This window comes from Collinsella sp. LCP19S3_F2, assembly GCF_052121015.1.
GTDB lineage: Bacteria > Actinomycetota > Coriobacteriia > Coriobacteriales > Coriobacteriaceae > Collinsella.
The window spans coordinates 1-57,671 of record NZ_JBQKFA010000006.1; the positions used below are offsets into that span (position 1 = coordinate 1).

Genomic DNA, 57,671 nt, shown 5'->3' on the forward strand with positions numbered 1-57,671 from the left:
CGCCCGGTCCCGTTCCGAACCCGGAAGCTAAGCCCCATCGCGCCGAGAGTACTGCGGGGCCAGCCCGTGGGAGGCCAGGGCGCCGCTGACCGGTGGACGGCACCGAGCCGTCATCGAGAATCGAGAAGGGGGAGGCCTCGCGGCCTCCCCCTTTTTCGTTTGGGCGTTGTAAACTTACAGCCCCTACGGCTTAATTGTCTTTTCTATTTGAAGAAAATAAAACGAATGACCAGCGCGATTGCCGCGATGGCAATGATCAAGAGCGCGATTTGGAGCCGGTGCTGTTTGCGTCGCCTGCTAGACGATATAAATATCGATTTTCCTTGCTTCGGCGTCTCTAAATAGCGGGCAGAATGCGTTAGGGTCTGCTTAGGGCGAGGCTCTCTTCGTTGTTGCTTGGCGGGTGTTCGGGCCTGCTCCTGGTTGTATGCGCTGTTTTTGGATAAGGGGGCATCTTTGAGATACGCCGATTCGCTCGGTGCGACGCCCATGTGTTTGCGACCTGATTGAGATTCTTCAAGGGTTTGATAACGATTGCGAGTTACATATTCAGGCTCTGTATCGTCAATAGGCTCTTGGGAAATATGGGGACGATGGTAGCGTATGGTCTGCGGATAGGTTGATTTATCGTTCTGCATCTGATCATACGAATTGTCGGAGGTTTGATCGTCCATGATGCCCTTAGGTTGTCATTAATATTGTGTATACGCTCATTGTAAGCCCCAGCTTTGTTTAGCTAGGGCACATTTGGTATTTAAGACACGGTTCAAAGAAGCTTGACCTCATTAAACCTTAGTCACATAGACTTAGATATGCTTATAGATAGAGACTTAAAAAACTTTATATCAAAATGTATATATAAGAAATGGATGGGCATATATTAAATCGTCAAAAGAAGTCCCTGCCACCTAGAAGATGGCTCGGCAGTCCCTTAAAGGAGTGGTAGTCATGGCAAGCATGGTTCCTTATCGTTCGGTTTTTGGTGTTCGTCCCTCTGCTAGCTCGTTGTTCGATCTGTTTGATGATATGACCGATCTGGCAAACAACTCGATCGCCTCCAAGGCGTTTCCCGTTGATGTTGAGGACAAGGGCGACGGTTACGAGGTCAAGGCTTATTTGACCGGCGTCGCGAAGGACGACATCGACGTTGAGCTTAATGAGGGTCGTCTTTCCATTAGCGTGAATGTTGAGGAGAGCGAAGAGAATAAGGACAAGAACTACCTGCAGAAGGAGTTTTGCTCTTACAGCGCGACGCGCGGTGTGTACCTGAAGGATGCTTCGAGCGAGGGCCTTTCTGCAAAGTATGCTGACGGCATCCTTACCGTTACGGTTCCTAAGATTGTCGAGAAGAAGAACGTTACGAAGATTTTCATCGACTAACGTTATCGGCCATTAACATCGGTGCCTGAGCTAAGGGGGCTGGGAAGCGATTCCCGGCCCCCTTTTCTATTTGAGACAGCCTACTGAATATTTGAGACGGCCTACTGAATGGTCATGGGCCGATATTGCCCGGCGGGACGTATTGTGAGTTTATGTGGCCCCTCAACGCGGGTGGCGGTGCTACCAAGCTCGTTGTCGAGTGTTGCCCCAAGTGAGCTTGCGTAGCTTTTGACGGTAAGGCTTGGGCGATTGTTGTCTTGGCTAATGTGCATCGCGATAAGCTGCTCGGTGCGATCGGTTACCAGCGCGCGTGCGGCATCGGCGGCCTGATCGTTGGAGAGATGCCCTTTTGCAGACAGGATGCGCTCCTGAAGAAAGCGAGGATAGTCTCCTTGACGCAGCATGGCTACATCGTGGTTGCTTTCGAGCGCGAGAATGCGACAGTCCTTGAGCGTATCGATGGCATGCTTCGACAACTCGCCGGTGTCGGTGGCAAAGCCAACCGAATCACCCTGGGCATCAAAACGGTAGCCGACAGGATTGACGACGTCGTGCGATGTCGAATACGTTTGAATGTGGACCCCGGCAATAGAGAGGGCGTCACCTGGGTCGAATTCCTCAACAGACAGATGTGCGAGGCTTTCCTTTGATGCGAGCGTGCCCCTGCTGGAAAAGACCGGTCCGTTCCAATGTTTACACCACACCTCAAGCCCCTTAATGTGGTCGCTGTGCTCATGGGTGACAACAAGGGCGGACACGTCGTCTGCCGAAAGGCCGAGCTCAGCCATGCGTTTGAGTGTTTCGCGGCGGGACAGTCCGTCATCGACCATAATGAGCCCCTGCGGGCCCTCGATGAGTGCGCAGTTGCCTTTAGAGCCGCTGCCGAGGATATGAAGGTGCAGGCGAGACATAAGATTCCAAAGGATACAATGAGTGCTGACGAATAGAGGAGGAAGCGAATGCCAACGGTATCACAGCATTACGGACACCATGCCGTACCCGGGGCAGTCGATGAGACCCGGACGAGGCAGCAGGCTGCTCCTGTGGTGCTCATGGTATCAGGCGGTGCGGACTCGACGGCACTGCTTCTTATGGCGTGCACATCAAAGCTGGATATCCAAGATGGACGCGGCGTTGCCCCCATTGCTCGCGAGCGCCTACATGTGCTTCATGTAAACCATCACCTGCGAGGCAAGGCGTCCGACGGCGACGAGGCCTTTGTGCGCGAGCTCTGCGCACAATATGGCTTGCCGCTGTGTGTGGAGCACGCCTATTTTGATGGGGAGTCGGGCAATATCGAGGCGGCTGCGCGCGAGGTGCGTTATGCCGCGGCGCGAAGGTATGTTCGTGAGCTTTGTGCCAAGATGGGGGCGCCGAGAACGGCGGCGCGCATCTGTACTGCCCATACCTCTTCAGACCGCGCGGAAACATTTTTGATGAACGCCATTAAGGGGTCGGGCCCTGCTGGGCTCTCGAGCATTCCCCGCCGAAGGAATATTGTGGTACGCCCCTTGCTCGACCTAACTCATGGCGAGCTTGTGGGCTATCTGCAGGTGCATGGTCAGCCGTGGCGCGAGGACGAGACCAACGAAGATATCTCGTATCTGCGAAACTACGTTCGCCACCGGGTAATGCCAGTGCTGGCGCAGCGTAATGCGAGCGTGTGCAAGACGATTGGTGCCGCCTGTGAGATCTTGGGTGATGAGGATGCGTTTCTATCCCAGTTGTCGGCACAGGCGTTTCGAAGCTGCCTGCGCAAAGAGGCAGCGGGCGCGCTGGTGCTTGATGCCAGACGCCTTGCTGCGGCCGAGGTGGTAATCGCGCGGCGCATCGTGCGACTGGCGATTAAACGCATCGATCCGGACGCTCGCCCAGAGATGCGCCATGTGGAGCGAGTCCTCTCCTGTGTTGCCGAGGGTGCGGGTTCGGTTACGCTTCCGGCGGGGATTGACGCACGTGTTGAGTTTGGCATGCTGGCGTTTAAGGCACCGGCGGCTCGTGAGGGCTTGGTTGCGGACTGGATTACCATACCCGGCCGTATGTCGTTGGGCGGGGGACGTATGCTGGTCACAGAAGCGATAGCCGTTGAGCCGGGATGCGATATCGTGCGCCGCGCCCGTGAGCTTGCGGCTGCTGGGGAAGTGGCAGCTTTGGTGGACGCGGCTGCCCTGGGTTTTGCCAACAGCGATAGCGAGCGGATCTTGGCGGGCTCGCGCGGCGAGGTTCCTGCCGAGGGGCGATTGGCGCGCCTGTGGGTGGACGGTCCCGCACCGGGAGACGTGATGTGCCCGTTAGGCATGAGTGGCCGAAGCAAGAAGGTATCCGACTTGTTGTGCGAGGCTCGTATTCCCGTTTCCGAGCGCACCGGCGTGCCCGTGGTAAGGACGGCACCGGGGGGTGTCGTGGTGTGGGTCGCCGGAGTTCGCGCGGACGAACGCTTTAAGTGCACGGCGGCGACGCGTGTGGCCTATCTGCTTCGCGTGGTTGACGCGGATTAGCCCCTCGCACCAGTTTTTCTGTGCGGCGTTGACGGTATTCCCGCGCTGATGGTGCACGGGCTGGAAAATATACCCCGTGCGCTGCTAGAATGTGTAGTTCGCGTCCATACGGCGGTGTGTGGGCGATTAAGCACAAGAAAGGGTTGTCATGGCTTCTCAACATCCGGATATCGAGAAGGTTTTGTTTACGCAGGAGGATATCGACGGCATCGTCTCTCGCCTGGGCGAGGAGATTACGCGCGACTACGCGGGTAAGGATCTGGTGCTGATTGCGGTCTTGCGCGGCGCTGTGGTCTTTATGGGCGACCTGATGCGCAAGATCGAGCTGCCGACCAATATCGATTTCATGGCCGTTTCGAGCTATGGCGACGGTGTGAAGTCCTCGGGCATCGTGCGTATCATCAAAGACCTTGATATCGATATCCGCGGTCGTGACGTGCTGATCGTTGAAGACATTCTGGACTCGGGCCTGACGCTCAAGTATCTGATGAAGAACCTTGAGAGCCGCAAGCCCGCTTCTCTGGAGGTCGCCGCCTTCCTGTGGAAGGACGTTGAGGATCGCATCTCGGCCATTACGCCCAAGTATGTTGGAACCCATTGCCCCGATGCCTTTGTGGTGGGCTACGGCCTCGACTATGCCGAGCGCTATCGCAACCTTCCGTATCTGGGCATTTTGAAACCGGAGGTTTATTCGTAAGATGCCCGACGACCGTAACGACTACAATTCCCAGACACCCCGGGACCCTAAGATTCCGGGGATGCCCGGAGGCAAGAAACCCACACGTACGGGCTGGCTGTATTTTCTTTTGGCTTGCGCACTTCTGGGCTACGCCTTCTTTAATATGGGCTCCGGCTTTGCCAGCTCCAGCAATACCGTTAAGCTCGCGACGAGCGAGATGGTGAGCGCCATCAAGCAGGATCGCGTCGAAGATCTGACCTATACGGTTCAGGACGGAAGTGTGACGGGTCATTACTGGAAGGCGAAAAAGGACAAGGGCGACACGAGTGAGCTCAAGAGCTTTTCCTCGACCTATGTCGGCTCCGATTCGCTTGCCGAGCTCATGGCGGAGCATCCCGACACTAAGTACATCGTCAACACCAACGACCCCGATTTTTGGGGCGACTTGGCGATGAGCGTACTGCCGACGATTGCCCTGATCGCCATCATGTTCTACTTTATGCGCCAGATGATGGGCGCCAATAATAGGAACATGCAGTTTGGCAAGACCAACGCCAAGACCAACGAGGCTACGCGTCCCAAGGTCAAGTTCGAAGACGTTGCCGGCGTGGACGAGGCTGTTGAGGAGCTCGAAGAGATTCGCGATTTCTTGAGCGATCCGGACCGTTATCGCAAGCTGGGTGCCAAGATCCCGCGTGGCGTTTTGCTGGTGGGCCCTCCGGGTACCGGTAAGACGTTACTGGCCAAGGCCGTTGCCGGAGAGGCCGGTGTCCCGTTCTTTAGCATCTCGGGCTCTGACTTTGTCGAGATGTTCGTGGGCGTCGGCGCCAGCCGCGTGCGCGACCTCTTTAAGGAGGCCAAGTCTCAGGCTCCGTCGATCATCTTCATTGACGAGATTGATGCCGTGGGACGTCAGCGCGGAGCCGGCCTGGGCGGCGGTCACGACGAGCGCGAGCAGACGCTCAACCAGCTGCTGGTCGAAATGGACGGTTTTGAGGAAAGCGAATCGGTCATCCTGATCGCCGCGACCAACCGCCCCGATATTCTGGATCCGGCATTGCTGCGCCCCGGTCGTTTTGACCGCCAGGTTACGGTCGACCGCCCGGATGTGAAGGGGCGCGAGCAGATCTTGCGCGTGCATGCCGAGAACAAGCCAATGGATGAGGACGTTAAGTTTGAGAAGCTCGCCCAGATGACCGTTGGCTTTACCGGTGCCGATCTGGCAAACCTGCTCAACGAGTCCGCACTGCTTGCCGCTCGCCGTCATCGCTCCGTGATCTCGATGGACGAGGTCGAAGAATCGATGGAGCGCGTGATTGCAGGACCGCAGCGCAAGGGGCGCGTGATGACCGAAGCCGAGCGCACCACGATTGCCTACCACGAGAGCGGTCATGCTCTGGTGGGTCACATCCTGGAGCACTCCGATCCGGTTCACAAGATTTCGATTGTCAGCCGCGGTCAGGCTCTGGGCTATACGCTGCAGCTTCCGCAGGAGGATCACTTCCTCAAGACCAAGAACGAGATGCTCGACGAGCTTGCCGTGTTCTTGGGCGGTCGCGTTGCCGAGGAGCTCATGTGCGATGACATTACATCGGGCGCGAGCAACGATCTGGAGCGCGCGACCAAGATGGCGCGCGAGATGGTTACGCGTTTGGGCATGAGCGAGGAGCTGGGCACGCAAGTGTTTGGCGAGGCGCAGCATCAGGTGTTCCTTGGTCGCGATTATGCCGATCACCAGGATTACTCCGAGGAGACGGCGCGCCGCATCGATATCGAGGTTCAGCGCATCATGCGTGAGGCCCATCGCCGTGCTGTTGAGATTTTGGATGCCCGTCGCGATCAGCTCGATCTGATGGCGAAGGTGCTGCTTGAGCGCGAGACCGTCGAAGGCGACGCCGTGAACGCCCTGCTCGACAACGACTGGGATGCCTACCTTGAGCGCGAGGGCGACATTCTGGCAGCCAAGGAGGAGCGCAACGCCAAGGCGGGCGGCGTGCCGACCAAAAAGCGCACGCCTCGTATGAGCGAGGAGGAGCTGGCAGCTGATGCCGCAGCTTTTGCGCAGGCGGCCATGCAGGAGGATGCCGAAGTCGCATCCGATAGCGCTGACGATGTCGAGGCTGCTGACACAAAAAAGGCCGATGGCGACACCGAGGCCGACGAGTAATCTTTGTCGTGAGAGCCTCCGCGGGGAAACCTGCGGAGGCTTTTTTGAGCGATATGGGGCCATCTGTTGATTGGGGACAGACTTAAATGAGCGTTTTCACGCATTTAAGTCTGTCCCCAATTAACATTGCTGCGGTACTTTGCTTGACTAAAGCGTACAATACCGCCTATGCGAAAGGGGAACAGATGATCAACGAAACCATGTTTGCTCGCGGCGCGGAAAGCTCTATCATCCGCGAGATCTTTAGCTATGGACTTGAACGCAAGGCACAGATCGGTGCGGAGAACGTATTCGATTTTTCGCTGGGCAACCCGAGTGTTCCGGCGCCCGCTGCCGTGGCGGAGTCCATCAAAAAGGCCTTGGAGCTGCCGAGCGACCAACTGCACGGATACACGCCCGCACCAGGCCTGCCGCAATGTCGTGTCGCTGTGGCCGAGTCGCTCAACCGTCGTTTTGGCACGAGCTATGAGGGTAAAGATGTCTTTATGACCGTGGGTGCGGCGGCTTCGCTCACCTGCACGCTCAACGCTGTTACCAATCCCGGTGACGAGGTCATTGTTATCGCCCCGTACTTTCCGGAGTATCGCGTGTGGATTGAGAAGGCCGGCTGTACGTGTGTCGAGGCACCCGCCGATGAAGACACGTTCCAGCTGAGCGTGGGCAACGTGCTCAAGGCGATTACTGATAAGACGGCGGCCGTCATTATCGACTCGCCCAACAACCCGACCGGTGCCGTATATACGCGCGACACGCTGACGCGACTGGCCAATGTTCTGCGCGAGGTCAATGCCAAGCGTGATCCCGAGAATCCGATTATGCTCATCTCGGATGAGCCGTACCGCGAGATCGTGTACGGTGCCGAGGTGCCCTGGGTACCCTCAATCTACGAGAACACCGTCGTGTGCTATTCGTATTCCAAGTCGCTGTCGCTGCCGGGTGAGCGTGTGGGTTGGATTTTGGTTCCCAACACCAATCCTCAGGCTGCTCGCCTTATGCCGGCTGTCGCCGGTGCCGCCCGTACACTGGGTTTTGTGTGCGCACCGGCGCTCTTCCAGCGCGTGATTATCGACTGCATCGATGAGCCGAGTGATGTCGAAGCCTATGCTCGCAACCGAACGGCGCTCACCGACGCATTGGCGGAGTACGGCTACACCTACGTTGAGCCGGACGGCGCTTTCTATCTGTGGGTGAAGGCGCTCGAGCCCGACGCAAACGCTTTTTGCGAGCGTGCAAAGAAGTACGAGTTGCTCGCGGTGCCTTCGGATAGCTTTGGCATGCCGGGTTGGTTCCGCTTGGGTTATTGCGTGAGTTACGAAACGATTATCAATTCGCTACCCGCTTGGAAACAGCTGGCGGACGAGTATCGTTAAAAGCAGAGCGCTCTGCCTACAATGTTTTACGTGAAACGGGGTTTGGTGTTAAACCGGACCCCGTTGTCATGGACGTTGTGTCTTTGGGATGGAGCGGTTTTACGACTATCGAAGGCTATGCGTACAATGAATATACGCGACGGCCATACCAGATAAGGAGACCTGATGCCCTACCTGCTTTCCTGTGACATTCATACCCATACGATGTTCTCTGCGCATGCATATTCGACCATTGAGGAGAATGTGTACTGGGCGGCAGAGCGTGGCCTGCAGGTGCTTGGATCTGCCGACCATCTGAGCTCTATGGTTACGGCTTGCCCCAATGACCTGCGCAGTTACCAGTTCTTTATCAACCAGGATATATGGCCGCGCATTTGGAGCGGCGTGTTGGTGCTGCGTGGCGCCGAGGCCGATATCGTTTCGCTGGACGGAAGTCTGTTTGGTGAGGACACTCCTGTCACGCTCGATATTGCCGGCGATTCGTACAGCCGTCAGCATTCGCTGTTCGATCGGGTTACGCGTAATTTGGATTATTTGGTTGCAAGCGTGCATAATCCGCAGTTCGCTGAAGGCGCGACGCTGGCCCAGACGACCGAGATGTATATCAATGCTCTGGAGCACCCCAAGGTGTTTATGCTGGGGCATACGGGTCGCTCGGGCGTGCCGTTCGATATCGACGAGGTGTTGCTTGCTGCTAAGGCTAAGCACAAGATCATCGAGATCAACAATCACAGTCTTGAGCATGGCGCGGATGCCGAGCATTGGGACGTGTGCCGCAAGATTGCCGAGCGGTGCGCCGAGCTGGGCGTGGGAATTGGCGTCTCGACCGATGCGCACATTGGTATGGCAATTGGTAAGCTCGACCAAGCGCGCAAGATGCTCGACGAGATTCACTTTCCGCTGGATTTGATCGTGACGCGCGACCGCGAGACGCTACTGCGCGAGATGGCGGCAGCCGGCGTGTGTGACCTGCGCAAGAGGATGTAGCGGAGTTCATAAACCAAGTAAGGGGGCGGCCCAGACGGGTCGCCCCCTTCTTGTACCGGTGGATTAGCGGCGCTCGAGGACCGCTACAGTTTCGGTGTGGTCGGTATGGGGGAACATGTCGACGGGCGTGATCTTGAGCAGGCGATAACCACCGTCGAGGAGCTGGTGCAGGTCACGCTCTTGGGTCACAGGGTTGCAGCTGATATAGGTGATGCGGCGAGGCCTAAGCGCGCAGGCGGCTTCGAGGAACTCGGGGGTAGAGCCGGCACGCGGCGGATCGATGGAAAGGACGTCGATGCGCTCGTTGTTGTCGGCGGCATCTAGGATGTAGTCGGTGGCATCGTCGGCCATAAACCAGGCGCTGCGGGTAAGACCGTTGAGCTCGGCGTTGCGGCGTGCGTCGGCAATGCCCGCCGGGTTGCGCTCCACGCCAAGTAACATGATGCCGATGCCCTTGTTCTGAGCTTCTTTAGCTGCGCAAAGACCGATGGTGCCGCTGCCGCAGTAGGCATCCATGAGGACATCGCCCTGGTGCAGATCCATACCGTCGATAGCGAGCTGGTAGAGCAGCTCGGTCTGCTGCGGGTTGGTCTGGTAGAACGCGGTGGGGGAGATATCGAACTCGCAGCCGAGTAGCTGGTCGCGCATGCATTCAGCGCCATACACGATGTGGGTTTCCTCACCCAGGATGGCGTTGCCAGGGCGTCCGTTGATGTTTTGGGCGACGGTGACGATACGCGGATCGAGTGCGGCGATGGCCTCAAAGAATTCCTGCGCATGCGGCAGGTCGCGCTGGGCGGTAACGAGGGTGATCATGATCTGGTCGGTGCGCCAGCCGCAGCGAACGACGGCATAGCGAAGCAGGCCCAGATGCTTGTCCTCGTTAAAGGCGGGAATGTGCAGGCGCTCGGCCTCACGCGCAATGCCGTTAAGAATCTGACGGGCTCCCGGTGCCTCGACGGGGCATTCGGGAACAGCGACGATTCTGTGCGTGCCGCGCTCAAAAAAGCCGCAGCGGACAGCGCCCCCTTTGCCGGGGGCAAAGGGAGTGGCGGCCTTATGGCGAAAACCACGCGGCGCAGGATATTTGCCCGGGTCGCCCAGAGTAACGTCCATACCGCGAATGGGATCGACGGTTATGCCCTCACGCTCGCAAAGAGCAGCAAAAAGTTCATCCATAGCAGCCTGCTTGGCCGCCAGCTGCTTCTTATAAGGCCTGTTGAGCGCCGTGCATCCACCGCAAGCTTTCATGATGGAACAGGGCGACTTGGGATCAACGGCCTTATGAGCGGACCGGGACGACTCATTATGCGAGCGCTTGGAACGAGCTTGAGGCGCCTTATCCTCGCCCCGACAAAAGCTGGGGCGCTTGGCCTTAGCCTTGCCATTGGCTTGCCTGCCCTTCGCATCCTGAGACGACTTGGATTTCTTGGAAGATTTTTTCTCCTCCGACCCCTCAGCCGCCTCGATCAAAGCACGACGAGCCTTACGCTCCGCACGAGATTCTGCCATCAATAACTCCACTAATTCATGAATTAAAGCTGCAAGTATTGTACCGTGCCAAGCCAGCAGACGATATGCAAGCGGTTTAATCGTGTCAGTGATAAGCCCAACGACGGTTGCCCGCCGCGTGAGGGGTGTGGGGGTTAAGTTTATCGCGAGTTCCGCACGAACAGGAGAGCACTTAATGTGCTCTCCGTCGTGAGCAGGACTGTAGAGCAGGAAACTTAACCCCACACCCCTCACGCGGCGGGCAAACTCGCCTTGTGCTCTATCACGCTAAAGTGTATGATTCTGAACGTTACATGACTCACTTTACTTAGCTAAAGTGCCATCAAGGGGGAATACCATGAATACCGATATGTCTCGTCGTCAGTTTGTTGGTCTAGCCGGCTCGCTCGCCATGGTGCTTGGCCTTGGTCTTGTCGGCTGCGGCGGTGGTGCCGACAAGGGTTCCACTGCCGGCTCTGCTGCGGCAAAGGACGCCAAGGGCGCTGTGGAGTCTAAGAAGCTCGTGGTGGGCTTTGACAAGTCCTATCCTCCGTATGGCTTTGTGGGCGACGATGGCGAGTACACCGGCTTTGATCTCGATTTGGCCAAGGCAGTTGCCGATAAGCAGGGCTGGGAGGTCAAGTACGAGGCCATCGACTGGGACGCCAAGGATACGCTGCTCAACTCGGGTGCCATCAACTGCATCTGGAACGGCTTTACCATGGAGGGCCGCGAGGACGACTACACGTTCTCCGAGCCGTACATGCTCAATGAGCAGGTGCTGGTGGTCAAGAAGGATGCGGGCGTCAAGAATTGGGACGACCTTGCCGGCAAGACCGTGATTACCCAGACCGATTCTGCCGCGCAGGATGTGCTAGAGGGTGACCAGAAGGATCTGGCGGCGACGTTTGCCACGCTCGATACCATCGGCGAGTACAACACGGCTTTTATGCAGCTCGAGAGCGGCGCGGTCGATGCGGTGGCTTGCGACCTTTCGATCGCCCAGTATCAGCTTGCCGCCAAGCCCGATGCCTATACGCAACTTGACAAGCCGCTGTCCAGCGAGCACTACGCCGTTGGCTTTAAAAAGGGCGACACCAAGTCGGCCGACGCCGTGACCGAGTCGCTTAAGGCGCTCTATGAGGACGGTACAGTCAAGGACCTGTGCGACAAGTATGCGAGCTACGGTCTATCCTTCGACAACTGGGTTTTGAAATAGCCACAGCACCCAACCTTGCGGCTCCAACCCTCCTCGCGTACCAAAGTACGCTTCGTCGGGCTTGTCGCTCGCAATCTTGGGCACTGTGCCTATTTCAATTAACACCTGCTGTTCTGTTGCTGTGAAAGAGAGCTTGGGTTGTCTATTCAGGTCATGATGCAGATGCTTGGCCAGGGTTTCTTGGTCAGTTTGCAGTTGTTTGTGCTCACGCTGTTGGGCTCGATTCCCTTGGGAATTCCCGTGGCGTTTATGCGCATGAGCAAAATCGCGCCGCTGCGTTGGATTGCGCGCATCTACATTTCGGTCATGCGCGGTACACCGCTCATGCTGCAGATGTTTGCCATCTACTTTGCTCCGTATTATGTCTTTGGTATTTCGCTCACGCCCGATTCCAAGTGGACGGCGTGCGTCGTGGCATTCATCATCAACTATGCCGGCTACTTTGCCGAGATCTATCGCTCGGGTTTGCAGTCTATCCCGCGTGGTCAATATGAGGCCGCCGAGGTGCTGGGCTACTCACGCCTGCAGACGTTTTTGTACATTGTGATGCCGCAGGTCGCCAAGCGCATTTTGCCGGCGATGGGCAACGAGATCATCACGCTGGTCAAGGACACGTCGCTGGCATTTGCCATCGGCGTGGGGGAGATGTTCTCGACGGCTAAGGCACTGGTTGCCTCTCAAGTGAGCATGGTGCCGTTTGCGATTGCGGCACTGATCTACTGGGTCTTTAACTTTGTGGTCGAGATGCTGCTGGGCGCCGCCGAAAAGCGACTTGACTACTACCACGACTAGCCTGTTCCGTCGTGCTTTTCAACACATGGAGGTTCCCGTGTCCGGAACGGTAATGAATATAACGAGCGCGCGCAAGGCGTTTGGTGGCAATGAGGTGCTCAAGGATATCTCGCTCGAGGTAAAGCGTGGCGAGGTCGTGGCGATTATCGGACCTTCGGGCGGCGGTAAGTCAACGCTGTTGCGCTGCGCCACGCTGCTCGAGACGCTTGACGGCGGCTCGCTTTCGTTTGGTGATCTAGCCGTTGCGACGGATGCGGGATCGGGCACGGTGTATGCGAAAGGCGATGTGCCCAAGCAGGCGCGCTCGCGCTTTGGCCTGGTGTTTCAGAACTACAATTTGTTCCCGCACTATACCGTGATGAAAAACATTACCGACGCTCCGATCCGCGTGCTCAAGCGCCCGCGCGAGCAGGTCGAAGCACGTGCGCGTGAGTTGATCGCGCAGATGGGGCTTACGGGCAACGAGAACAAGGTGCCATGCGAGCTTTCGGGCGGTCAGCAGCAACGTGTGAGTATTGCGCGCGCCTTGGCGCTCGATCCAGAGATCTTGTTCTTCGATGAGCCGACCTCGGCACTCGATCCCGAGCTAACGGCCGAGGTGCTGCGCGTCATTAAAGACCTTGCCGCGCAGAATATGACGATGGTGATCGTGACCCATGCGATGCAGTTTGCGCGCGATGTTGCCGATCGCGTGGTCTTTATGGACGGCGGTCGCATTGTCGAGGAGGGTCCTGCCGAGCAGGTTATCGGCCATCCGCGCGAACGGCGCACGCGCGAGTTCCTGAGCCGTATCGAGGGCTAGGCTCAAGTAGACATTGAGGCGAAACCGCTGCAGGTCTTATGGCCTGCGGCGGTTTTTATTTGCGCCTATGGGGCTTAATAACCGCCTCAGGCGTTTGCCCCCTCCTCTCGCCGCCCGTATTCATACGTGCGCCGAAAGGTGTGCATGGACAGTCGCCCGCGAGGGTAGGGTGGTGGCATAGGACATTTGGAGGGTGAGCCGGATCGGCTGCCGACCATGCTGCTCCCGGGACGGCATCGACCGCGAACTCTCCCCGTTGGCGTCGCGCATTGCGCGCGGCCCTGCAAGGAGGTCATCATGGGTGCTCCCAAGACCGGTAACGTAAGGAACGTGGTGCTCGTAGGCCAAGGTGGGGTGGGCAAGACTTCACTCGCCGAGGCCATGCTCCACCTTTCCGGCAAGACCGCCCGCCTGGGCGGCCACGACGGCACCAAGCCCACGCTCGACTATGACCCCGAAGAGGTCAAGCGTGCGTTTTCCATCTCGACGACCATTGCGCCGATCGACTGGAAGGGTGCGCGCATCAATGTGCTCGATGCCCCGTGCTACCCCGATTTTATCGGCGACGCCTTTGCCGCGATGAGCGTCTGCGAGACGGCTCTGTTTGTGGTCGACGCCGAGGCCGGCCCGCAGCCTACGACGGTTAAGCTCTGGTATGCCGCCGAGGACTTGCGTCTGGCGCGTGCGGTGTTCGTAAACCGCCTGTCGCGCTCCGAGGCCAGCTTTGCGACCACGATGGACCTGCTGCAGGAGCGCTTTGGCACGCGCCTGGGCGCCGTGACCCTTCCCTGGGGCGAGGGCGAGGACTTTGACGGTATCATTGACCTGGTGCGCATGAAGGCGCGCCATTGCAACGGCGCCGAAGCCGTTGAGTCGGAGATTCCCGAGGAGTATCGTGCGCAGGCCGAGGAGGCCCATGACCATCTGTGCGAGCTGGTGTCCGAGGCTGACGACGAACTGATGATGAAGTACTTGGAAGGCGAGGAGACGCTGACGCAGGAGGAGCTTGAAGGCCTGCTGTCGAAGGCGATCGCCGAGCGCATCTTTGTGCCGGTCTTTGCGGGCGATTGCATTAAGGAGCAGGGCGTCAACTCGCTGATGGACGACATCGCCACGTACTTCCCGGCGCCGACGGACTACGGCGAGATGCCGCTCATCGACGGTGATTCGCTCAAGATTTCGAGCGATGATGACCGCCCGGTGGCGTTTGTGTTTAAGACCCTGGCCGATCCTCAGCAGGGTCGCATCAGCTTCATCAAGGTGCTGACGGGCACGCTTGAGCCGGGCCTTGAGCTGATCAACGCGCGCACCCGCAAGAGCGATCGTCTGGCTCACCTGTATGTGATGTGCGGCCGCGACATGACCGAGGTCGGTCACGCCTATGCCGGCGATATCATCGTGGCGCCCAAGCTGGCGGCCGAGACGGGCGATACGCTCTCGATTACCGGCAAGGTCGAGGCTGCGGCGTTTAAGTTCCCCAACTCGCAGTACCGCATCGCCATCGAGGCCGAGAATCGCGGCGACGAAGAGAAGCTCTACACGTTTATCGAGAAGGCATGCAAGGCCGATCCGACCATGAGCATCGACCGCGACGAGGAGACCGGCCAGACCATCATTTCGGCGGTGGGCGAGGCGCAGGTTTCGGTCCTGCTCAATCGTCTTGAGGACCGTACCAAGGTCGCGGCCAAGAGCGTGCCGATTCGCATCCCGTATCGCGAGACCATTCGCCGCACGGCAACTGCCCAGGGCCGCCACAAGAAGCAGACCGGCGGCGCCGGCCAGTATGGTGACTGCTGGCTGCGCGTAGAGCCGCTCATTGGGCCCGACGGTACGAGCGACGGCTATGAGTTTGTGGACGAGGTCGTAGGCGGCCGCATTCCGCGCTCGCTGATCCCTGCCGTGGACAAGGGCGTTCAGGAGACCATGAAGGACGGCATCATTGCCGGCTACCCGCTTACGGGCATTCGCGTGGCTGTGTACGACGGCTCGTATCACAGCGTCGACTCCAACGAGATGGCGTTCCGCGCGGCGGCTCGCATCGGCCTGCGCAAGGCATGCGCCGACGCCGACCCGGTGGTGCTGGAGCCCATCGAGGAAATCACGGTGACTATTCCCGAGAGCTACGCCGGCGCCGTGATGGGCGACATCTCGGCCTCGCGCGGTCGCGTGACGGGTATGGAGACCGATGAGCGCGGAGACACCGTGGTCATCGCTCAGGCGCCTCTCGCCGAGCTGACGGATTACTCGACGCGTCTGCGCTCCATCACGCGCGGCACGGGAGACTTTACCATGAAGCCTGCGGGCTATGAGCAGGTGCCTTATGACGTTCAGGCCAAGCTGGTCGAGCGCTATGAGGAGGGCCGTGCCAAGTAGCGTTGGGCGTTGCCTGTAACATACATGCCGATGCAAGGGCCGCTCTGGGCAATCCGGGCGGCCCTTTTTGATCCCTGGGGGATGGAGGAAAACGGTCCATTTTAAGTTTTGGGGCAGCTTGGCCGGCCCTAGTCTCCCGAGGCCTGATTGCGGCCGGTAGCGTAGTCGATCTGCACATGCGGCTGCAGGTTGTAGCAGTACACGTGGAAGCACAGGGTCTTGCCGTGGTCCTCGACCGATTGCGCCTCAAGACGCACGCCACGGCAGACGAGTTCCTCTTCGTTGTACATGGGCGTGACACGGTAGAGCACATGGTTGCCCGTCTCGCGGATGTAGCCGAGAATCTGCTCCTCAAATGGCAGCATGCCCGTTTCGTTGAGATAACGCGTGCCGGTGAGGAGATTCTTGCGGTTGGCGTTTTCGCCGCAGAGCGACCAGGCGATGAGGTGACAGCGATTGTAGAGGCTCTGGCCCGGAATAAAGTCGTAGCGCTGCTGGCGCCATCCGGCGGGATGGATACGCGAGATATCGCCGCGCTCGCCTTGACCGAGCGATTCGGGGCCCACGCAGGCGAGCGCTTTGCGGGTGCGGCCCAGGCCGTCGAGCTTGGAGAACTTCTTAAAGCAACCTTCTTCTGTAGCGCGCTCGTATTCATCGAGCGTGAATGATGGTGTGCCCAACGGGTGCGTGCTGTCGGCTCGCAGGGCAACATAGGGGTTACCCGCGTAGTCAGGAATGCTGCTGAGGTATACGCCGCGGGCGCGGTCGAGATTGGGGTTTTCGACCTCGTCGATGGGGGTGGCGGCGCTGTCCGCGGAAACGTCATCACCGGTGTCGGGTGCGGCGGAATGTGGCTTGTCGCTAGAGTTCGGGCTGTTTTGGGAGTCTGTGGAGTTTGCCGTTCCCGATTCGAGTCGGGCAACCAGGTCTGCCTCGTCGTCGGTGCGGCTGGGACTCTCGTCTTGCTTCTCGGCCAGGGCTACCGCCTGCTCATCACTTTGCGGCGAGAGCAGTCTGGGCGCCCCGTCGAGCGATCCCGTAAACAGCGCAAACCCCAGCACCACAGCGGTGCCGATAGAAAGTGCTTGCTTGTAGGCGGACTTGCGCGACATGGTGACTCCTGGACGGACGGTTGGGAGTCTACCAGTCTAGCAGGAGCCGCCGAGGGCCGTTCTATCGAACAAATACTTAAGATTTGGGACAAACGCTACGGATTCATTTGTCCCGCGGTCTAGATCGAGGTAGAACCGAGCCAATTGAGTTTGCATTCGAGAATACGCTGCTCACCGGGCGTGCTGCTACCATCGAGTAGCGCGAGGAGCATCTCGGCCGCCTCTCTGCCTTCCTGGTCGACGGGCTCGATGATGGTGGAGACGGTCGGCGTGGTGAGGTTGGTCCAGTCTTCGCAGTTGAGTCCCAAAAGACCGATTTGCTGCGGAAGTAGATGGGCCATGGGCTGGAGGGCCTTGTAGACACGGGGAAGTGCCCACTGATTTTGCACGAAGATAAGGGTTCGCTTGGCGGGGTTGAGCTTGTATTTAAAGTACTCGGTAAGCTCACTGACCGACGGCTTGTTGTGGTCGATGGAAATCGCTTTGTAGAGCTGTCCGTTCGCTGCCAGCGCCTCGGCATACCCCTGAAAACGCTCCATGCGGGTGCGCATTTCGGTCATGTTGGCGGCAATGGAAAAGAAATCTTCGTAACCGGCGTCGAGGAGTGCCTGCGTGGCGTTGTACACGCCGTCGTAAAGGTTGGTCTTGATCCAGCTGGTACCTGGGCTATAGATGGCCGCATCGAAAAAGACGACCGGCTTGCCGGCGCGTCTAATGCGGTCGTGCACGGCTTTGAAGTTTGCCGTGGGCTGGATGATAAAGCCATCGACGCCCAGCGAGAGCATTTTGTCGACATACATGAGCTCGGTCTCGGGGTTAAAGTTGCTCGTGCAAACAACCGTCTGGTAGCCCGCGGGGAGCATGACCTGCTCCATGCCGTTGAGGACGAGGCCCGCCCATTTGTTGGTGTTATCCAAGATGATGATGGCGATGACGCGGGTCTGTTTGCCGGTGAGTGTTTGCGCCTGGGCGTTGGGGACGTATCCCAGCTCCTTTATAACGCGCGCGATCTTTGCCTGCGTTTTGTCGCTGAGCTTGTCTCGTTTGTCGTTGAGGTAATACGAGACGCTGGCTGTTGAAGTTCCCGCCTCGCGGGCGACGTCTGCGATCGTAACGCGCTGTTTGGTCACAGCGACTCCTTCCGACAAATTGCGTTGTTTGGCGCGGTGGTTCACGTTCGGGTTGCGGGCACACGATTCTGCCTGTCCTTTCGCCCTTTTATGAGTATGCAACAATACCGTATCCGTGGGGTCCGAAATTCGTGGCGGTTATGCAAGCCTGCCGTCTACCGAGAAATCTAAATACTTCTTGACTTTTAAAAAAGAGATCAAAAACGCAGGATTCATTTTTGGTTAAACGCATAACTAAATTGCATAACCAACGCTCTGACCTGCGCGTTTACCGAAATAAGCTGGTATTAAGAAAAATGAGCACCTATATTGGTCTTGTCGAAAAGACAGCAAGTCCAAACGGCAGGGGATGCTCCGGAGGCCTCCGCAAACGGTGTCTTGCGCACGCAACTCTATGAAAAGAGGGAAGCAATGAAGATCGTAGGCGTTGCCGCCTGTACCGTGGGTATCGCCCACACGTATATGGCCCAGAAGGCGATTCAGGATGAATGCGCCGCCCGTGGCATCGAGTGCAAGGTCGAGGCTCAGGGTGGCCTGGGTATCGAGAATGAGCTCACGCAGGAAGACGTGGACTCCGCCGACCTGGTCCTGGAGTCCGTCGACGTGGGTGTCGAGAACGAGGACCGTTTTGAGCAGAAGATGGCCGAGGGCAAGTTCCTCAAGGTCGGTACTTCCGATGTGATCGCCGATCCGGTCAAGATCATCGACCAGGCTGTTGAGATTATCAAGGCGACGGGTGGCGCCGTTGACGCGCCCAAGGCCGAGGCCAAGGCAGAGAAGAAGGCCGTCTCCGCTGCCCCGCAGGCCCCGACACCGGCGTCCAAGCAGTCTATCTTTGCCGATCCTGGCAAGACGCTGCTCAATGCATTCAATACCGGCGTTTCCTATTTTATCCCCATTGTCGTTATCGGTGGCGTGTTCCTCGCCTTCTCGTTGGCATCCGGTACTGCCGGTGCTAACGGCATGGAGGTCACCAACCCGTTGATGGTGAGCCTTAACACCATCGGTATGGCCGGCATCTCTATGATGATTCCGGTGCTTGCGGCATACATCGCTTACTCGATGGCCGGCAAGCCCGCGCTTGCCCCCGGTTTTGTCCTGGGCTACTTGGTCAACAACGCCGTCGTCACCCCGAGTGGCAACAGCGTTTCGACCGGCTTCTTGGGCGCCATGATTATGGCTGTCATCTGTGGTTACTTTGTCCGCTGGATGAAGACCTGGAAGGTCAACAACACCATCCAGACCATCATGCCGATCCTGATCATCCCGATTCTGACCTCGCTCGTCCTGGGCATGGCCTACATCTACATCCTGGCCACGCCGCTTGGCTTTGTGATGGATTGGCTCACCAGCGTGCTCGGAAGCCTGCAGGGCGGCTCCGCCGTCGTCCTGGGCCTGGTCATTGGCGTTATGACCGCCTTCGATATGGGTGGTCCCGTCAACAAGACCGCTTCGACCTTTACTATGGCCATCATGGCCTCCGGCATCTACGGCCCCAACGGTATGTTCCGCGTCGCTGTCGCCATTCCCCCGATTGCTTGCGGCCTCGCTGCGCTCATCGCCAAGAACAAGTTCGATGACGCTGACCGTCAGATGGGTATCTCCGCACTGTTTATGGGCTGCATCGGTATTACCGAGGGCGCTATCCCCTTCGCGGTCAAGGATCTCGGTCACACCCTTCCCGGCATTTGCATCGGTTCTGCCGTGGGTGCGGCGCTTGCCGCCTTCCAGGGTATCGACTGCTACGTCCCGCACGGTGGCTTTATCGTTGCCCTTGCCACCAACAACGTCGCGCTGTTCTGCCTGGACATCGTGATTGGCTCCGTGGTCGCCGCTGCAATCCTGATTGCCATGAAGCCCACGCTCGATAAGCAGGCCAAGTAACCCTTTAAGGACTCCGGTTGTGCGGAGGGATGGATTTGACTCCGCACAACCGCCCCTACACAACAAAATCCATCCGTACTGATAGGGCCCGCATCTGGGTCCCAGGGAACTTTTGTCAAAAATCCTCTGGAGAAGGAGAACAAAATGTCCAACCTCACCATCCGCCAGGCCGTTCAGGGCATGCTCAAGCTGCAGGATAGCGGCGATCACGCAACCATGGTCGGCATTGGCCCCATGAGCCCCAACCTGATTCAGGCCGTGTTCGAGCTTGCCAAGGACGAGGATTTCCCGCCCATGTTTATCGCCAGCCGCAACCAGGTCGATATGGACGAGATGGGCGCCGGCTACGTCAACGGTTGGGACCAGAAGCGCTTTGCCGCCGACATCAAGAAGGTTGCCGACGAGGTGGGTTACACCGGCCCGTACTACCTGTGCCGCGATCACGGCGGTCCGTGGCAGCGCGACGAGGAGCGTAACGCCCACCTGCCCGAGGACGAGGCCATGGAGCTCGCCCGCAAGTCCTTCGTCGCCGACATGGAGGCAGGCTTTGACCTGCTGATGGTCGACCCCACCAAGGACCCCTATCAGATCGGCAAGGTTATTCCGCTCGACGTGGTGCTTCGCCGCACGATCGATCTTATCGACTACCTTGAGCAGTACCGTCGCGAGCATAACCTGCCCGAGGTCGCCTATGAGGTCGGTACCGAGGAGACCAATGGCGGCTTGACCTCTACCGATAAGTACGAGGAGTTCATTTCTCAGCTGCAGCCCGAGCTCGAGAAGCGCGGCTGCCCCATGCCCACCTTTATCGTCGGCCAGACCGGCACGCTCACCCGTTGGACCGAGCAGGTTGGCCATTACAACTTTAAGAACGCCCGCGAGCTCGCCGACATGGCAAAGCGCTACGGCGTGGGCCTGAAGGAGCACAACGCCGACTACCTGGACGACGCGACGCTGCTCGAGCACATTCCGGCTCACGTGACCGCTTCCAATGTCGCCCCTCAGTACGGCACCGAGGAGACCCGCGCCTACCTCAAGCTCTGCGCTACCGAGCAGATTCTGGTCGACAACGGCCTGTGCGACGATCCCTCCGACCTGTATCACACGCTGCTGGTCAAGGCTATCAAGACCGAGCGCTGGCGCAAGTGGATGACCGGCGATGATGTCAACCTGCAGGTTGACGACATTCTGGCCGACGACGAGCTCAGCCTGAAGATTCTGGATGTCTCCGGCCACTACGCGTTCAACGATCCCGAGGTCAAGGAGCAGGTCGAGAAGCTCTATCGCAACCTCGCTGCCCAGGACATCGACGGCAAGCGCTTTGTGATCGAGCATATCAAGCGCCCGATTAAGCAGTACGTCGTCGGTCTTAACCTCAAGGGCGTCACGAGCCGCATCGAGAAGGCTCTCGAGGACTAGGTAGTTCCGGCGTTTTGACAAACGCCGGACCGGCCGACGCTGCGCGAGCATCTGCCGGGCAATCTGGCGCTCAAGCCGTCGCTCGCGTACCAAAGTACGCTTCGCTCCTCTTTCGCACCACCTTGCCACGGCAGCTGCCCGCTCGCTGACGTTGGTTCGACCAGTGATTGAGCCGTTGTCCTTAGATTGCTAGCTATTCCTTCGAAGGAGTTTGTACCATGAAGTTCTTTATCGATACCGCCAACCTTGACGAGATCGCCGAGGCCAAGAGCTGGGGCTGCCTTGCCGGCGTCACCACCAATCCGTCCCTGTACGCCAAGACCGGCGGTAAGCTCGCCGACTTTGAGCCCCATATGCTCAAGATTGCCGAGCTCTGCGAGGGTCTGCCCGTGTCTGCCGAGTCCACCGCGACTACTGCCGAGGGCATGATCGAGGAGGGCAAGCGTCTTGCCGCCCTGGCTCCCAACATTGTGGTCAAGCTCCCCGTCTGCGAGGCCGGCCTCGCCGCCTGCCGCGCGCTAGCCGATGCGGGCGTGCGCGTCAACATGACGCTCGTCTTCTCGCCGACCCAGGCCTTGATGGCCGCCAACGCCGGCGCCCGCTACATCAGCCCGTTTGTGGGACGCTTCGATGACATCGCCGAGGACGGTATCTCGCAGCTCGACAACGTTCTGACCTGCATCAAGAACTATGACTGGACTGGCAAGAACGTCGACGACACCGTCGAGATCATCACCGCATCCGTCCGCACGCCCAATCACGTGACCCAGGCGGCGCTACTCGGTGCCGATATTGCGACCGTCCCCATGGCCGCTCTTAAGAAATGCCTGTATCACCCGCTGACCGACCAGGGCCTTGCCTCGTTCGAGGCCGACTGGAAAAAGGTCGTCGAGGCACAGTAACGATGGTTCTGCCGGCCCAGCATTTGTTATGCCGGGCCGGCGTGCTCAAGAGAGGAAACTCCATGACCGATCAGGAACTGGCCAAGATTGCCAATGAGGTTCGCCGCGGTATTGTCACGGGTGTCCACGCCGCCAAGTCGGGGCATCCGGGCGGGTCGCTTGGCGCCGCCGACATTATGACCTACCTCTACTTTGAGGAAATGGATGTTGACCCGTCGAATCCGAGCCGCGCCGACCGCGACCGCTTTGTGCTCTCCAAGGGCCATTGCGCTCCGGCACTCTATGCCGTGCTCGCCGAGCGCGGGTTCTTTCCCAAGGAGGAGCTCGAGACGCTCCGTCATATCGGCAGCCGCCTGCAGGGCCATCCCAATATGAATGACACGCCGGGCGTCGACATGTCTACCGGATCGCTCGGTCAGGGTATCTCCGCCGCGGTTGGAATGGCGCTCGCCGCAAAGCACTGGGGTGACAGCTACCGCGTCTACACGCTGTTGGGCGACGGCGAGTGCGAGGAGGGGCAGGTGTGGGAGGCGGCCATGTTCGCCGGCAACCACGACCTGGATAACCTCGTCGCTATCGTCGATCACAATGGCCTGCAAATTGACGGCAGTATCGACGAAGTTAACTCGGCTATGCCGCTTGCCGACAAGTTTCGTGCCTTTAAGTGGCATGTGATTGAGCTCGCCGACGGTAACGACATGGCGCAGATTGCCGCGGCCTTTGCCGAGGCTCGCAAAGTGAGTGCCTCGCCTGTGGCCATTATCGCCGAGACGGTGAAGGGCAAGGGCGTTTCCTTTATGGAAAACCAGGTGGGCTGGCACGGCAAGGCACCCAACGATGAACAGTTTGAGCAGGCCATGGCCGAGCTCGCAGCAGCAGGGGAGGAGCTCTAATGGCAGACGTCAAGAAAGTCGCCACGCGCGTTAGCTATGGCGAGGCACTTGTCGAGCTGGGCAATGAGCACGATGACTTTGTGGTTCTCGATGCCGACCTGGCCGCCGCAACGCAGACCGGTAAGTTTAAGGCCGCGCACCCTGAGCGCTTCTACGACGCCGGCATTGCCGAGAGCAACTTGATGGGGCTTGCCGCCGGCATTGCAACCACGGGTCACGTCGCCTTTGCGAGCACCTTTGCCATGTTCGCCGCCGGCCGCGCGTACGAACAAGTGCGTAATTCCATCGGCTATCCGCACCTCAACGTCAAAATCGGCGCCACCCATGCGGGCATTTCGGTCGGTGAAGACGGCGCCACGCATCAGTGCTGCGAGGACATCGCGCTCATGCGCACGATCCCGGGTATGACGGTGATCGTCCCCGCCGATGACATCGAGGTTCGCGCTTGCGTGCGCGCCGCCTATGAGTTTGAGGGGCCGGTCTACATGCGTTTCGGCCGCCTGGCAACACCGGTCATCAACGATCGCGAGGACTATGAGTTCAAGATTGGTCGCGGCGTGGTCGTGCGCGAGGGGTCTGATGTGACCATCATCGCTTGTGGCCTCATGGTTGCCGAGGCGCTTGAAGCTGCCGAGGCCCTCGCTGTCGATGGTATCGATGCCGAGGTTATCAACATGCACACGATCAAGCCGCTTGATGAGCGCCTGGTAGTTGCCAGCGCCAAGAAGACTGGTCGCGTGGTCACTGCCGAGGAGCACTCGATTATCGGCGGTCTTGGCGAGGCCGTGGCTTCGGTGCTCGCGGAGCAGCATCCGGTGCCGATGCGACGCGTCGGCGTGCGCGATGTGTATGGCGAGTCCGGCCCTGCGGTCGATTTGCTGCACGAGTACGGTTTGGACGCCGACGGTATCGAAGCTGCGGTCAGGTCTGTGTTGTAAGGAAGGTTTCCATGGGATTTGTATCTGCCAACCAAGTGACGATCGGGTATACCGCCGCCTCGCGCGAGGACGCCCTGCATTATTTGTCCGAGCAGGCCATCGAGCTCGGTTTTGCCGATGACGCATCTGCCGTAGAGGCTGCCTTTATTGCTCGCGAGAACGAGGCCGAGACCGGCCTTGTCGCCGGTTTTGCCGTTCCGCATGCCAAAAGCGACGCGATCCACACGCCGGGCGTTGCCGTGCTTAAACTGGCCGAGCCCGTTGAATGGCCGAGCTTCGATGGGGTGCCCGTCGATGTTGCGCTCGCGCTGTACGTGCCCGCCGGCGAGGCTGGAACCACGCACCTGCGTCTGCTCTCCAAGGCTGCCGTGATGCTGATGGACGCCGGCTTCCGTGACAAGGTGCGCGCGAGCACCGATCCCGTTGAGATTGCGGAGCTCATCAATAGCGGACTCGAAGACTAGAACGGTCATCCCGTTCAATCAATCGATCCTTCTCCAAGGAAAAGGGCCGCGACGCCATAGAGGTGTCGCGGCCCTGTTTGCGTTTCCCCAGATAAAACCTGCCAAAATAAACCTGTCCCTTTTTGGCAGGCTGCGTCATAAAGCTTCTGTCTATGTAATAAAAGTACAATATGATATATACGTTATATACAAGCTTATAACGCGCAGCAGATTTGCGGTAACGCAAGCCGATGAAGGGGTCGATATGATCAAGGCTGTTATTTTTGACATGGATGGAACGCTGATCGATACCGAGCGTTTGGACATGAGGGCATGGAAGGTGGGCGCGGCCGAGCTGGGGATCGCGATTGATGATGCGTTAATCCATCAGTTTATCGGCCGTTCGAATGCCGATGTTAAGGACATCCTTGAGGCGCATTACGGCAAGGGCGAAACCGCCGACGCGATTTTTGCCCGCAACATTGAGCTACACAGCGAGATGGCCAAGACCGACCTGGAGCTTAAGGCCGGCGCCGCCGAGTGCCTCGACGAGCTGCTGGCTGCGGGCTATCACGTGGGCCTTGCGACGTCGTCACGCCGCGTCGCGGCCGAGCGCAATCTTAAGACGGTCGGCCTCTTTGACAAGTTTGAGACGGTGACCTGCGGCGAGGACGTCGTGCACGGCAAGCCCGACCCCGAGATGTATCTGCTTGCCTGCGAGCGCGCGGGCTTTGCCCCCGAGGAATGCGCTGTGGTCGAGGATTCGCGCAACGGCTGCGTCTCGGGTATTACGGCCGGCTGCCATGTCTTTGCCGTCCCCGACATTGTGCCGCTGCCGCAGAATGTGGTGGATGGCTGCGAGGCCGTGCTCGATACGCTGTTCGACCTGACGGCGGCGGTCAAGGCCGTGCGCTAAAGGTATGCGCCGAGATCGATGACGGTGGCTTCGGAGTGGCCGCTTGCCTGGGTGCCGGCGCGCTCGGCGATCTGGGCGCCGATGCCGTGGCCGTCGGCTGCGGCATTTCGCTCTCCGGCGTCAATGATCTCAATTTTGATATCGGGATACAGGGCGAGGGCCTTGTGGATGCCAAGTATGCGCAGGGCGAGCTGCATGAATGCCTCCCTGTCCGTAACGGTGATTTGGCGTGGCACTCTTCGCGTTTCCCAAGATAAAACCTGCCAAAATAAACCTGTCCCTTTTTGGTAGGTTACTGGTTCATATTGCCGTGGATGTAGGGGGTGACTTCGGGGGAGATGTGGGCGCAGCCCAGCTCGCGCAGCGCGGACTCGATGGCGGCGGGCAGCGGGGTCTTGCCCTCGGCATTGACGGTAGCACCGCCGAGGGCGGCAATTTTGGCGACATCTGCGTGAGCGGCCTCGATACGCATGCGGCCGCCGACCAAGCGCGCGCGTACCTGCGACAGACCAAGATCGTGCAGGTAGTCCTCGCAGGCGCGGATTAAATCGACCTTCTCGTGCGTAAGCTCCTCGCCTGTGGGGACGCGCGTGGCAAGACAGGCTCCCGCCGGCAGGTTCCAAACGGGATAGCCCCATGCGCGCAGCAGCTCGCGCTCTTCGTCCTTGGTAAAGCCGACCTCCATAAGAGGGGAGCGTACGCCGAGCTCTTTGGCAGCGCGCATGCCGGGACGGTAGTCACCGCGATCGCTTGCATTGCTGCCATCGATGACGGTGGGAAAGCCGAGCGACTTAGCGTGGTTGACGATGGCGGTAAAGCCGGCGTGCTTGCAGTGGTAGCAACGGTTGGCGTCGTTGCAGGCTACTTGGGGGAGCTGCAGCTGATCGACCGAAAGATTGAGCACGGGGAGCTTAAAATGCGGTCCCTCATTGGTTTGCCTGTCAACGGATCGCTCAAACGAGGTCTGTTCGGGCGTGCCGATGAGCGGCGTGGTGAGGTGAACGAGAAGCGTGCTGGCAGGCATGATGCGGGCGCAGACCGCGGCCAAAAAGCTGCTGTCGACGCCACCGGAAAAGCCGATGGCGACGCGTCCGTATGCCAAAAGCAGCTGTTCGAGCGCCGCGAGTTTGTCCTGAAGCTCCTTTGCAGGTGCGGTAGTGTCTGAAAGCATAAAACAATCCTTACCATTGAGTACTCGGTCGAAAACTATAATCCTATCGGACTGCTCGTCATATGACTTTTGCCTATGTAACGATAGTGCAATATGCTATATACGTTATATACAAGTTTGTAAAGTGCGCTAGAGTGGCCGTAATGCAATCCGGTGAGGGGACCGATATGATCAAGACTGTAATTTTTGACATGGACGGAACGCTGGTCGATACCGAGCGTTTGGGCATCAAGGCATGGAAGGCGGGCGCTGCCGAGCTGGGGGTCGCGATTGATGATGCGCTGATCCATCAGTTTATCGGCCGCACTCTGCCCGATGTCATGGACATCCTTGATAAGCATTACGGCAGCCATGAAACCACCGAGGCGATCTATGTTCGCCACAAGGAGATTCGCGACGAGATGGTCAAGACCGATTTGGAGCTTAAGGCCGGTGCCGCCGAGTGCATAGGCGAGCTGCTGGCTGCGGGCTATCACGTGGGTCTAGCGACGTCGTCGCGCCTCGCTACGGCCGAGCGCAACCTTAAGATGGTCGGCCTTTTTGACAAGTTTGAGACGGTGACCTGCGGCGAGGACGTCGTGCACGGCAAGCCCGACCCCGAGATGTATCTGCTTGCTTGCGAGCGCGCGGGCTTCGCCCCCGAGGAATGCGCCGTGGTCGAGGATTCACGCAACGGCTGCGTCTCGGGTATTACGGCCGGCTGCCATGTCTTTGCCGTCCCCGACATTGTGCCGCTGCCGCAGAATGTGGTGGATGGCTGCGAGGCCGTGCTCGATACGCTGTTCGACCTTACGGCGGCGGTCAAGGCCGTGCGCTAGACAGCTGCGGCGTTGAAACGGGCAATTGCCAACATTTACGCTTAAGCATAAGGGGTCCGGCAATGGCCGGGCCTCTTTTGCTTAAGCTGCGTTTTGGCATACTGGTCGACGTGCTATAGATACGCGCCCAGGTTGATGGCGGTGGCTTCGGCTTGGCTGCTTGCCTGGGTACTGGCGCGCTCTAAGAGGAACGGCCGCACGAGTTCCTGACGGTTGATGTCCTCGGCGGCTGTGACCTCGTTGACGGTGCGTGCGGCGGAGCCGATACGGACGCGTTTGGTTTTTGTCGGCGCCTTGTTCTCGATTTGCTCCACGAGCAGCTGCACGCCCTTGCGGCCAATTTCGTAACCCGGCGGTGCCACTGTGGTGAGAGGGACCGACCCGCTCCATGCAAGCGGGTTGCCGTCGCAGCCAGCCACGCGAACTTGCTTGGGGACGGAGATGCCTTTGTCGATCAACGCCGAGATAACACCCGAGGCCAATACGTCGGTTAGGCCGATGACAAAATCCGGACGCTCGTCAGCAGAGCGCTCGGCAATCTGGGCGCCGATGCCGTAACCGTCGGCAGCGGTATTCCATTCTCCGGCGTCAATGACCTCAATTTTGATATCGGGATACAGGGCGAGGGCCTTGTGAATGCCAAGTACGCGCAGGGTGAGCTGCATAAATGCCGCTCTGCCCACAACGGTGATATGGCGCGCGCCGCGGGCGATGGCGAGCTCGGCGATAATGCGCCCCTGCGCCTCGTTGTCGGCGGCCACGTAGTAACCGGGCTCGGAACAGTGAATGTCCAGATGGACAATCGGCACGGGCATCTTGGCCATGGCGGGGTGCCAGTCGGGGGATGCCATGGGCTGAACCATGACGCCGGACATCTGGGTGCCCATAAAGTAGCGCAGGTAATGGTCTTCGAGAATATCGTCGTTATCGGCGTTGGCGATGAGCAGGTCGTAACCGTGCTTGCGGGCCTCGTTATGGGCGCCGCTGGCAATTTGGAGCGAGAAGCCGTGGTCGAGACGGGGGAGGACCAGGCCAAAGGACTTGGTGGTGCCTCCTGCGAGCTGGCGGGCGCTTTGGTTGGGCAGGTAGCCAAGGCGATTGATGGTCTCATTGATGAGTTTGAGGGTCTCGGGGCGCAGCTTTTCGGGATGGTTGAGCGCGTTGGATACCGTGCCCAGCGAGACCCCTGCCTCGCGCGCGACGTCGCTGATTTTTACCTTTGCCATAGCGGCCCCTTTGATGCGTTTCAAGTACAAGCCAGATTGTAGCATCGCCCGTCCCTAGGGTGTCAAAACCTGCCAATTAGGGACAGGTTTATTTTGGCAGGTTTTATCTGGGGAAACGCTATTGCCAGCGCGACCACCACGAAGGGGACAGGCACCTTTGTGGCGGTTTGGACCGGCTGAACGTGTGTGCATCGGGTGGTATCTAAGTTGAGATACCACTTCTGGTATATCAGCTTGCGCTTGCGTGAGTACAATACTCGAACGTTATACGTCTCAGCGCCCCTTGTGCGTGGACGTTTTGCAGTCACGCGAGCGAAGGGATTTATCCTATGTGCGGAATTGTCGGCTACACCGGCTCTGATATTGCAAAGAACATCCTTGTCACGGGCCTTAAGCGCATGGAATATCGCGGCTATGACTCCTCGGGCGTCGCACTCGAGGTGGGCGAGGGCACGGCGGCTCACCTCGACGTCATTCGCCGCGTGGGCAAGGTCGCGGGCCTGGAGAGCGAACTTACCAATGTCGACAGCGACGCCACCTGCGGCATCGGCCACACCCGCTGGGCTACCCACGGCAAGCCCTCCGTTGTCAACGCCCATCCCCACACCAGCTGCGACGGTCGCATCGCCATCGTCCACAACGGCATCATCGAGAACTTCGCCGAACTGCGTGAGGAGCTGGAGGGCCGCGGCCATCACTTTAAGAGCGAGACCGACACCGAGGTCTTTGCGCACTTGATCGAAGAGGCCTATGCCGAGACACACGACCTGATGGCTTCTGTGCGCGAGGCCTGCACCCACGTGGTGGGCGCCTATGGTTTGGCCGCCGTTTCTGCCGATGAGCCCGGCGTGATCGCCGTGGCCCGCAAGGACTCCCCGATTGTGGTCGGTGTCGGCGAAACCGGCTCCTACGTTGCCTCCGACGTGATCGCGCTTATCGATGCCACCCGCGATGTCGTGGTGCTCGAAGACGGTCAGTTTGCCAAGCTTACGCCCGCAGGCGTCGAGTATACCGACGAGGCTGGCAACGTGATTGAGCCCAAGCTTACCCATATCGACTGGGACCTGGATATGGCCGAAAAGGGCGGTTATCCCGACTTTATGCTTAAGGAGATCCATGAGCAGCCTCGCGTCGTGCGTGATACCCTGGTGGGCCGCATGACCCCCGCCGGTGAGCTCGATATCGACGAGCTGGGCCTTTCGCTCGAGGAGCTCAACGATATCGACCGCGTGTATGTGATTGCCTGCGGCACCAGCTACCATGCCGGACTTATCGCCAAGAACCTTATTGAGGGTTGGGCTCGTATTCCTACCGAGGTCGAGGCGGCAAGCGAGTTCCGCTATCGCAACCCCATCATCACGCCGACGACGCTTGTCGTGGCCGTGTCCCAGTCGGGCGAGACGGCCGACACCCTTGCCGCCATTCGCGATGCACGCATCAAGGGTGCCAAGGTCTTTGGCATCACCAACGTGCTGGGCAGCCCGGTGGCGCGCGAGAGCGACGGCGTTATCTACACCAAGGCCAACAAGGAGATTGCAGTTGCCTCGACCAAGAGCTTCATCGGTCAGGTCGTGAGCCTTACGCTTTTGGCCCTGCTGCTGGCGCAGGTTAAGTACCGTCTGACCACCAAGCAGGCGCGCATGCTGTTCCGCGAGCTTTCCGATACGGCCGAGCAGATCCAGTGGATCCTGGATACGCAGACCGAGGCCGTGCACGAGGCCGCGCTTGTCTGCAAGGACGCGCAGTCTGCACTGTTCGTGGGTCGCGGCATGGGCGCCGCCATTTCCTACGAGGGCGCGCTCAAGCTCAAGGAGGTCAGCTACCTGCATGCCGAGGCATATGCTGCCGGCGAGATGAAGCACGGCCCTATCGCGCTGATCGACCCGGGTTTCCCCGTTATCGCGGTTGCAACCAAGAGCGCAACATACGACAAGACGGTGTCGAACCTCATGGAGTGCAAGGCGCGCGGCGCCAAGGTCATCGTCGTTGCTACCGAGGGCGACGAGGAAATCAACAAGATCGCCGACTGCGTCATTCGCGTGCCGTCCGTCCGTGACGTATTCAGCCCCATCACGGCGAGCGTTCCGCTGCAGCTGCTCGCCCGCGAGGTTGCCATCCTGCGCGGTTGCGACGTTGACCAGCCCCGCAACCTGGCCAAGAGTGTCACAGTAGAGTAATCGAGTTCCTACGTCCTAACAACTAAGGCCCGGCTCCGTTGCGGCGGAGCCGGGCCTTGTTGCATCTGCCCAGATAAAACCTGCCAAAATAAACCTGTCCCTTTTTGGCAGGTTAGCGGAGCTTGCTGGTCTCGAAGTACTCGGGATATTGGTCCAGGACTTCGGTCTGGTTGCGGAACATCATATGCAGGTGCTTGCTGACCAAAAAGCTTGCCTCGATAGGATCGCGACCGGCGATGGCGCGGCGGATTTGCTTGTGCTCGTTAACAATCTCCTGATTGTCGAGCGCCTGCGTAGCGGCGCGCAGCCAGCGGAAGCGCTCCAGGTCGGCATTGGTCGCCTCGAGCCACGACCACACGGTGCTGCGGCACGCGATGCTAAAGATCATGCGGTGCATGAGGTTGTCGCTTAAAAAGAAGCCGATGCGGTCCTCTTCGGCCATGGCTTTTTCCTGCAGCGCGATGGCTCGGTCGAGCTGCTCGATGGCTACCGAGGTGGCACGGGCGCAGCACTCCACAATCACCTGCTTTTCCAGGTGTTCGCGAATGTAGCAGGCACTCTCGGCAAGGGTGAGGTTGATGGGCGAGACATAGGTGCCGCTTTGGGGCACGGTGCGCACTAGGCCCTCTTGCGCCAGACGCACCAGTGCCTCGCGCACAGGGGTGCGCCCCATATCTAGGTCGTCGCAAAGCTGCTTGACGCCCAGCTTTTCGCCCGGCTTGTAGTCCAGGTAGACTATTTTGCGTCGAATGGTGTGGTAGGACTGGTCCTGTAGGCTCGTTTCCTGCTCGCCGACGTGCATCGATTCTTCCATAGTGCCTCGCAACTGTTCTATCACACTCATATGTCAGTTGTTAATTATGCCGCGAATCAGCTCTCCGCGCTGGATAATTCGGTTGTTGCCCGAGAACTATTGTGGCATCTTAGTCTGTTTTTGCGTATGGCTGTGCTCGATGTTGCCGTATCATAAGCCGTCGCAAACGTGAAATAGAAAGAAGGAATCCCATATGCAACTGGTAAATATCGTACGCGAGCGCTGGAAGGGTGTCTTGTTCTGCCTGATCATCGCCATCCCTGCGTCGTTGCTCGGCAAACAGATTGAGGTGGTCGGTGGGCCGGTATTTGCCATCCTCTTTGGCATGGTTCTGGCGCTCGTCTTTCCCAAGAATCGTCGCGAACAGCTCGCCGCCGGCGTCACCTATACGTCTAAAAAAGTCTTGCAGTACGCGGTTATCCTGCTTGGCTTTGGCATGAACCTCTCGCAGATTCTGTCCAAAGGCGCCCAGTCGTTGCCGATTATCGTGGCTACGATCTTGACCTCGCTCGTCATCGCCTTTGTGCTCTGCCGCGTTATGAACGTACCGGGCAAGATCGCGACGCTTGTGGGTGTGGGTTCGTCGATTTGCGGCGGTTCCGCCATCGCCGCGACCGCGCCTGTCATCGATGCCGACGATCGCGAGATTGCCCAGGCTATTTCGGTCATCTTCCTGTTTAACGTTATCGCGGCGCTCGTGTTTCCAACGCTTGGAGGCATGCTTGGGCTGACCAACGAGGGCTTTGGCCTGTTTGCCGGTACCGCTATCAACGACACCTCGTCTGTAACGGCTGCGGCGAGCGCCTGGGACAGTATGCATCCCGGCGCCAATGTGCTCGAGAGCGCTACGGTAGTCAAGCTCACCAGGACGCTGGCCATTATTCCCATCACGTTGGTCCTCGCATGCTGGCAGATGCATCTGGCGCGCAAGGCCGGCGGCGACGCCAAAAGCACGTTCTCCCTTAAGCGCGCGTTTCCCATGTTTGTGCTGTTCTTTGTGCTGGCGAGTGTGGTCACCACAGTGTTTCAGCTTCCCGCGTCCGTTACGGCGCCCATCAAGGAGCTGTCGAAGTTCTTTATCGTGATGGCCATGGCGGCTATTGGCTTTAATACCGATATCGTCGAGCTGGTCAAAAAAGGTGGCAAGCCCATCGCATTGGGCTTTTGCTGCTGGATTGGCATTGCGTGCATGGGTCTGGGAATGCAGCACGTGCTGGGAATCTGGTAGAGAAGTAGCCCATTTACGTGCTGGTTGCTGGTGGCCGCATCCTCGCGGTGGAGCGATAGGAGCTCTTGCGGGTATGGCTTGTCCGCAGGTTAATAGATCCCGAAGAGCTCTTATCGCCCCGCCAGGATGGCGATGCGGGGCAACACCTATACTCGCAGGACGGCGCTTTCTGCCCTATAGTGTTTGGTGAGCAATATCGTTCAATTTTGAAACACTCGGTCGTGCGACCGTCGGCGGTTGCACGTCGCAGCGGACAGGGGCAAATCATGGATAGCGATGCCAAGCTGAAGATCTTGAGCGATGCCCTAGCTGCTGCCGGGGCCTCGGCATTGGCAATCGATGCGCGTGGGGACGTCGCGATCTCGACCATGAATGACGCGGCGCTTGAGCGGGATGTGGCGGCTTTTGTCGCTGAGCGCCTCGACCGCATAGGAGACGGCGCGCGTCTGGTTATGGGGCGTGCGGGTACGCGCCTGAGCCTGACCGTTCGCCCCACCGACAAAGAGGGCGGGGGCCTTTGGGTCATCGTGGTCCGCGAGGTGCGCGCCGCCGCGGCGCATGCGGGCATCGAGTGGCTCAACGCCGACGAAGTTGAGGCCCGCTACGAATCGAGCGCGTACGGCATCGTCGAAGACGCGGCAGCGGTCGCTGCCCCCGTACGGGAGAGCTATGCGCGCGGAGTGCCCCTTATGCTCGAGGGCGAGCTGGGCGCGGGACAGGATCAGATTGCAAAACGCCTGTACCTGGATGGACCCTATGCCGACCAGCCCTTTGTGTCCGTTGCGCTCGATGAGCTTACGGATCGCGGTTGGCGCCATCTGCTCAAAAGTTCCGAATCGCCGCTATTCCAAACGGGGCTGACACTTTGCATGGGCGGCTGGCATGCTGTTGGCCCCCAACGCCTGCGCGAGCTCGTGTCCGCAATGATCGACACGGCGCTCGCAACTCGTTGCCATGTGGTGTTGACGGCAAACGACATGCCAGGCGGCGGCGAAAGCGATCAGGCTGCTTTTGTAACCGAGCGTCTGGCCTGTGCAGTGAGTGTGGCGCCGGCGATTGCCGAGCAGGGCGGCGCGTCGGAAAAGGTTGCGCGCTATCTGGAGTATCTGGCAGATATGTTTGAGACGGCAACACCCGCCTTGTCGTCCGGGGCGGCAAAGACACTCGATGCCTATCGATGGCCCCGTAACTATCTACAGCTTCGTGAGGTTTCGGAACGACTTTATATATTAGTGAGGATGGGTACGGCCGAGCGGGCGGTGGCGGAGGAGGTGCTCGCTCAGGAGGACGTTATCAAGACCGCGACCTTTGGTGCCCCGACGCTCGATAGCGATCTGTATATCTTGCGCCCACTGGCCGATACCGAGCGCGATATCGCGCGGCTGGTCGTAGGTCACCTTCACGGCAACAGGACCCGAGCTGCCGAAGTGCTAGGCATAAGCCGTACGACCCTGTGGCGCCTGCTGAAGGACGACGACCGTTAAGCGAGGCGCCCGTGACCGCGCGCGGCGCGTGTGATACAGTCCAAAGCAGTATTGTTTCGACTGTGTTACGGCGTGCGGGGAGTATGGCGGAGACTTCAAAAACAAATCGGGTTCGAAAGCCCGCGGCGCCGGTCAACCGTCGCACGACTTCACGGACGTGGGGCAAAAGCGCCTCGGGGTTTGATGGCTCGTTCAAACGCACTAAATATGGTTATCCTTCGGCAAGCGCTCGCTTGGCCATGCAGGCCGAATCATCGCTGTGGGGCCGTAAGCGTGTGGTGGGGTCAAAGCTCAAGCACGATGGAACGCTCGGCTACATTAGCCGTGGCGCTGCTCGCCGTAGCGGCCTCAATCCCGCAGGCTGGCATCGCTATGTTCCGATCGCGGTCGTTGTCGCGGTGATTGTCATCGCGCTCGCGGCGCTCGGTTACGCCGGCGGCGGGGCCAATCTGGACGCAATGTTTAAGTCGCCCGAGCTCGCGCATGCAGGCACAGAAGTTGTCGAGGGCGTTCAGACCCAGACGGGCGTCGCGCCCCAGCGCGGTATCGTTGCGGCGGCCTCCACCATCGCCGATGCGCAAAAGGACGAGGGCGAACAGGGCGATGGCGCCAAAGCGACTCGAACGAATGAAACGACGACAAATCCATCGGCAAGATAAGTTGCTAGTGGGGTAGCAAATTTGGGACGGGGCCTTTTAGCTGCCCAAGTGTCGAATGCCATCAGCAGCTCATTCGATGTCAGTCGCCAACAGAGAGCGGGCCGCATTTGCGCCAAGGTGACGTGAAATGAGAGGGCGTTGACCTTCTGGTCGCGCCCTCGAAATCGAACGTCAGATTGGCGTGAATACGGCTCGCGCAGCGTCAGCAGGTCCGCCGTTCGGTAGAACGGCGGAACTAATTACCTAACGTACACCACGTTGTCGCGGCGCGGCTTTGCCTCGGGTAGCGTGTCCTCGGCATAGCCCAGAATGCAGTTACCGACACCGCGCAGGCTGCCGTCGGCGGGCAGGCCCCAGCTGGCCAGCAGCTCCAGGCCCTCGGGCGAGTCAAAGACCTCATGCGCGCGATGAATCCAGCACGAATCGACACCCAGTGCATAGGCGGCGTTGAGCAAGTTGCCCATGGCGAGCGAGCCGTCTTCCAGATGTGTGGGCACGCTGCGGTCAACCAGCACCACCACAACGGTCTTGGCGCCATAGAAGGGGTCGCTGTTGCTGCCCATGACCTGGGCGTTGAGCTGTGAGAGACGCTCGACGGTCGCGGGGTCGGTGACGGCGACAAACGTCACCGGCTGGCGGCCCATACCGCTCGGTGCATATTGGCCGGCTTCGATAATACGTGCAAGCTTTTCGGCCTCGACGGGACGATCGCTGTATTTGCGGCAGCTGCGGCGGTGAATGAGCGCTTCGATAGTCTCCATGGTGTCTCCTTGCGGTGGCGTTGCAGATGCCCCGTTCATACCCGTCGGGCTCAACGATAGACGGTCAATTGCCCGGCAAAAGGATAGATTCCAATTGGGAAAGTAGGTTTGCATAAAAGTACCTTCAAAATGTGACAAACCAATGGGATGATTAAACGTTTTATCCCGTCTGCCCTGCGGTTTTTACCACTTGCCTAAATGACGAACGCATAACCTCTGATAAAGGTTTTACTAAAGGAGTACCAACGTTTATCAACGCGCCGTGGTGCGCTGGGCCAGGAGGTAACTATCATGTTCCAGGCTGGAGATGTCGTCGAGACCGATTTCGAAGGATTTCTGAAGCTGCTGCGTTCCAAGACGCGCGCTTTTGTGACGATTGACGATCACGAGTACTACATCACGCACACCGATGGCTATTGGCGTGTTCAGGATTGCGAGGCCCTCAACGATAAGGGCCACTTTACTGACTGCTCCGAGCTGGTCAACACGCTCTGCGAGGTCGTCGAGCTGCCTTGGATCAGCGGCAAAAGCCTGCACGATAGCTTCTCGGGCGCTACGGTCTACGAGGCCGTCGCCGCTTAACAGGCAATGAAACCCGATTTTCACGTGACCGCTGGCGCCGCCCCCGCGCCGGCGGTCTTTTTTGTCGATATGTTGTATAGCTTGCGCGCTGCGAACGAAGCCCTTGACGATAGTCAAAACTCGGACTAATCTGAAATCTCAATTAGTCAAAATTCGGACTATCGAATGGTGGGAGAGATGGATTGCGCGGTTACGTCGGTCGATTTTGACCGGATGCTCAACGGGCTTGACCGTATTTATTCAGAGTTCGCGCGTGCCTGCGGCCTTTCGGATTGCGCCTATTGGATGCTCGTCGATATCAGCACGGCGGACGAAGGCGTTGCTGTGAGCCGGCTTACAAGCGAATGGTTCTATAGCAAGCAGACCATTAACTCGGCAATTAAAACCCTGACGGCGCGAGGGCTTGCAACGCTGGAATTTGCCGAAGGCAGTCGTAAGAATAAGGTCGTTTGTTTGACCGATGAGGGCCGGCGGTTCGCCGAGCACTATGCGTTGCCGGCGGTTAAAGCCGAGCAGCGTGCCTTTGGTGCGCTCGAGCCTTGGGAACAGCGTGAGATTATGCGTCTGGTCGGCAAGTTCTCCCATGTGCTCAACGAGGAGTGCGAAGCGTTTAAACAGCAGATGGCTGCCGAGAGCCAAGCGGAAAAACAAGAAGAGGGGGAGACGTGCAACTCTTAATGAGGTTTATGAGGCCGTATCGCGGGCTGATTGCGGTGACACTGTTTGTGCTTCTGATAGATAACGTCGGCACGCTGCTGGTGCCTACGATGCTGGCGAACATGGTCAATACCGGTATCACGACGGGTGATGTCGACTACATCCTGCGCAACGGCCTGTACATGCTCATCGCGACCGGCATGGCCAGCGGTGGCGCGGTGCTGGGCTGTTATCTTTCGGCTCGCCTGGCGGCCAACGTGGCCTGTGACATCCGCAACGCCGTCTACGACAAGTCACTCGAGCTGTCCGCCAGCGACTTTGAGCGCTTTGGCACCGGCTCGATGATCACGCGCTCGCTCAACGACATCAACGTGATCCAGCAGGCGATTCTGCAGACGATTCAGCTGGTGCTGCCGGTGCCGTTTTTGGCCGTGGCGGGCATCATCTTCGCTTGGCATATCGATCCCGCCATGGGTACGCTGCTGGGTGCGGTTGTGGCGATTGTGCTGGTGGCGGCGGTCTTTACGGTCACCAATGCAGCGCCGATATTTATGCGCCTGCAGAGTTTTATCGACCGTATGAACGTGGTGCTGCGCGAGAACATCGTGGGTGTGCGCGTCATCCGCGCGTTTAACAAGGAGCGCCATGAGGAGCAGCGCCTAGACGAGGTGTTTAGTGATTACGCGGCCAACGCCATCAAGGTCAACCACCTGTTTGTGGGTCTCGATAGCTCCTGCTTCTTTCTGATGAATATCGCCGAGGTGGCGGTGCTGTGGGTGGGAGGCAATCGTGTAGGCGTTCACGCTATGCAAATCGGCAGCATCTCGGCCGTGTTGGAATACGCGCTGCTGATCCTGTTCTTTGTGATGATGGCGCAGATGGTGATCCTGACGTTGCCGCGCGCCGCGGCGTGCCTCAACCGTGCACAACAGGTGCTCCAGATTGAGCCGAGCATCGCCGATGGCGAGCGAACGCTCGACGCGGGCGCGTCCGACTCAGAGGACGGAGCTGAGGCGGTCGCCGTGTTCGACCATATGTCGTTCCGTTTTGACGATGCCGACGAGGACACCCTGTGCGACCTGAGCTTTGCCTGTCGCCGTGGCCAGACCACGGCGATTGTGGGCTCGACGGGATCGGGCAAATCGACGGTGGCCAAGCTCCTGCTGCGCTTCCACGATGCCTCGAAGGGCGCCATACGCCTCAACGGTGTTGACCTGCGCGACCTTTCGCAAGACGAGATTCGCGGGCATATTGCTTACGTGCCGCAGAAGGCGTGGCTGTTCTCGGGCACGGTGGCGAGCAACCTGCGCTATGGCAACGAGGATGCGACCGAGGCCGACATGCTTCACGCGCTGCAGGTTGCCCAGAGCACCTTTGTGCTCGATCAGCCGCAGGGACTCGATAGCCCGGTGGCGCAGGGCGGTACGAACTTCTCGGGCGGTCAGCGTCAGCGCCTGGCCATCGCTCGTGCGCTCATGAAGCATGCTGATCTGTATATCTTCGACGATAGCTTTTCGGCCCTGGACTTTAAGACCGATGCCGCCCTGCGCCATGCGCTGCAGGACGAGACGCGCGATGCCGCGGTGCTCATCATCGCGCAGCGTATCTCGACCATTCTACATGCCGACCAGATCGTGGTGCTCAAGGATGGCGAGGTCGTGGGCTTGGGCACGCACGACGAGTTGATGGAGACCTGCGAGGTGTACCGCGCCATCGCGGAATCGCAGATGAAAGGAGGTGAGTAGCATGACCGAGGAGCTCAAGAATCAGGGCGTCGTTGATGACGTCGTGGCAGCAGGGACGGCTGAGGAGGCGGCGGTCGCGCCCGGTCTGGACGACGCCGCCAAGGCTGCAGCCAAACGCGAGGCTCGCCGCCAAGCGCTCTACGAGGAAAACGAACGCGCCGAGGACGAGCGCGCCCGCGCTGAGGCGGAGCGCATGCGCGATGTGGACGATGAGGACGAGGACGAGAAACCCCGCGATACCTGGGCAACGGTGCGCCGTCTGTGGAGCGAGGCCGTCGGCGATCACTGGCGCTTCTACCTCGTGTTCGCGAGCATCGTGTTCTACGTCATCTTTAACACCGCGGCGCCGGCGTACAGCGCTCGCGTCATCGATGAACTGTGGGGACACGTGAAGCTGGCGTTTGCCAACGACACCACCTTCAGCATCACCTGGGAGAACTGCGGCAGGACCATCTTCATCTACTTTATGATCTGGACGGCCGCCGCCTCGTTCTACGCGCTCCAGAGCTTTTTGATGGCGAGCGTGGCCGAACGCCTCAACCTGCGTCTGCGTAACCGCATCGCGCAAAAGCTCAACCGTCTGCCGCTCGCCTATTTTGACGCGCATCGTCCCGGCGAGGTCGTCAGCCGCGCGACCAACGACTTAGACAAGATGTCCGAAAGCATGCAGCGCGGACTGCTGCAGCTGCTGGTGTCGATTGGCACCGTGGTGGGCGCCGTGGGCGTGATGTTCGTGTTTAGCGTGCCGCTCACGCTGGTCTTTTTGTTTTTTATGGCGTTGTCGCTGATGGTGACCAAAGTGGTCTCGCGTCGCACACATGACGTGACCGGTGAGCGCCAGGAGTGGGTGTCCAAGATTACGAGCGCGGTCGAGGAAGGCTATTCGGGCCGTCTGGTGATTCGCGCGTTTAACCGCGAGCGTCAGAGTTCTGCCGAAGTGCACGAGGCCTCGAAGGAGCTAGCGCGCGTGAGTACCAAGGCCGACTTTATGATCAATGCCGTCGGCCCTGCGGTGCGCTTTATCGGCCGTTTGGCGCAAATCGTGATCGCGCTGGTGGGCTGCAGCATGCTGGTCGCCGGTCACATGACCGTCGGCGTGTTCCAGGCGTTCTTCCAGTTTATCTATGAGGCGTCCGAACCCATGACGCAGCTGTCGTTTACCTTTAACTCGCTGCAGAGCGCGCTGGCGAGTGCGGAGCGCGTGTTCGACCTGCTCGATGAGCCCGAGATGGAAGCCGATCCGCTGCCGGGGGAGGCCGCCAGGCTGCCGGGCCTCATTGAGGGCCGCGTCTCCTTTGAGCACGTGCGTTTTGGTTATTCGCCCGACAAGCCGCTTATGCGCGACGTGTCGTTTACCGCCGAGCCGGGCCAGAAGATTGCCGTGGTGGGAACCACGGGCGCAGGCAAGACGACGCTCATCAACCTGCTCATGCGTTTTTACGAGATCGATGGCGGCCGCATTACGCTCGACGGCGTGGACACGAGCTGTATGGACCGCGGAGAGCTGCGCCAGCAATTTGGCATGGTGCTGCAGGACGCCTGGCTATTCGATGGCACGATTGCACAGAACATCGCCTACGGCTGTCCCGAGGCGACGCGCGACGAGATCGTGGCGGCTGCGCGCGCCGCGCAGGTCGACTTCTTTGTGCGCACCATGCCGCAGGGTTATGACACGCGGGTGGCCAACGATGCCGAGAGCATTAGCCAAGGGCAGCGTCAACTGTTGACCATCGCACGCGTGCTGCTCAACAACCCGGCGATTCTCATCCTGGACGAGGCGACGTCGAGCGTGGACACGCGTACCGAGCTCGCTATCGGTCGCGCCATGGACGCGCTTATGCGCGGGCGCACCAGCTTTGTGATCGCGCATCGCCTGTCGACGATCGTGGACGCCGACCTGATCTTGGTCATGGATCACGGCAACATTATCGAGCAGGGCACGCACAAGGAGCTGTTGGCTGCCGAGGGCGCCTACGCCGACCTCTATCTGAGCCAGTTCGCATAATGCGACATGGGGACGGCCCCCTTGTCGCATCGGAAATAAGGCGCGCCGGGGATAGATTCCCTGGCGCGCCTTTGCGCTGGCATGAATGTTGTCATTGGCCGTCCGCGTCTAGCGTTCGTCCACAAGTTTGGCAACGAGGGCCTTGAGCTCGGCCACCTCTTGCTCGAGCTCTGCGACGCGGCGGGCGTTCTCGGTGATGCCCTGACGGTTGAGGGCGGACTGCTCGGCCGCGTCGTCGGGCATGTATTCACGGTGCTGCTTGGCGTCAAACGTCTCCTCAAACACGCGGCAGCCGTTGCGCTTGATGATGCGCCCCGGCACGCCCACGACGGTGCAGTTGTCGGGTACGTCCTTGACGACAACCGAGTTGCCGCCGATTTTGACGTTGTTGCCGATGCGGATGTTGCCGAGCACCTTAGCGCCCGTGCCCACGGTGACGTTGTCGCCCAGGGTGGGGTGGCGCTTGCCGGTCTCGTTACCGGTACCGCCGAGCGTTACGCCCTGGTAGAGCACGCAGTTGTCGCCAACGATGGTGGTCTCGCCGATGACGACGCCCATGGCGTGGTCGATAAAGAAATGCTTGCCGATCTGTGCAGCGGGATGAATCTCGACCCCGGTGATGTGGCGGGTGATTTGCGAGAGCACACGGGCGAGCGAGCGATGACCGTGCTCCCACAGCCAGTGCTCGGGCACGTGGTTCCACTTGGCGTGCAGGCCAGGATAGGAAAGGAAGATGACCAGACCGTTTTGCGCGGCGGGGTCCTGCGCCTGGACGGTCTTGATGTCCTCGCGAATGGTATTGATAAAGCTCACCGGCCGCCCTCCCTTAGCGCCATGGCAATGCGATTCAATAAAGTATAGCGATTCGCTAGGGATTAGGAAGAATAATCTTGGCGGCTTTGCATGACAGGTGTCAGTTATGCAAACTTGCTGGTAATGGAGTCATGCTTTTGTGGGGTTGCGCACGAGGGGGCACCGCAACCGTATACTGGTCAACTTGGACGTATCCGCGCCCACAACTGAGAGGTTTTACTTCATGGGTTTCATCAATTTTATCGCCGAGCTGCTCAAAGACCCGCGCACCGCGATTGCCAGCTGGATCGCCGCCGGCCCGCTTATGGCCTACGGCTGCGTGTTCCTCATTATCTTCATTGAGACAGGCGTGGTGTTCTTCCCGTTCCTTCCCGGCGATTCACTGCTGTTTGCTTCGGGCTTCTTTGCCCATAACGGTGGCTTTAACATCGTGGCCCTGCTGGCCGTAGCATGGGCTGCTGCCATCCTGGGCGACCAGTGCAACTTTATGATCGGTCACTTCTTTGGCAAAAAGATCATCGCTTCGGGCAAGGTCAAGGCCATGACGCCCGAGCGTATCAAAAAGTCCGAGGACTTCTTGGACAAGTGGGGTCACCTGGCCATCTTCCTCGGCCGCTTCTTCCCGTTTATCCGCACCTTTGTGCCCTTCATTGCCGGCATGGGCGGTATGCACTGGCGCAACTTTGTCATCTACAACGTGCTGGGCGGCATTACCTGGTCGACAGTCTTTACACTGCTGGGCTACTTCTTTGGCGGCATCCCCTTTGTGCAGGAGCACTTTGAGTTGCTGATCATTGGCATCGTAGCCGTGTCGATCATCCCGACTGTAGTCGGCCTGGTTAAGGCTAAGCTGGGCAAACAGAACGCGTAGTTCGAGCTGGCGCACAAATCGCGTCGCTGAGGCCCGTCACCGTTTACGGTGGCGGGCCTCTTTAGTTTCGGTCAAATGAAAATACTTTAGTTAGTTAAAGAAAAACGTTTTATCCGACGCGCGTGCGGAGTACAATCTCGTCCATGCGAATCGACGTGCCATCGGCTTCGATGTTGCCCGCGTGTCCCGTCCGGCTCTACGCTCCGGGCGTGCGACGTTGCGACACGGTCGGCCTCGGTCCTTGCGTGCGGGTTCGCGAGTATGCAACTGTGTATGTAAGGAGCGACATATGACTGTCGAGAAGAAGGATATCGATTGGGGTAGCCTCGGCTTTGGCTACATGAAGACCGATTACAGCTACGAGGCTCATTGGAAGGATGGCGAGTGGGACGAGGGCGGCCTGACCACCGACCACACCATGCATGTCTCCGAGTGCGGCGGCATCTTCCATTACTGCCAGGAGGTCTTTGAGGGCCTGAAGGCCTACACCGCCGAGGATGGCAGCATCGTCTGCTTCCGTCCCGACATGAACGCTGAGCGCATGTATAACTCTGCCCAGCGCCTCGAGATGCCCCCGTTCCCCAAGGACAAGTTTGTTGAGGCCGTCAAGCAGGTCGTTTCTGCCAACGCCGCCTGGGTTCCGCCTTTCGGCTCCGGTGCGACCCTGTACGTGCGTCCGTTTATGATTGGCTCTGGTGACGTGATTGGCGTGGCTCCTGCTCCTGAGTACACGTTCCGCATTCTCGTGACTCCGGTCGGTCCGTACTTTAAGGGCGGCCTTAAGCCCGTTAAGCTGCGCGTTTCCGAGTATGACCGTGCAGCCCCGCATGGCACCGGCAACATCAAGGCCGGCCTGAACTACGCCATGTCCCTTAAGCCCACGATGGAGGCCCATCGCGAGGGCTATGCCGAGAACCTGTATCTTGACTCCGAGTCTCGCACCTATGTCGAGGAGACCGGTGGCGCCAACGTCCTGTTCGTGAAAGAGGACGGCACCCTCGTCGTTCCGCAGTCGCACACCGACTCGATTCTGCCCTCCATCACCCGTCGCTCGCTCGTTCAGGTCGCTCAGGACCTGGGCATGACCGTTGATCAGCGTCCCGTCGAGTGGGCCGAGGTCAAGGCCGGCACCTTTGTCGAGTGCGGTCTGTGCGGCACCGCTGCTGTTATCTCCCCGGTCGGCGAGATTGACAACAAGGTTTATGGTGCCGACGAGACCGTGACCTTCCCGGCTGGCTGCACCGAGATCGGCCCTGTTATGAAGAAACTTCGCGAGACCCTGACTGGTATTCAGTCTGGTGCTGTCGAGGATAAGCACAACTGGGTTTACACCGTCGCGTAAGCTGTCTTGTATGTTCGGCCCGAGGGCGACCTTCCTTTCCGGCGTGTCCTCGGACATGAAAGAACCCCCGCTGCGCACTACGTGCGGCGGGGGTTCTTTCGTCCTGCGGAGTGCGCCTGGGTGTGGGCTCCATAAGGAGCTTGGCCCTAGTGACCCCGCGCAGTTCTGTAGGAAAACCGCGCACCAGGAAGAGGTGCGTGCGCGGTTTTCCGGTTGCCGCTCGCCTGGGGTGGGACGGGGCGTACATTTTTGGGAGTTTTCAGCAGCCGGGTGCGCATGCATACGGGATTTTGGGCGAAAGTCAGGCGCCGTGAGCCGCATCCTGTAGAAAATGAGTGATCCCTGAGGTGCTGAGGGCTCAGAATCAGGGTTTTCAACGCGGTTTTGTGGGCCCATTCCTGTTCCTTTGGGCTCCAGAATGCTGAAAACTCCAAAATTTGCACGCCGCCCTCTGGGGTACCTGTGGGCAAAAAGCAACCGTCCCGCCGAAGTATGCATTCGACGGGACGGTTTATGCGGTTTATGCATATACCCGATTAAGGATACGCTGCGGATCTGTTAGAACTTGACGGTCGGTGCCTGGCGGGCAGCTTCAACTGCCTCGAAGCCCTGGCGCTCCTTAAACTGGAAGATGCCGGCAAAGATAACGGCCGGGAACGTCTGGATGGCGTTGTTGTAGCTGAGTACGCAGTCGTTGTAGCTCTGGCGCGCGTAGCTCACCTTGTTCTCGGTGTCCTCGAGCGTAGCCTGGAGCTGCATAAAGTTGGTGTTCGCCTTAAGGTCGGGGTAGGCCTCGGCCACGGCAAAGAGCTGGCGCAGTGCACCGGTCAGCACGTTGTCGGCTTCCATTTTGGCCTCGGGGGTGGTGGCGCTTACGGCGGTGTTGCGCGCGTTGATCACGGCGGCGAGCGTGTCCTGCTCGTGCTTGGCGTAGCCCTTGACGGTCTCGACCAGGTTGGGGATCAGGTCGTTGCGGCGCTGCAGCTGCGTGTCGATGTTCTGCCAGGCGTTATCGATACGATTGCGCTTGGTAACCATGTTGTTGTAGATGCCAGCGATGGCGCAGACGATCACAACGACAACAACGATACCGATGATGACGGGAAGCATGATGTCTCCGTTTCGAATGGCAGCGGCGTTTTGCGCCGGCCGTTGTTGGTATAACGTATCTAGTATACCCGCAACCTTTGGCGGTGCCGAACTTTCCGGTAAGCGTTTTGTTTCAACCAGGGAGGGGGCGCCAATATCGAACGGGTGGTACAGGTGTAAGATATGCGACAAATTACGGAATGCTGTCTACGCCTTGAGGATGGTGATACGGATGGACCTTCGCATCAAGAAAACCTATCGTGCCCTGTTCGACGCCTTTACCGAGCTTTTGGAAGAGCATCGGTTTGAGGATTTGACGGTTGCCATGCTTTGCGACCGGGCCCTGATTCGCCGCACGACGTTCTATAAGCATTTTCGCGATAAAAACGATTATTTTGCCTTCTATATCGATGAGCTTATGACGGGCTTGCCCCAAAACCAGACCGACGCAGCGGACGCGGAGCCGCTTGTGGATGTACGGGCGCTTCGCCATGAGGTCTTTGACGATGCCATGAATATGGTACTGGCGCATGAGCAGCTCATGGATAACCTTTTGGCGAGCAGCATGTCGGGCATGCTGACCGGCATGATTTGCGACCGCATCGCGCATTCCATCCGTGAGCGCGTGATGAGCTCGCTTGCCGAAGACGCCCTGGCGCCCGTTTCGCTCGAGACGACATCGGAATTTATCGCCGGTGGCATTATTCGAGTGTTCACAAATTGGTGGGAATCGGGCCACGATCTTGAGCGTCGACCCGAGATGGCCGACGTGGTCGATGCGCTGTTTGAGCGCACCATGACGCCGGTGAATCACTAAGGTGGCGGAGAGAGGGGGATTCGAACCCCCGGAACGCTCTCGCGCTCAACGGTTTTCAAGACCGCCGCATTCAACCGCTCTGCCATCTCTCCGTGAGTCGTAATGATAGCATCGTTTTGAATTTGCAACAGGGAAGGCGAACGATGACGATCACCGAAATCGACGAGAAGTTCATGCGCGAGGCGCTGGCGGAGGCGCGCGCCGCTGCGACAGTGGGCGAGGTGCCGATTGGTGCTGTGGTGGTGCGTGCGGGCGAGATTGTCGCGAGGGCGCATAATCGCCGTGAGCTCGACCAGGACCCTTCGGCACATGCCGAGTTTTTGGCCCTGTGCGCCGCCGCTCAGACGCTTGGGCGTTGGCGCCTTTCCGATTGTACAGTCTACGTGACGCTCGAACCCTGCTGCATGTGTGCGGGGCTTATGGTTAACGCGCGCGTGGGGCGTTGCGTGTATGGCGCGGCCGATGCCAAGGCGGGCGCGGTGGGCTCGCTGTATGACCTCAATGCCGATTCGCGCCTGAACCATCGGTTTAATGTGACCGCCGGCGTGCTGGCAGACGAGTGTCGTGAGGTGTTGAGCGGCTATTTTGCCGGTTTGCGCGGTGTGGATGGCGCCGCGTGCGGCTGCGGTCTAAGCCTTGATGCGCATGCCGTCCATGCCGAGGCACTTGCGGGTGTTGGGAATCTCGCCGACGAGACGCTCAACTTTGGTCCTGTGCAGCGCCGGCCCCGCCGTGTGCTGTTGGCGATCGATTCCTTTAAGGGAAGCGTTTCGAGCGCGCAGGCGGAGGCGGCCGTTGCCGAAGGCGTGTGCCAGGTGTGGCCCGATGCCGAGCTGAGCGCTTTGCCGCTGGCAGATGGTGGCGAGGGAACGCTCGATGCCGTCGCCGCGCGCGGCGGCGAGCTTTTGACCTGCGAGGTTACAGGCCCCTTGGACGACCGCGTGTCTGCCCGGATGCTGGTAGACGGCGAGCACGAGTCGGCTGTAATTGAGATGGCTGAGGCGGCGGGCATTGGGTATTCGCCTTGCACGGAGTCGGCGGCGTTGGCGGCCACAGCCTATGGTGTGGGTGAGCTCATGCTTCGCGCGGTTCGTGCGGGTGCAAAGACGATCTATATTGGCTTGGGCGGCAGCGCCACCAACGACGGTGGTGCCGGCATGCTGCAGGCGTTGGGCGCGCGTGTGGTCGATGATCAGGGCTGCAATATCGCCCCCGGTCTTGCGGGCCTTGAACACGTGGCGAGTATCGATTTGGCGCCAGCGCTTCGGGCGCTGAACGGCGCTCGTATCGTGGTGCTTTCCGATGTCGAGAACCCACTCGTGGGGCGCCGCGGTGCGCTGGCAGTGTTCGGTGGACAGAAGGGTCTGCCGAGGGGGGATGCCGAGGCTCTGGGCAAGTACGACAGTTGGATGGTCGGCTATGGTCGCCTGCTCGATGCGGCGATTGTCGAGGCGCGTGAGCAGGGGCTATTGCGTGTGCCCGAGGGTGCACGGACATTTGGCTCGGTGCTCGGCGTGCCCGGCGCTGGTGCCGCCGGCGGTCTGGGTGCCGCACTGTTGGCGCTCGGCGCCGAGTTGCGCTCGGGTGTGGAAACCGTGCTCGACCTCGTGGGGTTTGACGAGCGCGTGCGCGATGTCGACCTGGTCATTACAGGCGAGGGCAACATGGATGAGCAGTCTGCCGCCGGTAAGGCGCCGGTGGGTGTGGCCCGTCGTGCGAAGCGATATGGCAAGCCGGTGGTCGCCGTCGTGGGCGGTCGTGCCGACAACCTGGATGCGGTGTATGGGCAGGGTGTCGATCTGGTTCTGCCGGTCTGCCGCAAGCCCATGAGCCTTGAGGAAGCGCTTAGCATGCAGGAGGCTGTAGCCAATTTGGCGTGCGCAGGCGAGGGGGCTGCCCGAGCATACGATCTTGGTCGCATATAGATATAAATATCCAATCTGATTTGCCTGTCCAGCTCGTTATTTGTAAATATATGTTAATTACGTTGGCATTTTACGGTCTATACTATTGCTGTATCACTGGTGTCGTATGCACCTGTCTGCAAACGGAAATTATATGAAAGGGGCTAGGATGCACAGATTGGGAAATACGCTTAAGCGCGCGGTTACGGTTGGCGCGGTGTTGGCGCTGACGTTAGGCATGGCCACTCCGGCGACTATGTCATTCGCAGACGATGCCGTGGGGGGGGGCTCCGGGCAATCGTCCACGTTAGAGCAGAATCAGAAGACGGCGACCGAGCTTGACGAGAACCTGGAGACCAAGGTCACCCTCTCGTTCCCGGGCAAGCGCGAGGCCGAGCCGTCCGACGTTGTGTTTGTGCTCGACAAGTCCGGCGCCTCAGCGCAGATGGACATCTACAACCAGGCGAAGGACTTCCTGGGCCAGATCAGCCAGAAGGCCAAGGCAGACGGCCTGGATATCAAGGTCGGCGTAGTCCTCTTCAACAAGGTCGGTAACATCCAGCAGCCGCTGACGGACGTCGTCACGGGGTATGATGACATCCTGGACGCAATGAACTCGAGCCTGCATTCGGGCACCAACATGCACGCCGGCCTTCTTGCCGCAAAGAGCATCCTCGACGCGGATACCGCCGTTAAGGCCGAGAACAAGCACGTGATCCTTATTAGTGACGGTGCAACCTACCTTTACTGCAAGAACGGCGATTACACCAAACCGTATACGAGGTCGTTTGGCGATCCAACCAAGCAGACGAATCCAGAGACCCACGCTGCATACCCCTATGGATCGAACAAAATGGGCGGTATCTGGGAGTGGCAGTCTCGCGAGTACAATCTCAAGAACGACTGGAAGAAGTTCTCCGACGGCTCTAACTTCATTTTCTCGCAGGCCATGAAGAGCCCCGAGAAGCTCGGCGAGTATCTTAAGTACTATCGCGACCAGTATGAGAACTCTGACAAGAACTGGGCCCAGTACGACTACGAGTACACCGACGCCGCCGCCAATAACGGCACCACGAACCCCGTCCCCGTCGACGTGAACGCGCCGTGCAACATCGACGTCGCGTTCTGGAGCACGGACGACACGTTCCAGTCGATGGCCAAGGCCGGCTACGACATGAACGTCTACTACAAGAACATCTCCGACTTTAAAGATGGCCAGGTATTCCTGCAGTACCTCACCAGGAATTCCAACAACGGCCAGCTCGACACCGACTTCAATAAGCTCAAGGCCAAGCTCGTGGACAAGATCGCTGCCGACTCGACTGTCGAGGACCTTATTGGCAACAACTTTGACTTTGTGAACGATGCCAGTAAGATCAGCCTGAATGTTGCGGGCGAGGACCTTGCGCCCGAGAAGATCGACGAGACCACCTATGGCTTTGGCAAGCGTGCGGACGGCACCTATCGCTTCACCCTCAAGTACACGGCAGGGGAGAACGAGAAGCTCGTCTTCACTCTCAACGAGGCCGCGGTGCCCGCTAAACCGGTTGTCCTTACGTACAGCGAGGTATTGGTGAATAAGCCCACCGAGGCCGGCACCCATACTCTTAAGGTCAACGAGAGCGCGACTCTGCATCCCGTTGACGGCAACGGCATGCCTGGCGATGCGTATGAGTTCCCGGTTCCGACGGTTACCTACACGGTTGCTGCTCCCGAGCCTAAGCCCGAGCCCGAGGTTAAACCCACGAAGCCGAGCGATAAGAAGCCCGTCAAGACGACGAAGGGCGAGAAGGGCGCTATGCCGATGACGGGTGATACCTTCTCAATTCTGCCCGTCATTGGGCTGGTCGTAGCCGGTGCAGCCGTTTGCGTTGCCGGCATTATCCTCAAGCGCCGTAATTAGTAACGGCGTTGACGTCGAACGACGTTTCGCTTCCCAGCGCTTACGCAACGCTTGAGTGCTCTCTGCGAAGCAACTGATGGGGCGCGGTCGCATACTTGCGACCGCGCCTTTTTGCCGCCGTGCACTCATGTGGTTTTCCCTTTAACCGCGGGGCATCTTGCTCTGCTAGACGGGAGCAGGTAATATATATCGAGCGCCTAGCGCGTTCGATGGGTTCGGATGACGATATGTTCCGAATCTGGTCAGGTCCGGAAGGAAGCAGCCATAAGGAGCCTCTGTCGGGCATCCGAATCCATCGAGCGCACGGGCTTTCTTTTTGCGCGGCTTTACCAAACCGCGCAATGCTCGACGCTGCGCGTCACCCAGAGCGACAATTTGTCATTCAAAAGGCAAGGCATGACCAGAAGGTCTATGCCTTGCCTTTTTCATGCCAACTTGTTCGCTCTGGGTGACGCTCGCTGGCTTTGGCAAAACATCGATGGTAACGCGGTCCAAGAGGTGATGGGGTATTTGGTGTCTCGCTGGTCCTCGGCTTTGCCTGCGGGATCGCTCGACTACCAAACAGCCCGCCGGCACCGGGACCACTTCGTCCAAAAATCACCCGTAGAGGGCGCATTTATCTGAACAACTCAATCCCGTGTCTTGCGGCGCTCGCTGGCGTTGCCAAAACATCGGCTGCTACATGCCTTGGGCGCTAGTGACCGTCGCCCTTACATCTGTAACGAGTTGCTTACGCATCTCCAGGGCTCGCCGTACTATCATGAATCAGATTGAAGAGAGATGATGATGGGGAGCGCCTTTTTATGATTGAGCTGCTCAGGCGTTTTGGTGGTAAGTTTCGCCGGTATATGGTGATTGGCCCTGCGTGTAAGTTGATCGAAGTGATTTTTGACCTACTTACGCCGCTCGTGATTGCCCAGATGATCGATAAGGGTATTGGCGCACGCGATGTCAACGCCGTCGTCCACTACGGTATGGTGCTCGCCGCCATGGCTGTGATCGGCATCTCGTTTACGCTCGTCTGCCAAAAGATGGCGGCGCTCACCTCGCAGGGCATGGGCACCGACATTCGCGGCGCACTCTACCAGCACATCAATAAGCTGAGCTATGCCGAGCTCGACCGCTTTGGCACGCCGTCGCTCATCACGCGCATCACCAACGACGTCAACCAGGTGCAGCTTGCCGTGGCGCTGGGCGTGCGCATGCTCATCCGCTGGCCCTTTTTGGCGGTGGGCTCCATGTGCGCGGCCCTTGCCATCGACCTTAAGCTCGGTGTGATTTTCTTGATCTGCACGCCTGCCATCGGCTTGGTGTTTTGGTTTGTCATGGCGCGCTGCATTCCGTACTACAAGCAGCTGCAGGCAAAGCTCGACCGCATCGCGCTTGTCTGCCGCGAGGGGCTTTCGGGTGCCCGCGTGGTCCGCGCGTTTGTGCGCGAAGACCACGAGCGCGAGCGTTTTGCCCTAGCCGCCGATGAGCAGGCGCATGTTGCCATCGCGGTGGGCAAGCTCTCATCAATCCTTAACCCCGTCACGTTTTTGATGATGAACCTGGGCGTGTGCGCCATCCTGTGGGTGGGCGGCATCCAGGTCAACGTGAGTGAGCTTACGCAGGGCCAGGTCATGGCGTTCGTCAACTACATGACGCAGACGCTCACCTCCATCGTGTACGTCGCCAACCTGGTCGTGGTCTTTACCAAGGCGAGCGCCAGCGCGTCGCGCATCAACGAGGTGCTCAATTGTGAGCCGAGCATCACCGACGAGGGCAATCAGCCGGTCGCGCTGCCCAAGCCGAGCGAACTGGCGGGTGGCGCTGTTCCGGTTCCCGCACTGAGCTTTGACCATGCGAGCTTTTCGTTTGGCGCCGGCGCTGCCAACGCCGTCAACGATGTGACCCTGGAACTGCCGCTGGGCAAAACGCTCGGCATTATCGGTGGCACGGGTAGCGGAAAGTCCACACTCGTCTCGCTTATCCCACGCCTGTACGATGCGAGCACCGGCAGCGTGAGCGTGATGGGCGCCGACGTGCGCACCTGGCCGCTCGACCAGCTGCGCCGTGTGGTTGCGACCGTTCCGCAACGTGCATCGCTGGTGAGCGGCACTATCCGCAGCAACTTGACCTGGCGCGACGAGGCGGCAACCGACGAGGAGCTTTGGGCGGCGCTCGATATGGCGCAGGCCAGCGAGTTTGTGCGCAACAAGCCGCAGGGGCTCGACGCCCCGGTCGAGGCGGGCGGCAAGAACTTTAGCGGTGGCCAGCGCCAGCGCCTGACCATCGCACGTGCCCTGGTGGGCTCTCCGCAGATCCTGATCATGGATGACTCCGCCTCGGCGCTCGACTTTAAGACCGATGCGACGCTTCGCCACGCCATCCGCGAGCGCAGCATGCGCGGTGCCGCCGAGGGCGGGCTGCCGCTGACGACCATCATCGTGAGCCAGCGCGTCTCGACCGTGCGCGACGTCGACGTGATTTGCGTACTCGACCACGGCTCGGTCGCGGGCCTGGGCACGCACGATGAGCTGTATGCAAGCTGCCAGCTCTACCGAGAGATTTGCCAGTCGCAGCTTCGCCGCGAGGAGCTCGAGGGTCAGCAGAGGAGTACGGCGCCCACGCCCGCTCCAAGCCCCGCGCCCGTCCCAGGCGCCCCGACCGCCCCCGCATCCGTCTGCGCAAAGGAGGGCTGCTAAATGAATCCCTACACATCCTCCGGTTCGGTCGCCACGATGACGGCCAACGTGTCCGGCAACGATAACCTCAACGACCTGGGCGACGGTCCGCGCCAGCCCGGCGATCCCGAGCGCTATCCCGTGGGCGCGGTAACTCGCCGCCTGCTGGGCTATGTTCGTCCGCACCGCATTTCGTTTGTAGCGTCGTTTGTGAGTGCCGCCGCTTCGGTGATCTTGCAGCTCTACACGCCCATCCTCGTCGGCGAGGGCATCGACCTGATTGTCGCCGCCGGGCAGGTGGACTTCGATGCGCTGCTGCCGCTCGTTACCAGACTCGCGCTCGTCGTGGTGGGGGCCGCGGCCTTTCAGTGGCTGCAGGGCTACTGCGTAAACCGCCTGTCCTACGAGACGGTGCGCGACATGCGCGTGGAGGCGAGCGACAAGCTCAGCCGCATGCCGCTCAGCTTTATCGACAGCCACGCCCACGGCGACCTCATGAGCCGCGTGGTTAACGATGTCGATCAGGTGGGCGATGGCCTGCTGCAGGGCTTTACCCAGCTTTTCACCGGCGTTATCACCATCGTGGGCACGCTCGCGTTTATGCTTTCCATCAACCTGACCATGACGCTCGTGGTGGTGCTCGTCACGCCGCTTTCCATTTTTGCAGCCGGCGCCATCGCCAGGCTTTCCAACAAGAGCTTTACGGCACAGCAGCGCATTCAAGGGCAGCTCGGTGGTCATATCGAGGAGTATGTGGGCGAGCAAAAGCTGGTTGATGCGTTTGCCTACGGCCCGAACGCCCAAGCGCGCTTTGACGCGCTCAACGCCGAGCTCTATACGGCAGGTGAGCGTGCACAGTTTATGGGTTCGCTCTCCAACCCCGGCACGCGCTTTATCAATAACATCATCTATGCCGTGGTCGCTGTGATCGGCTGCGTGGGCGTGATCACGGGCGTGCCGGCGGCGCTTACGGTGGGCGGCGTGCAGATTTTCCTGTCCTATGCTAACCAGTACACCAAGCCGTTCAACGAGGTCACCAACGTTATTACGCAGATCCAGGCGGCGTATGCCTCGGCGCGCCGCATGTTTGCGCTGCTCGATGCGCGCGAGCAGGAGCCCGACGCGTCGGACGCTGTAGAGCTTGCCGCACCGCAGGGCGAGGTCGCCTTTGAGCATGTGGACTTTAGCTACGTGTCCGACCGCAAGCTGCTGCAGGATATCTGCATCGAGGCCAAGCCCGGCATGCGCTTTGCCCTGGTCGGCCCTACGGGCTGTGGCAAGACAACGCTCATCAATTTGCTGCTGCGTTTTTATGATATCGATGCCGGCCGCATTGCGGTCGATGGCCGTTCCTCGCGTGAATACACGCGCGCAAGCTTGCGCCGTGCCTTTGGCATGGTGTTGCAGGATACGTGGCTGTTCGAGGGCACGGTGGCAGATAACATCGCCTACGGCTGTCCCGATGCCACGCGCGAGCAGGTTATCGAAGCTGCCAAGCGCGCGCATGCGCACAAGTTTATCGTGCAGCTGCCGCAGGGCTACGACACGGTGATTGGCGAGGACGGCGGCACGTTTAGCCAGGGTCAAAAACAGCTGCTGTGCATCGCGCGCGTCATGCTCACCGACCCGGCGATCTTGCTGCTGGACGAGGCGACCTCGAGCATCGATACCCGCACCGAGCTGCAGGTGCAGGCGGCATTCGACGAGCTCATGGCCGGTCGCACAAGCTTTGTGGTGGCGCACCGCCTGAGCACCATTCGCAACGCCGACTGCATTCTGGTGATGCGCGACGGCGAGATTATCGAGCGCGGCACACACGACGAGCTGCTGGCGGCAGACGGCTTCTATGCCGATCTTTACCGCAGCCAGTTTGCCCAGTAGGGGCCACCGATTAGCGGCAGGTGGTTTACATCTGTCACGTTGGTATTAAGATATTCATCTAATAAATTGCATTAGTGGCTTTAGTTTTGGGGGAAACGAGGCAGCGTGACTATGACGTGCTCTTTGGTGGTTAACAGCAAGAGCGGCAATACCAGGATGGTTTCGGGTGCGATCAAGCGCGCTCTGCAGGCTGCGGGTGTTGAGTTTGTCCATGCCGCGGCGTTGAGCGACGATGCGGATGCAGATCAGGTTGCGCTCGAGGCGCAGGGCGCCTGCGCGGCCGACACGGTGCTCGTCGGTTTTTGGTGTGACAAGGGCGCGTGCACGCCTTCGGTCGCGGCGTTGCTCTCCACCTTGCACGGCAAGCGCGTCTTCCTGTTTGGCACCTGCGGTTTTGGCGCCGACCAGAGCTATTATCAGCAGATTATCGATCGCGTGACCTCCAATTTGGCCAATGATGCCGAGCTTGTAGGCTGGGCGATGTGCCAGGGCAAGATGGGCCCTGCGGTCAAGCAGCGCTACGAGGCCATGCTCGAGCAAGATCCCGACAACGCCCGCGCTAAGATGCTACTCGACAACTGGGTTGCCGCGAAGGACCATCCGACCAAGGAAGATCTGGACAACATAGCGGCAGCCGCCAAGAAGGCCGTGCTGGGCGAGTAGGTCTATCGCTGCCGCGCGTGCGAAATAATACAGAAGCGAAAGCCTCGAAATCCTCGAGGCTTTTTTCTTGACACTCGCGGGAGCAACCGTGGCAAGCGTGTGGGGCGACATTTACCATCACCCCGATGACGAGGCCGTCCTGAAAGACACGCTCTCCTGCATCCGCTGGATGTATTGAGCGTGGGACGGGCTTTCCAGATGGGCAGGGTTTCGGAAAGTGCGTCCCGGAATCGGCGCTCAGACTGGGATACACTTTCCGCTTTACGCCTTGTCCGGAAACTGTGTCCCGGAATTAAGGCTTGGAATGGGATGCACTTTCCGGTTGAGAGCCTTAGCGGAAAGTGCGATCCGGAATTTACTCTTGAAGTGGGATGCGCTTTCCCAACAGGCCCTCAAGCGGAAACTGCGTCCCACTCCGGACGTGAATTCTGGGACACAGTTTCCGCGATTCGCATGACAGGCCACGCTTCTACCATGAGGTGAGCGCAGTTTCTTTATCAGCCCACTCAACCCGCAACGGGTGAGGGGCGACGGCAGGCGGAGGTACGGGAAAGGTCTGTCGCGAGTTCCGCACGCAAAGGGGGCCACTTAATGTGGCCCCCGTCTTGCGCAGGACTGTTTGAGCAGCAGACCTTTCCCGTACCTCCGCCTGCCGTCGATTCGGGCCCCCGACCCCGTTACTTGATCCCCGCTACTTGATCTTGGTCGTACCCGGCGCCAGGTTGGGGTCGGTCTCGTTGGCCTCGGTCTGGAGGTGCTCGGTGTACACGTTCTTACCGTCGCGGAACATCTCGTAGTACTGCATCTTGGCGTAATCCTCGCGCGCCTTGGTGGCCGCCGCGGCGACGGCGTCTTCGCCGGTGACGTTGGAGGAGAGCGCCCAGCGCAGGCTAGCGTCCTCGTAGCCCACCGAGTTGATGGCGGGCAGCGACTTGCGCAGCGTCATGTGCGCTTTCTGGTAGTCGGTCAGTGGTGCGCCGATCAGCTGCATCAGCTGGGTGGACAGGTAGTTGGTGGACAGGTCGTCGACCTCGCTCGTCTGGTCGCAGCCGGCAACGTCGTAGTTTGCCCAGATGATGTAGTCGGTCTGCCAAAGGCGCTCCTGATGCGTAGCGTCGTCCTCGCCGGTAAACCACTTATCGTTGAACTTGGACGGGAAGAACGGCTGATGGTCGCCCCAGAACACCACGACCACCTTGCGGTCGAGATTGCGCAGGGCATTGAGGAAGTAGCGCAGCGCCTGGTCGGACTGCTCGATGCACGAGACGTACTCGTCGACATCGGAGAGTGTGCCGTCCTCGATGGTCTTGGCGTCCAGATCGGTCGTGTCGATGTTCAGGTGCATCTGCTTATCTGCCGGCAGCAGGCCCGTATCGTAGCCCGAGTGGTTCTGCATGGTCACGTCAAAGATGAACTGCGGGTCGGCGTTCTGGTTGAGCAGCTCAAGGATTTTGTCGTAGGTTGCCTGGTCGGTCACCATGCCGCGCAAGGTGTCGGCTCCCTGGAAGTCGTTGATAGACAGGAACTGGTCAAAGCCAAAGTCCTTGTAGACGTTCTCGCGGTTCCAGTTGGTTGCGTGGTTGGGGTGCATGGCCGTTGTGGAATATCCGAGCGACTTGAACTGCTCTGCCAGGTTCCCGGTCGTTTCCATGTTGTAGATGGTGTAGGGGTACACGCCCGAGCCCAGGTTGGCCATGGAGCTGCCGGTCAGAAACTCAAACTCGGTATTGGCGGTGCCGCCGCCGTAGGCGCTCACGTAGAGCTTGCCGCGGCTGAGGCAGTCGGACAGGTTCTTAAAGTACTGTGGGCCCTCGTAGCCGGCGTGCATCTCCTGATAGATCGAAAGATCCGAGAAGGTCTCGTTCATAATGGCGATGACCGTGGGCTTCTCGCTATCGAACTGCTCTTGGGCGGCGGTACGGGCGTCGCTTGTGGCGGCATCGGACTTGTCATAGGCCTTGGCATACTTTTTGAGCGTTGCCTTGGCGTCGTCGGCGGAGTAGTTGGCGGGTTTGGGCGGCTTGATGGACTGTGCCGCACTAATAAAGGCAGGCAGATAACCCTCGCGCCAGTAGCTCTCGAGCGGGCGCCAGGTGTAGACGGTGATGCCGAGGGTGTTGTAGTAGTCGATAAGCGTGACATGCGCGGTCACCCCGCCCAGGCACAGCACCGCCACGAGCAGGTTGGTGAGCAGCATGCGCTTGGCGTTGACGGCACCCTTCTGACGGTGCGGTGCTACCAGGCCGGCGTACTCGCATAGCAGCATGGCGATGGCGGTAAAGCCCATGGACAGCACGCAGAACAGCGAGATCGAGTAGGTGTAGCCGTTGCCGGCGACCGCGGCGGCGGTGGAGATGGCCGAAAGGTCGCCCGGCTGGATGGGCATGGATTTAAACGTGATGACGAAGAACTCGGCAATGCCCAGGATAAAGAGGGCGAAGGCCAGGACGGCGGGAGCTGCGCCGCGGCGCTGGAACAGGAAGAACAGGCCGACCATGAGCGTGGTGATGATGGCCCACTCGAGCAGTATGCATAGGGGGTAGACCCAGGTAAAGTCGTGGTTGGACGAGACCTCCATGCCCAGCAGCGCAAAGACGCCGGCGAGCAGCAGGCACAGCACGGCGGCGACGAGCGGTTTGCCCACAAAGGCGCCGCGCAGACGGGCGAGCTTGCCGGTGGGGGCGGGGGCGTCGGGCGCGGCGAACGCAAAGACGCGCGGGGCGATGCGGTCGCGTGCGATGCTGGCCCAGGCGCAGCCGGTAAGGATGGCGTTGGTCAGGATGAGCATCACAAAGGCGAGCGGCTCGTTTTGGGCGACGAGGCCCATGGCACCCCAAATGGTCAAAAAGACCTGGAACAGACCGAAGGCGACGCTCCAGGCAAGAGCGCCCTTGGCAACGGTGCCCGACTGCGCGCGAATGGCTTTGGCCTCGCGCAAGACAAGGAAGACGGTCGCCGCAAGACCGACGAGCGAGATGGCGGCTGCGAACATGCTGAGAC

47 protein-coding genes, 1 tRNA gene, 1 rRNA gene and 1 other RNA gene are annotated in these 57,671 nt (G+C 59.5%); 36 read left to right on the forward strand and 14 right to left on the reverse strand.

All coding sequences use genetic code 11. The features are described from left to right. Positions 1-91 (forward strand): 5S ribosomal RNA (rrf, locus tag ACTQX9_RS06190); the annotation flags it as partial. A 112-nt stretch (positions 92-203) separates the two neighbouring features. Here rrf and ACTQX9_RS06195 read toward each other — a convergent pair. Then, positions 204-674 (reverse strand): hypothetical protein, encoded by a 471-nt coding sequence (locus ACTQX9_RS06195; RefSeq protein WP_441041359.1) that lies wholly within the window; start codon positions 672-674, stop codon positions 204-206. Between the two features lie 274 nt (positions 675-948). Here ACTQX9_RS06195 and ACTQX9_RS06200 point away from each other — a divergent pair, with 274 nt between their 5' ends. Next, on the forward strand, positions 949-1,380 hold the full coding sequence (locus ACTQX9_RS06200) for an Hsp20 family protein (RefSeq protein ID WP_427728790.1): 432 nt from the start codon (positions 949-951) through the stop codon (positions 1,378-1,380). Positions 1,381-1,481: 101 nt separating this feature from the next. Here ACTQX9_RS06200 and ACTQX9_RS06205 read toward each other — a convergent pair whose 3' ends face one another. Next, entirely contained in the window at positions 1,482-2,291 is an 810-nt protein-coding gene (locus tag ACTQX9_RS06205) for an MBL fold metallo-hydrolase (RefSeq protein ID WP_154517751.1), read from the reverse strand. Between the two features lie 48 nt (positions 2,292-2,339). On the opposite strand from ACTQX9_RS06205, the gene tilS reads away from it, so the two are divergent. The 5 genes from tilS to ACTQX9_RS06230 all read left to right on the forward strand — a co-directional run bounded on the left by tilS (position 2,340) and on the right by ACTQX9_RS06230 (position 9,081). Further along, positions 2,340-3,878: a tRNA lysidine(34) synthetase TilS gene (gene tilS / locus ACTQX9_RS06210; protein ID WP_441540779.1), complete on the forward strand. Its 1,539-nt coding sequence runs from the start codon at positions 2,340-2,342 to the stop codon at positions 3,876-3,878. A 148-nt stretch (positions 3,879-4,026) separates the two neighbouring features. Further along, positions 4,027-4,575 (forward strand): hypoxanthine phosphoribosyltransferase, encoded by a 549-nt coding sequence (gene hpt, locus ACTQX9_RS06215; RefSeq protein WP_154517754.1) that lies wholly within the window; start codon positions 4,027-4,029, stop codon positions 4,573-4,575. Between the two features lies 1 nt (position 4,576). Further along, positions 4,577-6,724: an ATP-dependent zinc metalloprotease FtsH gene (gene ftsH / locus ACTQX9_RS06220; protein WP_441049310.1), complete on the forward strand. Its 2,148-nt coding sequence runs from the start codon at positions 4,577-4,579 to the stop codon at positions 6,722-6,724. 185 nt (positions 6,725-6,909) lie between these two features. Beyond that, complete coding sequence (locus ACTQX9_RS06225; RefSeq protein WP_154517761.1) at positions 6,910-8,094, forward strand: pyridoxal phosphate-dependent aminotransferase; 1,185 nt, start codon at positions 6,910-6,912, stop codon at positions 8,092-8,094. A gap of 165 nt (positions 8,095-8,259) precedes the next feature. Next, a complete protein-coding gene (locus tag ACTQX9_RS06230) occupies positions 8,260-9,081 on the forward strand; it encodes a phosphatase (protein WP_154517764.1) in 822 nt (273 codons plus the stop codon). A 63-nt stretch (positions 9,082-9,144) separates the two neighbouring features. Here ACTQX9_RS06230 and rlmD read toward each other — a convergent pair whose 3' ends face one another. Then, positions 9,145-10,593, reverse strand: coding sequence for a 23S rRNA (uracil(1939)-C(5))-methyltransferase RlmD (rlmD, locus tag ACTQX9_RS06235; protein WP_441540780.1), 1,449 nt, complete (start codon positions 10,591-10,593; stop codon positions 9,145-9,147). Between the two features lie 337 nt (positions 10,594-10,930). Between rlmD and ACTQX9_RS06240 the strand changes: the two genes are divergently transcribed. The 4 genes from ACTQX9_RS06240 (at position 10,931) to ACTQX9_RS06255 (ending at position 15,758) form a co-directional block, all read left to right on the forward strand. After that, entirely contained in the window at positions 10,931-11,791 is an 861-nt protein-coding gene (locus ACTQX9_RS06240; protein ID WP_441540781.1) for a transporter substrate-binding domain-containing protein, read from the forward strand. Positions 11,792-11,929: 138 nt separating this feature from the next. Then, entirely contained in the window at positions 11,930-12,583 is a 654-nt protein-coding gene (locus ACTQX9_RS06245; RefSeq protein WP_233502679.1) for an amino acid ABC transporter permease, read from the forward strand. Positions 12,584-12,620: 37 nt separating this feature from the next. Continuing rightward, on the forward strand, positions 12,621-13,385 hold the full coding sequence (locus tag ACTQX9_RS06250) for an amino acid ABC transporter ATP-binding protein (RefSeq protein ID WP_427719752.1): 765 nt from the start codon (positions 12,621-12,623) through the stop codon (positions 13,383-13,385). A 297-nt stretch (positions 13,386-13,682) separates the two neighbouring features. After that, entirely contained in the window at positions 13,683-15,758 is a 2,076-nt protein-coding gene (locus tag ACTQX9_RS06255; RefSeq protein ID WP_154517778.1) for an elongation factor G, read from the forward strand. 128 nt (positions 15,759-15,886) lie between these two features. Here ACTQX9_RS06255 and ACTQX9_RS06260 read toward each other — a convergent pair whose 3' ends face one another. Next, complete coding sequence (locus tag ACTQX9_RS06260) at positions 15,887-16,870, reverse strand: DNA/RNA non-specific endonuclease (protein WP_441540782.1); 984 nt, start codon at positions 16,868-16,870, stop codon at positions 15,887-15,889. A 119-nt stretch (positions 16,871-16,989) separates the two neighbouring features. After that, positions 16,990-18,000, reverse strand: coding sequence for a LacI family DNA-binding transcriptional regulator (locus tag ACTQX9_RS06265; RefSeq protein WP_427719749.1), 1,011 nt, complete (start codon positions 17,998-18,000; stop codon positions 16,990-16,992). Positions 18,001-18,411: 411 nt separating this feature from the next. Between ACTQX9_RS06265 and ACTQX9_RS06270 the strand changes: the two genes are divergently transcribed. From ACTQX9_RS06270 to ACTQX9_RS06300, 7 genes are all read left to right on the forward strand, one after another. Next, complete coding sequence (locus ACTQX9_RS06270) at positions 18,412-19,884, forward strand: PTS fructose transporter subunit IIC (RefSeq protein ID WP_441016594.1); 1,473 nt, start codon at positions 18,412-18,414, stop codon at positions 19,882-19,884. 144 nt (positions 19,885-20,028) lie between these two features. After that, positions 20,029-21,303 carry a class II D-tagatose-bisphosphate aldolase non-catalytic subunit gene (locus tag ACTQX9_RS06275; protein ID WP_427719788.1) on the forward strand — a complete coding sequence of 425 codons (1,275 nt, stop codon included), beginning with the start codon at positions 20,029-20,031 and terminating at the stop codon, positions 21,301-21,303. A gap of 218 nt (positions 21,304-21,521) precedes the next feature. Next, positions 21,522-22,205 carry a fructose-6-phosphate aldolase gene (fsa, locus tag ACTQX9_RS06280; RefSeq protein ID WP_441540783.1) on the forward strand — a complete coding sequence of 228 codons (684 nt, stop codon included), beginning with the start codon at positions 21,522-21,524 and terminating at the stop codon, positions 22,203-22,205. Between the two features lie 62 nt (positions 22,206-22,267). Continuing rightward, on the forward strand, positions 22,268-23,098 hold the full coding sequence (locus ACTQX9_RS06285; protein ID WP_441540784.1) for a transketolase: 831 nt from the start codon (positions 22,268-22,270) through the stop codon (positions 23,096-23,098). After that, positions 23,098-24,036, forward strand: a complete 939-nt coding sequence (locus ACTQX9_RS06290; protein ID WP_441540785.1) for a transketolase family protein — start codon at positions 23,098-23,100, stop codon at positions 24,034-24,036. The genes ACTQX9_RS06285 and ACTQX9_RS06290 overlap by 1 nt, the downstream gene beginning before the upstream one ends. Positions 24,037-24,047: 11 nt before the next feature. After that, a complete protein-coding gene (locus ACTQX9_RS06295; protein WP_195503788.1) occupies positions 24,048-24,500 on the forward strand; it encodes a PTS sugar transporter subunit IIA in 453 nt (150 codons plus the stop codon). 244 nt (positions 24,501-24,744) lie between these two features. Beyond that, complete coding sequence (locus tag ACTQX9_RS06300) at positions 24,745-25,395, forward strand: HAD family hydrolase (RefSeq protein WP_427795280.1); 651 nt, start codon at positions 24,745-24,747, stop codon at positions 25,393-25,395. Here ACTQX9_RS06300 and ACTQX9_RS06305 read toward each other — a convergent pair. Both ACTQX9_RS06305 and ACTQX9_RS06310 read right to left on the reverse strand, forming a co-directional pair. Continuing rightward, the gene (locus ACTQX9_RS06305) at positions 25,392-25,592 is read right to left on the reverse strand and encodes a hypothetical protein (RefSeq protein ID WP_441016603.1); all 201 of its coding nucleotides are present in this window, start codon (positions 25,590-25,592) and stop codon (positions 25,392-25,394) included. The two genes, ACTQX9_RS06300 and ACTQX9_RS06305, sit on opposite strands and share 4 nt — an antisense overlap. 95 nt (positions 25,593-25,687) lie before the next feature. After that, positions 25,688-26,566: a hypothetical protein gene (locus tag ACTQX9_RS06310; RefSeq protein WP_441540786.1), complete on the reverse strand. Its 879-nt coding sequence runs from the start codon at positions 26,564-26,566 to the stop codon at positions 25,688-25,690. Between the two features lie 167 nt (positions 26,567-26,733). Between ACTQX9_RS06310 and ACTQX9_RS06315 the strand changes: the two genes are divergently transcribed. Continuing rightward, positions 26,734-27,384, forward strand: a complete 651-nt coding sequence (locus ACTQX9_RS06315; RefSeq protein ID WP_427719784.1) for an HAD family hydrolase — start codon at positions 26,734-26,736, stop codon at positions 27,382-27,384. Positions 27,385-27,497: 113 nt separating this feature from the next. Here the strand turns inward: ACTQX9_RS06315 and ACTQX9_RS06320 are convergent, their stop codons facing one another. Next, positions 27,498-28,610 carry a LacI family DNA-binding transcriptional regulator gene (locus tag ACTQX9_RS06320; RefSeq protein WP_441540787.1) on the reverse strand — a complete coding sequence of 371 codons (1,113 nt, stop codon included), beginning with the start codon at positions 28,608-28,610 and terminating at the stop codon, positions 27,498-27,500. A 329-nt stretch (positions 28,611-28,939) separates the two neighbouring features. Here ACTQX9_RS06320 and glmS point away from each other — a divergent pair, with 329 nt between their 5' ends. Continuing rightward, positions 28,940-30,787 carry a glutamine--fructose-6-phosphate transaminase (isomerizing) gene (gene glmS, locus ACTQX9_RS06325; RefSeq protein ID WP_441016615.1) on the forward strand — a complete coding sequence of 616 codons (1,848 nt, stop codon included), beginning with the start codon at positions 28,940-28,942 and terminating at the stop codon, positions 30,785-30,787. A gap of 112 nt (positions 30,788-30,899) precedes the next feature. On the opposite strand, the gene ACTQX9_RS06330 is transcribed toward glmS, so the two are convergent. Beyond that, on the reverse strand, positions 30,900-31,601 hold the full coding sequence (locus ACTQX9_RS06330; protein ID WP_441016618.1) for a GntR family transcriptional regulator: 702 nt from the start codon (positions 31,599-31,601) through the stop codon (positions 30,900-30,902). Positions 31,602-31,794: 193 nt separating this feature from the next. Here ACTQX9_RS06330 and ACTQX9_RS06335 point away from each other — a divergent pair, with 193 nt between their 5' ends. From ACTQX9_RS06335 to ACTQX9_RS06345, 3 genes are all read left to right on the forward strand, one after another. Further along, on the forward strand, positions 31,795-32,829 hold the full coding sequence (locus ACTQX9_RS06335; RefSeq protein ID WP_427719780.1) for a YeiH family protein: 1,035 nt from the start codon (positions 31,795-31,797) through the stop codon (positions 32,827-32,829). Positions 32,830-33,095: 266 nt separating this feature from the next. After that, positions 33,096-34,313, forward strand: coding sequence for a helix-turn-helix domain-containing protein (locus ACTQX9_RS06340; RefSeq protein WP_441540788.1), 1,218 nt, complete (start codon positions 33,096-33,098; stop codon positions 34,311-34,313). 239 nt (positions 34,314-34,552) lie between these two features. Next, positions 34,553-34,972 carry a hypothetical protein gene (locus ACTQX9_RS06345; RefSeq protein WP_441016627.1) on the forward strand — a complete coding sequence of 140 codons (420 nt, stop codon included), beginning with the start codon at positions 34,553-34,555 and terminating at the stop codon, positions 34,970-34,972. A gap of 239 nt (positions 34,973-35,211) precedes the next feature. Here the strand turns inward: ACTQX9_RS06345 and ACTQX9_RS06350 are convergent, their stop codons facing one another. Continuing rightward, entirely contained in the window at positions 35,212-35,733 is a 522-nt protein-coding gene (locus ACTQX9_RS06350) for a nitroreductase family protein (protein WP_441016630.1), read from the reverse strand. Positions 35,734-36,024: 291 nt separating this feature from the next. Between ACTQX9_RS06350 and ACTQX9_RS06355 the strand changes: the two genes are divergently transcribed. The 4 genes from ACTQX9_RS06355 to ACTQX9_RS06370 all read left to right on the forward strand — a co-directional run bounded on the left by ACTQX9_RS06355 (position 36,025) and on the right by ACTQX9_RS06370 (position 40,722). Beyond that, positions 36,025-36,315, forward strand: a complete 291-nt coding sequence (locus tag ACTQX9_RS06355) for a CDP-alcohol phosphatidyltransferase (protein WP_441054516.1) — start codon at positions 36,025-36,027, stop codon at positions 36,313-36,315. Positions 36,316-36,492: 177 nt separating this feature from the next. Continuing rightward, a complete protein-coding gene (locus ACTQX9_RS06360; protein ID WP_441540789.1) occupies positions 36,493-36,993 on the forward strand; it encodes a MarR family winged helix-turn-helix transcriptional regulator in 501 nt (166 codons plus the stop codon). Further along, positions 36,993-38,717: an ABC transporter ATP-binding protein gene (locus ACTQX9_RS06365; protein ID WP_441540819.1), complete on the forward strand. Its 1,725-nt coding sequence runs from the start codon at positions 36,993-36,995 to the stop codon at positions 38,715-38,717. The genes ACTQX9_RS06360 and ACTQX9_RS06365 overlap by 1 nt, the downstream gene beginning before the upstream one ends. A gap of 1 nt (position 38,718) precedes the next feature. Then, positions 38,719-40,722 carry an ABC transporter ATP-binding protein gene (locus ACTQX9_RS06370; protein WP_441540790.1) on the forward strand — a complete coding sequence of 668 codons (2,004 nt, stop codon included), beginning with the start codon at positions 38,719-38,721 and terminating at the stop codon, positions 40,720-40,722. 108 nt (positions 40,723-40,830) lie between these two features. Here the strand turns inward: ACTQX9_RS06370 and cysE are convergent, their stop codons facing one another. Further along, positions 40,831-41,535 (reverse strand): serine O-acetyltransferase, encoded by a 705-nt coding sequence (cysE, locus tag ACTQX9_RS06375; protein WP_441540791.1) that lies wholly within the window; start codon positions 41,533-41,535, stop codon positions 40,831-40,833. Between the two features lie 223 nt (positions 41,536-41,758). On the opposite strand from cysE, the gene ACTQX9_RS06380 reads away from it, so the two are divergent. Beyond that, a complete protein-coding gene (locus ACTQX9_RS06380) occupies positions 41,759-42,406 on the forward strand; it encodes a DedA family protein (protein WP_441540792.1) in 648 nt (215 codons plus the stop codon). Positions 42,407-42,695: 289 nt separating this feature from the next. Next, positions 42,696-43,748 carry a branched-chain amino acid aminotransferase gene (locus tag ACTQX9_RS06385; RefSeq protein WP_427728837.1) on the forward strand — a complete coding sequence of 351 codons (1,053 nt, stop codon included), beginning with the start codon at positions 42,696-42,698 and terminating at the stop codon, positions 43,746-43,748. 558 nt (positions 43,749-44,306) lie between these two features. Here ACTQX9_RS06385 and ACTQX9_RS06390 read toward each other — a convergent pair. After that, positions 44,307-44,858, reverse strand: coding sequence for a LemA family protein (locus ACTQX9_RS06390; RefSeq protein WP_441041402.1), 552 nt, complete (start codon positions 44,856-44,858; stop codon positions 44,307-44,309). Between the two features lie 211 nt (positions 44,859-45,069). On the opposite strand from ACTQX9_RS06390, the gene ACTQX9_RS06395 reads away from it, so the two are divergent. Continuing rightward, positions 45,070-45,654, forward strand: coding sequence for a TetR/AcrR family transcriptional regulator (locus ACTQX9_RS06395; RefSeq protein ID WP_427727644.1), 585 nt, complete (start codon positions 45,070-45,072; stop codon positions 45,652-45,654). Positions 45,655-45,656: 2 nt separating this feature from the next. Here ACTQX9_RS06395 and ACTQX9_RS06400 read toward each other — a convergent pair. After that, positions 45,657-45,746: transfer RNA gene (locus ACTQX9_RS06400), tRNA-Ser, on the reverse strand. 51 nt (positions 45,747-45,797) lie between these two features. On the opposite strand from ACTQX9_RS06400, the gene tadA reads away from it, so the two are divergent. The 6 genes from tadA (at position 45,798) to bilS (ending at position 54,671) form a co-directional block, all read left to right on the forward strand. After that, entirely contained in the window at positions 45,798-47,579 is a 1,782-nt protein-coding gene (gene tadA / locus ACTQX9_RS06405; RefSeq protein ID WP_441540793.1) for a tRNA adenosine(34) deaminase TadA, read from the forward strand. 148 nt (positions 47,580-47,727) lie between these two features. After that, complete coding sequence (locus ACTQX9_RS06410) at positions 47,728-49,461, forward strand: vWA domain-containing protein (RefSeq protein WP_441540794.1); 1,734 nt, start codon at positions 47,728-47,730, stop codon at positions 49,459-49,461. 206 nt (positions 49,462-49,667) lie between these two features. Further along, an RNA gene (gene ffs / locus ACTQX9_RS06415) (signal recognition particle sRNA small type) lies at positions 49,668-49,763 on the forward strand. 501 nt (positions 49,764-50,264) lie between these two features. After that, the gene (locus ACTQX9_RS06420; protein ID WP_441540795.1) at positions 50,265-52,148 is read left to right on the forward strand and encodes an ABC transporter ATP-binding protein; all 1,884 of its coding nucleotides are present in this window, start codon (positions 50,265-50,267) and stop codon (positions 52,146-52,148) included. Next, positions 52,149-54,008, forward strand: a complete 1,860-nt coding sequence (locus ACTQX9_RS06425) for an ABC transporter ATP-binding protein (protein WP_441540796.1) — start codon at positions 52,149-52,151, stop codon at positions 54,006-54,008. A 111-nt stretch (positions 54,009-54,119) separates the two neighbouring features. Next, positions 54,120-54,671, forward strand: coding sequence for a flavodoxin family protein BilS (bilS, locus tag ACTQX9_RS06430; RefSeq protein WP_441540797.1), 552 nt, complete (start codon positions 54,120-54,122; stop codon positions 54,669-54,671). Positions 54,672-55,362: 691 nt separating this feature from the next. On the opposite strand, the gene ACTQX9_RS06435 is transcribed toward bilS, so the two are convergent. Next, complete coding sequence (locus ACTQX9_RS06435) at positions 55,363-57,663, reverse strand: LTA synthase family protein (protein ID WP_441540798.1); 2,301 nt, start codon at positions 57,661-57,663, stop codon at positions 55,363-55,365. Between the last annotated feature and the right edge of the window lie 8 nt (positions 57,664-57,671).

Bases quoted from the DNA above. Each gene is read 5' to 3' on its own strand.
- ACTQX9_RS06195 (WP_441041359.1), bottom strand. From the start codon at position 674: ATGGACGATCAAACCTCCGACAATTCGTATGATCAGATGCAGAACGAT.
- ACTQX9_RS06200 (WP_427728790.1), top strand. From the start codon at position 949: ATGGCAAGCATGGTTCCTTATCGTTCGGTTTTTGGTGTTCGTCCCTCT.
- ACTQX9_RS06205 (WP_154517751.1), bottom strand. From the start codon at position 2,291: ATGTCTCGCCTGCACCTTCATATCCTCGGCAGCGGCTCTAAAGGCAAC.
- tilS (WP_441540779.1), top strand. From the start codon at position 2,340: ATGCCAACGGTATCACAGCATTACGGACACCATGCCGTACCCGGGGCA.
- hpt (WP_154517754.1), top strand. From the start codon at position 4,027: ATGGCTTCTCAACATCCGGATATCGAGAAGGTTTTGTTTACGCAGGAG.
- ftsH (WP_441049310.1), top strand. From the start codon at position 4,577: ATGCCCGACGACCGTAACGACTACAATTCCCAGACACCCCGGGACCCT.
- ACTQX9_RS06225 (WP_154517761.1), top strand. From the start codon at position 6,910: ATGATCAACGAAACCATGTTTGCTCGCGGCGCGGAAAGCTCTATCATC.
- ACTQX9_RS06230 (WP_154517764.1), top strand. From the start codon at position 8,260: ATGCCCTACCTGCTTTCCTGTGACATTCATACCCATACGATGTTCTCT.
- rlmD (WP_441540780.1), bottom strand. From the start codon at position 10,593: ATGGCAGAATCTCGTGCGGAGCGTAAGGCTCGTCGTGCTTTGATCGAG.
- ACTQX9_RS06240 (WP_441540781.1), top strand. From the start codon at position 10,931: ATGAATACCGATATGTCTCGTCGTCAGTTTGTTGGTCTAGCCGGCTCG.
- ACTQX9_RS06255 (WP_154517778.1), top strand. From the start codon at position 13,683: ATGGGTGCTCCCAAGACCGGTAACGTAAGGAACGTGGTGCTCGTAGGC.
- ACTQX9_RS06260 (WP_441540782.1), bottom strand. From the start codon at position 16,870: ATGTCGCGCAAGTCCGCCTACAAGCAAGCACTTTCTATCGGCACCGCT.
- ACTQX9_RS06270 (WP_441016594.1), top strand. From the start codon at position 18,412: ATGAAGATCGTAGGCGTTGCCGCCTGTACCGTGGGTATCGCCCACACG.
- ACTQX9_RS06275 (WP_427719788.1), top strand. From the start codon at position 20,029: ATGTCCAACCTCACCATCCGCCAGGCCGTTCAGGGCATGCTCAAGCTG.
- fsa (WP_441540783.1), top strand. From the start codon at position 21,522: ATGAAGTTCTTTATCGATACCGCCAACCTTGACGAGATCGCCGAGGCC.
- ACTQX9_RS06285 (WP_441540784.1), top strand. From the start codon at position 22,268: ATGACCGATCAGGAACTGGCCAAGATTGCCAATGAGGTTCGCCGCGGT.
- ACTQX9_RS06290 (WP_441540785.1), top strand. From the start codon at position 23,098: ATGGCAGACGTCAAGAAAGTCGCCACGCGCGTTAGCTATGGCGAGGCA.
- ACTQX9_RS06295 (WP_195503788.1), top strand. From the start codon at position 24,048: ATGGGATTTGTATCTGCCAACCAAGTGACGATCGGGTATACCGCCGCC.
- ACTQX9_RS06300 (WP_427795280.1), top strand. From the start codon at position 24,745: ATGATCAAGGCTGTTATTTTTGACATGGATGGAACGCTGATCGATACC.
- ACTQX9_RS06305 (WP_441016603.1), bottom strand. From the start codon at position 25,592: ATGCAGCTCGCCCTGCGCATACTTGGCATCCACAAGGCCCTCGCCCTG.
- ACTQX9_RS06310 (WP_441540786.1), bottom strand. From the start codon at position 26,566: ATGCTTTCAGACACTACCGCACCTGCAAAGGAGCTTCAGGACAAACTC.
- ACTQX9_RS06315 (WP_427719784.1), top strand. From the start codon at position 26,734: ATGATCAAGACTGTAATTTTTGACATGGACGGAACGCTGGTCGATACC.
- ACTQX9_RS06320 (WP_441540787.1), bottom strand. From the start codon at position 28,610: ATGGCAAAGGTAAAAATCAGCGACGTCGCGCGCGAGGCAGGGGTCTCG.
- glmS (WP_441016615.1), top strand. From the start codon at position 28,940: ATGTGCGGAATTGTCGGCTACACCGGCTCTGATATTGCAAAGAACATC.
- ACTQX9_RS06330 (WP_441016618.1), bottom strand. From the start codon at position 31,601: ATGGAAGAATCGATGCACGTCGGCGAGCAGGAAACGAGCCTACAGGAC.
- ACTQX9_RS06335 (WP_427719780.1), top strand. From the start codon at position 31,795: ATGCAACTGGTAAATATCGTACGCGAGCGCTGGAAGGGTGTCTTGTTC.
- ACTQX9_RS06340 (WP_441540788.1), top strand. From the start codon at position 33,096: ATGGATAGCGATGCCAAGCTGAAGATCTTGAGCGATGCCCTAGCTGCT.
- ACTQX9_RS06345 (WP_441016627.1), top strand. From the start codon at position 34,553: ATGCAGGCCGAATCATCGCTGTGGGGCCGTAAGCGTGTGGTGGGGTCA.
- ACTQX9_RS06350 (WP_441016630.1), bottom strand. From the start codon at position 35,733: ATGGAGACTATCGAAGCGCTCATTCACCGCCGCAGCTGCCGCAAATAC.
- ACTQX9_RS06355 (WP_441054516.1), top strand. From the start codon at position 36,025: ATGTTCCAGGCTGGAGATGTCGTCGAGACCGATTTCGAAGGATTTCTG.
- ACTQX9_RS06360 (WP_441540789.1), top strand. From the start codon at position 36,493: ATGGATTGCGCGGTTACGTCGGTCGATTTTGACCGGATGCTCAACGGG.
- ACTQX9_RS06365 (WP_441540819.1), top strand. From the start codon at position 36,993: ATGAGGTTTATGAGGCCGTATCGCGGGCTGATTGCGGTGACACTGTTT.
- ACTQX9_RS06370 (WP_441540790.1), top strand. From the start codon at position 38,719: ATGACCGAGGAGCTCAAGAATCAGGGCGTCGTTGATGACGTCGTGGCA.
- ACTQX9_RS06380 (WP_441540792.1), top strand. From the start codon at position 41,759: ATGGGTTTCATCAATTTTATCGCCGAGCTGCTCAAAGACCCGCGCACC.
- ACTQX9_RS06385 (WP_427728837.1), top strand. From the start codon at position 42,696: ATGACTGTCGAGAAGAAGGATATCGATTGGGGTAGCCTCGGCTTTGGC.
- ACTQX9_RS06390 (WP_441041402.1), bottom strand. From the start codon at position 44,858: ATGCTTCCCGTCATCATCGGTATCGTTGTTGTCGTTGTGATCGTCTGC.
- ACTQX9_RS06395 (WP_427727644.1), top strand. From the start codon at position 45,070: ATGGACCTTCGCATCAAGAAAACCTATCGTGCCCTGTTCGACGCCTTT.
- tadA (WP_441540793.1), top strand. From the start codon at position 45,798: ATGACGATCACCGAAATCGACGAGAAGTTCATGCGCGAGGCGCTGGCG.
- ACTQX9_RS06410 (WP_441540794.1), top strand. From the start codon at position 47,728: ATGCACAGATTGGGAAATACGCTTAAGCGCGCGGTTACGGTTGGCGCG.
- ACTQX9_RS06420 (WP_441540795.1), top strand. From the start codon at position 50,265: ATGATTGAGCTGCTCAGGCGTTTTGGTGGTAAGTTTCGCCGGTATATG.
- ACTQX9_RS06425 (WP_441540796.1), top strand. From the start codon at position 52,149: ATGAATCCCTACACATCCTCCGGTTCGGTCGCCACGATGACGGCCAAC.
- bilS (WP_441540797.1), top strand. From the start codon at position 54,120: ATGACGTGCTCTTTGGTGGTTAACAGCAAGAGCGGCAATACCAGGATG.
- ACTQX9_RS06435 (WP_441540798.1), bottom strand. From the start codon at position 57,663: ATGTTCGCAGCCGCCATCTCGCTCGTCGGTCTTGCGGCGACCGTCTTC.